Here is a 43,710-nt window from a genome sequence, read left to right as displayed (position 1 = left end):
GTCACGACTTTCAGGTGATCCGCTCGGTCGACGGGCTCTCCCCGCGCGGCGCTCGCGCCACGCTCTCCGGCACCTCCGACGTCGGCTGGCCGACCGAGGCGTGGGAGACCGACCCCGCGGCCGTCGACGGCGCCCTCCAGCTCGCCATCCTGTGCGGCCTCGGCTCGCTCGGCCAGACCCTGCCGCTCCGCATCGGCAAGCTCGGGTACGCGGGCCACGCCGCCGCCGGCCCCATCCAGTGCGCGCTGCTCGTGCGCAGCCAGACCCCCGAGCGGGTGGTGTGTGACATCACGCTCGCCGGCAGCGACGGCGCCCGCATCGCCGATCTCGTCGACGTCGAGATGTACGCGGTGCCGAGCGGCACCACGGCCAACGCGACCGCGTAGGTCCTCGCCTCGCCCCCCCTCGACCACGTCCACGCGCGTGCCCTGGAGGCGCGCGCGCCCCTGGAGCCCCCGTTGAAGTTTCCCCCGATCGCGATCGTCGGCCAAGGCTGCGTCCTCCCCTCTGCGCTCACGCCCGAGGCCCTCTGGGCCCTCGTGCGTGAGGGCCGCTCGGCGATAGGGCCTGCCGCGGCTGGCCTCTGGGGCCTCGACGCGGGCGCGAGCCGTCAGCAGCTGGCGCGCGAGATCTCGAGCGACGTCGGAGGCCACGTGACCGGCTTCGACGCGGTGTTCGACCCCGAGGGCTTCGCGGTCGACGCGGCGAGCCTGCGAGGGCTCGACCCCGTGTTCTCGTGGACGATCCACGCCGCGCGCGAGGCGCTCCGGAGCGCGGGCCTCTCTCCCCTCGAGCCCCGGCCTCGCGGCGCGCTCGTGCTCGGAAACCTGAGCTACCCCACCCCGGGCCTGGTCGATCTCGCGCTCGAGGTCTGGTCGGGCGAGGGGCGCGGCGCCGATCCGCGAAACCGCTTCATGTCGGGGCTGCCCGCGGAGCTCGCCGCCGCGGCGGTGGGCTTCGGGGGCGAAGCCTTCGCCCTGGACGCCGCGTGTGCGTCGTCGCTCTACGCGCTGAAGCTCGCGTGCCTCGCGCTCCATGACGGGCGCGCCGATCTCGCGCTCGCCGGGGGCGTGAACCACGCAGACGATCTGTTCCTTCACGGCGGCTTCTCGGCGCTGCGCGCGCTGAGCCCTACAGGACAGAGCAGACCTTTTCATCGTGAGGCCGACGGCCTCGTGCCCGCGCAGGGGGCCGCCCTTCTCCTCCTCGAGCGCCTCGACGACGCGGTCGCCAACGGGCGCCGCATCCTCGGCGTCATTCGGGGCGTGGGCCTCTCGAACGACGGCCGGAGCCGCGGCCTCATGGTCCCCTCCGAGGAAGGCCAGATCCGCGCCCTCCGCGCCGCGTACGCGGAGAGCGGCCTCTCGCCCAGCGACATCTCGCTCGTCGAGTGTCACGCCACCGGGACCGGCGTGGGCGACGGCGCGGAGATCCGCAGCATGCGCGCGGTGTTCGAGGGCGCGCGAGGAGTGCCGATCGGCTCGCTCAAGTCGAACGTCGGGCACCTCATCACGGCTTCGGGGGCGGCGGCCGTCATCAAGGTGCTCGCCGCGATGCGCGAGCAGGTTCGCCCGCCCACGCGCCACGCGGACGCCCCGCTCGACGAGCTCGCCGATGGCGCGTTCCGCCTGCTCCGCGAGGAGGAGCCCTGGGGGTCGCCCGCAGGCACGCCGCGACGGGCCGCCATCAGCAACTTCGGCTTCGGCGGCAACAACGCCCACCTCCTCCTCGAGGAGTGGCTGCCCGGCGCGACCTCGGGCGGCGCGGGCGCGCGCTCTGACGTCGAGATCGCGGTCGTCGCGCGCGCCGTGCGCGCGGGCTCGGCGACCGAAGAGCTTCGCGAGGGGCTCCTCACCACCGCCGCGTCGAGCGGCGCCACGGCGAGGGCCGCGACCATCGAGCTCGACGCGGGCGGGCTGCGCTTTCCCCCCAACGACCTGCGCGCGTCGCTCCCACAACAGACCTGGCTGCTCGCGATGGCCAAGAGCCCGGCCATGGCCGACGCCCTCGCGCGGCTGCCGAAGGAGCGTACCTCCGTCCTCATTGGCATGCAGACCGACGCGGAGGTCGCGCGGCACGCCGTGCGCTGGCGCGGCGAGCGACGTTGGGTCGACGCGCTCCCGACCGCGCTCGCGCGGGACGGCCTCACCGGGGCCTCCGTCATCGGCTGCATGCCCAACATCGTCGCGAATCGATTGAGCCACCAGCTCGACGTGCGCGGGCCGAGCTACACCGTCTCGTCCGAGGAGCGCTCCGGGCTCACCGCGCTCGCCATCGGCGCGCGGGCGCTCCGCGCTGGCGAGATCGACGCCGCGGTCGTGGGCGCGGTCGACCTCGCGTGCGAGCCGGTGGCTGAGCGCGCCGCCCGCGAGGTGCTGCCAGCGAGCCACCGCGAGCCGGGCGACGCCGCCGTGCTGCTCGTGTGCAAGCGCCACGCGGACGCCGTGCGCGACGGCGATCCGGTGCTCGCGCTGCTCACCGACGATCTCTTCGACGGGGCCGAGCCCACGCTGGATCTGGCGCTCACGCCCGACTCCGAGGGGCTCACGCCGCGCTTCGGGCACGCGCACGCCGCCTCGGGGCTGCTGCACGTCGCCGCCGCGATCGAGGCGTGCGCGCGGCGCGCGCTCCCGTCGGCCGTAGGCCCCATGCCGTGGCTCCCCACCGCGGGCACGCGCCGCGCGCGTGTGCGGGTCGCGTCGATCGCGGGCGACAGCACCACCTACGTCGAGGCGCCCCCTACCCCTCCGACAGATCCGATCTTTTTGACGCCCGCGCCGGAGCTGGGGCTCTTCGGCGCCGTGGACGTCGCGGCGCTGATCGCCTCCGTCGAGAGCGGGCGCACGCTCTCCGCGGCCGAGGCGTCTGCGCTGCCCGCGTCTGCGCTGCGCCTCGCCGTCGTCGCCGAGGATCCTCGCGAGTACGCCGAGCGCCTCGCGCGCGCGGCGGCCCTGCTCCGCGCGCTCCCGCCCGCGGCCCTCGCGTCGGACGCGACCGCCGCGCTCGACGAGGGCGTGCATTTCGGCCGCGGTCCGCTCGAGGGCGAGCTCGCGTTCGTGTTCACCGGCGCGGCGGGCGCCTACCCGCACATGGGCCGCGATCTCGCCCTCGCGTTCCCGGAGCTGGTCGACAGCTTCGGGGCCCGCGCCGCCTCGGTGCGCGACGCGGCGGGCTGGGTGTACGACGACGTCCCGGATCGGCAGACGACGCCCCTCGAGAAGCTCTGGGGCGCCTCGTACCTCGGTCAGCTCCACACGGAGCTCACGCGCGGCACCTTCGGTCTCGAGCCTACCGCGGCCATCGGCTACTGCTCCGGCGAGACCAACTCGCTCTTCGCCCTGGGCGCGTGGACCGATCTGGACGGCTTCCGGTCCGACGTCGCCGAGACGCGCGTCTACGACCGCTGGCTCTGCGGCGAGCTCGCCTGCCTGCGCCCCGCCTGGAACCTCGACGCCGACGCCACGCCCGAGTGGGCCACCTGGCGGGTGCGCGCCCCGATCGGCGACGTTCGCGCCGCCCTCGAGGGCGAGACCCGCGCCCACCTCGTGATCATCAACTCGCCCACCGACATGGTGTTCTCGGGCGAGCCGGAGGCCTGCGCGCGCGTCGGCGCCAAGCTAGGCCGCCGCGCGGTGCGGACCCCCGGCTACGACTTCGTGATGCACTGCCCGGAGGCGCGCGAGTTCGAGTCAAGGTGGCGCGCGCTCCACACGCGCCCCACCATCTCGATGCCGTGGATGCGCTTCTACACGCACGCGAGCCTCTCCAGCTACGTGGCCACGACCGAGACCGCCGCCGACGCGCTCACGGGCCAGGCGATGAACCTCGTCGACTTTCCGGCGCTCGTGGAGCGCGCCTGGGCCGACGGCGTTCGGGTGTTCATCGAGCACGGACCCCATGCAGGATGCACCAAATGGATCGACGAGGTGCTGGGCGAGAGGCCGCACGTCGCGATCGCGCTCGATCGCTACGGGCGCTCCTCGCTCCTCCAGGCGGCCGAGGCCGCGGCCCGTTTGTTCGCCGCGGGCGCGCCCGTGGCGCTCGAGTCGATCCTCGCGCGCCTCGCGCGAGGTCGTGAGGCGCCGCCGGCCCGCTCGGCCCCGACGCTGCTCCTCTCGCTCCCCGCCCACCCCGACGCCGTGCCGCGCACGCCCCCACGAATGACGCAAGAGCTCCCCATGATGGCCGCGGTCTCTACTCCCTCGACTCCCGCGAACGGGCACGCCCACCAGCCCGCGCCGCTCGCGCCCTCTCACGACGAGGGCGAATACATGGCGCCGCCGCCGATGCTCGCTTCCGTAGGGACGGCGACGCGACCTGCCCCGCCTTCGACCCCGGCGCCCCGACCGACCGCTCCCGCGCCGCGGCCCGCGAGCCCGGTCGCGCGGTCCGCGGTGGCGCAAGCGCCGCACCTCGCGCCGCCGCACCCGTCGCCTCACGCCTCGCCGCCGCCGCTCGGCGCGCTCACCGCGCACCACGCGCGGCTGGCCGAGCTCCACACGGCCTTCATGCGTCAGCAGATCGAGCTGCAAGCGCGCTTCGTCGACGTCACGCTCGCCCCGCTTGGCCGCTGGGCGCGCGGCGGCGCGGACGCCTCGCCCCACGCCGACGACGCGCGGCACGAAGCGCTGGTCGCTCCGGCGCCAGGCGCGCGGCCTACGCCTGTCGCGCCCGTCCCGGCACCGACACCGGCGGCCGTCGAGGCGCCGCGCGCCGCGCCCGTGCTCGCGAGGTCGGCGGCGCCCGCGCCGTCCCCCGCGAAGAGCGAGAGCCCGCTCGCCAAGGCCCCGCCCACCCAGGCCCTCGCGGCGCCCGCCAAGGCCCCCGAGGCGAAGGTGGCTCCGCGCGCGGCCACGCCAAGGCCTCGCACGCCCACCGGGCCGACCTTCGATCGTGCGGGCCTCGAGATCCACGCCAGCGGCGAAATATCGAAAATATTCGGGGACTTGTTCCGCCAGCAGGACGGCTACGCGCGCCAGGTGCGCATGCCCGAGCCGCCGCTGCTGCTCGCCGATCGCGTGCTCGGGATCGAGGGCACACCGGGCACGCTCGGCCTCGGCACCATCTGGACCGAGACCGACGTCACGCCGGGCGCGTGGTACCTCCACGAGGGTCGCATGCCCGCGGGCCTGCTGGTCGAGTCGGGCCAGGCCGACCTCATGCTCATCTCGTGGCTCGGGGCCGACTTCCTGAACCGCGGCGAGCGGGTGTATCGCCTGCTCGGCTGCGAGCTGAAGAGCCACGGCCCGCTGCCCACGCTCGGCGATACGCTCCACTACGAGATCCTCGTCGACGGGCACGCCGAGCAGAACGGCATCCGGCTCTTCTTCTTCCACTACAACTGCTGGGTGAACGGCGAGCTTCGCATGAGCGTGCGGAGCGGTCAGGCGGGGTTCTTCACCGACGAAGAGCTCGCCGGCTCGGCGGGCGTGCTCTGGTCGCCCGAGGCCGCGACGCCGGTCGCGAACCCTCGGCTCGATCCGCCGCGCGCGCTGTCGTCGCGAAGGGCCTTCAGCCGCGACCAGATCACCGCGTTCGTCGAGGGCCGCCTCGGGGAGTGCTTCGGGCCCGAGCTCGATCACGCCGACTCGCACACGCGCACGCCCACCATCGCTGGCGGCAAGATGCGTCTGCTGGACGAGGTCACGGCCTTCGAGCCGAACGGTGGCCCGTGGGGCCGCGGCTACCTCCGCGCGGTGCTGTCGCTCACCCCCGAGCACTGGTTCTTCGACGGCCACTTCAAGAATGACCCCTGCATGCCCGGCACGCTCATGCTCGAGGGCGGCCTTCAGGCCATGCAGATCTTGATGACCGCGCTGGGCCACACCCTCGATCACGACGGCTCGCGCTTCGAGCCGGTCCCCGAGGAGAACTACAGCCTGCGCTGCCGGGGACAGGCGGTGCCCACGTCGAAGGAGGTCGTCTACGAGATCTTCGTCGAGGAGGTCGTGGGAGGCCTCACGCCCACGCTCTACGCCGACATCCTCGGCACCGTCGACGGACGCAAGGCGTTCCACTGCAAGCGCATGGCGCTCCGCCTCGTGCCGGCGTGGCCGCTCGATGCGGGTCGCCTCGACGTGCCGGCGCTGCGCGAGGCCGCGCGCGACCCGCGCCCGGTCGCCGTGGTCGACGGCTTCCGCTTCGACTACGCGTCGCTGCTCGCGTGCGCGTGGGGCGTCCCGTCGTCGGCGTTCGGGCCGATGTACGCGCGCTTCGACGGCACCCGCCGCGTCGCGCGGCTGCCCGGGCCGCCGTACCACTTCATGTCGCGCGTCACGAGCGTCACCGGGCGCATCGGCGGCATGGAGGTCGGGAGCGTCGCGGTGATCGACTACGACGTGCCCGCGGACGAGTGGTACTTCACGCAGAACAACGCGCGGGCCATGCCGTTCCCCGTCATGCTCGAGACCGCGCTCCAGCCCTGCGGGTGGCTCGCCTCGTACACCGGCGGCGCCCTCGACTCGGAGGACAACCTCTACTTCCGGAACCTCGACGGGACCGGCACGCAGCACGTGGAGATCACCCCCGACGTGGGCACGCTCACCGTGACCACGAAGCTCACGTCGATCTCCAAGGCCGACGCGATCGTCATCATGGGCTTCGACGTCGTGATGACCGCAGGTGAGCGTGTAATCTACACGCTAAAGACGGTCTTCGGGTTCTTCCCCGGCGACACCATGAAGGACCAAGCCGGCCTCCCCATGACGCCGGCGCACCGGGCCCGCCTGGTCGACGCGAGCGACCATCGCGTCGAGCTCGGCGACTGTCCTGCGCGCTACTTCGGCGGCTCGCTGCGGCTCCCCGAGGAGCGCCTGGTCATGATCGACCGGCTCACGGGTCTCTGGCGCGAGGGCGAGCTCGCGGGCAAGGCGGGCCTCGGCCGTCTGCGGGCGGAGAAGGACGTCGCCGCGCGCCAGTGGTTCTTCAAGGCCCACTTCTACCAAGACCCGGTACAGCCGGGCTCGCTCGGCATCGAGGCGCTCCTCCAGGCGCTCCAAGCGCTCGTCATCGAGCTCGACCTCGGCCGCGGGCTCGCGGCGCCGCGCTTCGAGACGCAGGCCGCGGGCGTGACCATGTCGTGGAAGTACCGCGGCCAGGTCATCCCGTCGAACCACGTCGTGGTCGTCGACGTGGAGCTCACCGAGGTCCGCGACGAAGTGTGCGACGGAGTCCCCGCGCGCGTCGTGGTGGCGGAGGGGTCGCTCTGGGTCGACGGCAAGCGCATCTACGAGGCCAAGGGCCTCGCCGTGCGGCTCGTCGCGACCGACCCGACCACACCCGCGGCCTGAGCGTGCGCGCGCTCGAGCTGCCGGCCCACCTGTTCCCCGCCGACGTGGCAGCGCGCGCCGTGCGCGTGGACCTCGCGACCGACGCGGTGATCGCCACCGTGGCCGAGCTCGACGGCATTCCGCTCCCCGCGTCGCTCGCGGGGGCGGTGCCGAAGCGGCGGCTCGAGTATCTCGCGGGGCGCTACTGCGCGCGGGCCGCCCTCCGCGACTGCGCGCACGCCCTCGCGGAGGAGCCCCTAGGCCAGGGCCCGAACCGCGAGCCGCTCTGGCCCGCCGGCGCCGCGGGGAGCATCGCGCACACCACGGGCGTGGTCGTGGCGGCGGCGAGCGGCAGCGGGCTCGTGGGCGCGGTCGGCGTCGACGTCGAGCGGTGGATGAACGACGACGCCCCGCGCCGCATCGGCGCCCACATCACCACCGACGGCGAGCTCCCCGAGCTCTGCGAGCGGACCGGCTGGTCGAGCGGGCGCGCCCTCACCCTGGTGTTCTCCGCGAAGGAGACCCTCTACAAGTGCCTCTATCCCGAGGTCCGTCGCTACTTTGGCTTTCAGGACGCGCGCGTCGTGTCGATCGACGCCGAGCGCGGCGCGTTCGAGATCGCGCTCACCGTCGCGCTCGAGCACCTGCCCGCTGGGCTCACGCTCGCCGGGCGCTTCGAGCCCCTCGACGACGTCGTGCTCACCTCGCTGGTCCGCGACTCGCGCGGTTCCGCGCGGGGGCGGCCAGCTTCAGGGTAACATGACCTCGTGTTTAGCCACGCGGACCTGGCCGAGGGGACGCTCTTCGCCGCCGAGTTCCGCGTCGTCCGGAGGCTCGCGTCCGGCGGGATGGGGGCGGTCTATCTGGCCGAGCAGCTCTCCACGGGTCGCCCGCGCGCGCTCAAGCTCATGCACTTTGGAATGGCTTCGAGCCCCGAGCTTCGGGAGAAGTTCGCGCTCGAGGCGAGGGTCGGCGCGCGCATCGCGAGCGAGCACGTCGTGGAGGTGGTGGGCGCGGGCGTCGACGCCGCCACGGGAACCCCGTGGCTCGCGATGGAGCTGCTCGTCGGCGACGATCTCTCCGCCACCGTGCGAAGCCACGGCCCGTTCACGTTGGCCGAGTCGGCCGCCATCCTCGGCCAGGTGTGCCACGCGCTCGGCGCGGCGCACGCCGCCGGGATCGTGCACCGCGACCTGAAGCCCGCGAACGTGTTCCTCGCGCACTCGAAGCGCGCGCAGGAGGCGTATACGGTCAAGGTTCTTGACTTTGGCATCGCCAAGCTCCTGGAGGAGGCGCGCGCGAACACCGGCGCCATCGGCTCTCCCCTCTGGATGGCCCCGGAGCAGACCGAGCGGAGCGCCGACATCAGCCCCGCGACCGACGTGTGGGCCCTGGGGCTCCTCGCGTTCCACATGCTCACCGGCCACGAGTTCTGGCTCGCGGCGCGCGGCGACGGGGGCGCAGGCGAGGGTGGCCGCGTGCGGGGCTTCTTTCGCGAGCTCGTGCTCGAGCCCATCCCCCCGGCCAGCCAGCGAGCCCGCGAGCTCGGGGCCCCCACGACGCTCCCGGGCTCGTTCGATACCTGGTTCGCCCGCGCCGTGGCGCGCGAGCCGCGCGATCGCTACGGCGACGCCACCGAGGCCTACGCGGCGCTCTGCGCCCTGTGCGGGTTCGCGCCGCCCGCCACCTCCGTCCCGCCCCGGCGCCCCTCGCTGCCCGACAGCCGCCCGCGGACCGATCCGAACGGGATCGTCACACCCCTCTCGGCCACCGCGAACGCGCGCCTCGGCGACGCCGCCACCGTGGCCACGGGGGCGCCCGCTGCGCCACTCCGTGCGTCGCTCGCCGTGACCCCGAGCGACGCTGTCGCCGACTCCGACGAGCCCGCGGCCGAGCCCGCGCCGCTCCCGGTCAGCGGGCCCTCGCCTCGGGTCTTGGCCGCCGGCGCCCTCGTGCTCGCCGCCCTCGGCGGGGTCGCGGTGCTCCTCCGCCCCCGCGGCCCCGCCGGCGAGCCGGAGGACGCCGCGGTCACGCCGGGCGCGCTGCCGTACTGCCCCAAGGGCATGGTGCGCGTCGCGGCCACCGTCGGGTTCGTCGGCGCGGATGGAGGCCCGCGCGAAGAGCAGCCGGCGCACACCGAGCAGGTAAATGCGTTCTGCATGGATATGACCGAGGTCACCGTCGCGGAGTACGCCGAGTGCGTGAAGCGCGGGGGCTGCCGCGCCGGCCACAAGGACGCCGCGTGGCCCACCGCTACCAAAGAGGAGCGCGTGGCGTGGAGCCGCTTCTGCAACGAGGGACGCGACGGCACCGCGGAGCACCCGATGAACTGCGTCTCGTTCGACGACGCGGCGGCGTATTGCCGCTGGGCGAACAAGGCGCTCCCGACCGAGGCCCAGTGGGAGATCGTCGCCCGAGGCCCCGAGGCGCGGCCGTTCCCGTGGGGCCACGACGCCCCCACTCCGCTCCGCGTGAACGCTTGCGACAAGGGTTGCGGGATCCCCTCGCGGCGGAGCGTCGACACGGTGGCCGCTCTGGTCGATGGGGACGATCGCTGGGAGGGCACCTCCCCCGTCGGCGCGTTCCCCGCCGGGGTGAGCCCGTTCGGCGCGTTCGACATGGCCGGCAACGTCGCCGAGTGGGTCGACGCGCCCTTCTGTCCGTACGGCGAGACCGCCTGCGGGACCGTGGCCCGGGTCGTGCGAGGTGGCTCGTGGAGCAGCGTCACGCCGGCGTCCCTCCGCGCGACGGCGCGCGCGAAGGCCGCCCCCGACAACCGTCAGCCCGACGTCGGGTTTCGCTGCGCCAAGTAGCCGACTGGTCACGCGCTCGCGCGAGGTAGGCAAGAGACTCACACACGCGAGCGCCGCGATCGTAGCGCTCGCGGCCGGTGCGCGCGGCGTTGGCAGATGGTAGAACCGCCGCTTGGCTTGCGCACGATCCGGCGCTGTCGCCGCGTGCGCCCACGAGACTGGGAGGGCGCGTCATGTCGAAGGCTGCGATCGTGTTCGGGCTCGCGCTGAGCTGCGCGCTGGCTGGCTCAGGGTGTGCGGGGGAGAGGCCGCCCATCGATCAGGTGCAGAGCGGGGTGCTCCCGAAGGAGTTCTTCGTGGGCAAAGACCTCGCGAGCGTCGACGACGATCCCGAGTTCTACTTCCGCACGACGGTCGTGGACGTCGCCCCCGGGGCGGGCTCCGAGTCGCTCTTCACCGCCTCCGACGCGCAGCCCACCGTGCGCATCCGCTGGGAGGTCACCCAGAACCTCCTCGTGGCGCGGCTCGCCTACGAGCTCGTCGACGCTACGGACGGCAAGGGCACAGTCGGCCCCGCCCGAAACGACGAGCCCCGCGTGGGACCGCCGCGTCGCACGAACGACGGCCAGATCGTGGCGAGCTTCGCCATCCTCAAGCACTTCAACATCGCCCGCAGCTACAACACCTCCACCGGCGAGGAGAACAACGTCGTCGTGGAGGACGACGTCGACCAGCGCTGGTACGAGCGCCAGTACATGCGCGTCGACTGGTCGAAGAACCTCGTCACCGACGCGTACGACCTCGACGGCCCCTCGCAAATCGGCCTCTACGGCGCGGTGAAGTGGGACCCCATCTCGTATTGGGTCGACGATCCGAAGAGCCCAGACGCTCCCGAGCTGCGCCTGAAAGACGGCTATTTCGACGTGACCGCGAAGGCCTTCGCCGCGCCCCAAGTCATCCACGACGAGGAGTGGGGCGACTTTCCGGCATGCTGGCTCGTGGGCGAGCTCCCGCAGACGAGCTGCAACCCCAGCGAGGTGAAGCTGCGGCTCGCGTTCAAGAAGGTCGTCGACACCGACTACGAGCCCGCCGACTACGACGGCAAGAAGATGGACATGTTCGGGTATTTCACGAACGACCGCTTCGGCTACGACCGCCGCTACGGCATCGTCGACGACCGCTGGAAGCGCTTCGCCTCGCGGTGGAACATCTGGCAGCGCTCGCACGACGACGCCGTCGCCTGCGGCACGACCGCCACCACGCCGGCCGGCGCCGACGTCCACCGCGACGTCGACGGCAACGGCACCGAGGACGAGTGCGAGAAGGTCGGGCGCGGCTCGCGCTGCGACGAGTTTCGGCACGCGTGCACGATCCCGCTCCGAGATCGCAAGGTGAAGACCACCGTGTGGCACACGAACCGCGGCTTCCCCGAGGACCTCTTCGAGGGCTCCAAGAAGGTCGTCGAGACCTGGAGCGACACCGTGCGCGCCGGCGTGTTGGCCGCGCGCCTCGTCGAGTGTCGTCGCACGAAGGAGGCGGGCTGCGAGGAGCGCCTCGGGTGGCCGGCCACCTGGTCGGACGACTTCACGCCACCCTTGGGCGAGGGCGAGCGTCAGGTGCCGCGCGTGTTCGTGCTGTGCCACAACCCGGTCGACCCATCGAAGGACGATCCGGCGTGCGGCACCGAGCCCATCAGCCCTCGAGTGGGCGACCTGCGCTTCAACCTCTTCTCCTTGGTCGACAGCCCACAGCGCCAGTCGCCGTGGGGCATCATGGTCGACGCCGAAGACCCGCTCACCGGCGAGAAGATCGCTGGCAGCGTGAACCAGTGGCGGTCCGTGCTCGACCGCGCCTCCGCCACGCTGACGGATCTCGTCGGCCTGCTGAACGGCGAGATCGCGCCGACCGCCTTCGTGAAGGGGCAGAACGTGGCCGACTGGGTGAAGCAGAACACCCGGGGCGCGCCCCTCCCGGGCGGGATGAGCGCGGCCGAGGTCGCGTCGCGCCACGAGGCGTTCGACCCGAAGGTCATGGCGCCGTTCGTCACGGGGAAGCCAGGAGCGTCGCGTCTGCTGCCGCCCACGCTGCGCCGCAAGAACCGCATGCGAGAGCTCAGCCAGTCGGGGCGGATGGGCGCCGGCGACGCGGTGATCGCCGACAGGCTCGCGAAGCTGCGCGGCTCCTCGCTGGAGGCGCAGATCGTGACCCCCGAGATGGCGCAGCTCGCTGGGCAAGACCCGCGGCTCCCGGTCACGAAGGAGCTCGCGGCCAAGGCCTCACCGCTCCGCGCGCTGGGCACGCCGGCCTTCCGGCGGGCCTACGAGGCGCGCAAGCGCGTGGGTCGCGCCCACAGGCACTCGTGTCGGCGCGAGGGGCCCGAGGCGGACAACCTGGTCGGCCTCGCCCGCGAGGCCCAGCGGCTGTTCGGGACCATCGACCCCGCGGATCCCGAGGCCGCCCGCACGAAGCGCGACAAGGTGTTCGCCTGGGCGCGCCAGAAGTTCTCGGACAGCGTGTTCTCCCACGAGTTCGGGCACGCGGTGGGCTTGCGGCACAACTTCGCGGGCACCTTCGACTCGCTCAACTACGGCAGCGAGTACTGGCAGCTCCGCACGAACAACGGCACCGTGAAGAAGACCTGCGCAGATGGGAACACCGACGGCGAGGAGTGCATCGGCCCCCGCTGGAAGGACCCGCTCACGCAGCGCGAGACCGACGGGCTCATCAACGCGTCGGCCAGCAGCAGCGTGATGGACTACCCCGGTGACCACGTCCAAGACTTCTTCATCATTGGCAAGTACGACCGCGCGGCGGTGCGCTTCGGGTACGGCGGCACGGTCGACGTGTGGAACGCGCCCTCGGTCACCGTCACCTCGAGCTCGCCGCTCGCGAAGCGCGACGCCTACCGCCGGACCGCCTTCGCGACCTCACCCGGTCTCTTCGGCGTGATCTCCTTCCCGGAGCCGAACAACGCCAACTATCGCTATATCCACTACAGCGAGTACGCGAAGGAGTTCGGCCTCCTCGGTGAGTGCACGCCCAGCCCGACCGCGCCGCTCGGGGCCACGTGTACGGGCGCGCCGCTCGACGTCGTCGACTATCGCGACATGAGCGACTTCGTGACCGACCCCGACTACCCCGACTTCACGCGGGTCGAGCGAGTGACCGATCCGACCGGGCGGGTGCGGCGCGGGTACATGTTCTCGTCCGACGAGTACTCCGACTCGGGCAACGTCCCGTCGTTCTCCTACGACTCCGGCGCCGACGCCTACGAGCAGGTGCGCTTCCTCGAGCAGGGCTACGAGAACCGGTACATCCTCGACGCCTTCCGTCGAAACCGCGTCACGTTCAACTCGTGGGACGTGGTGGCGCGCACGCAGTCGCACTACCTGGACGCCATCCAGAACATCGCGAAGACCTTCGGCTTCGCGATGGTGCTCGAGACCCCCGACCCGACGGCCCCCGACAAGAGCCTCCTCGCCGACGGAAACTACGGACCGCTCTCGCTCGCGTCGACCCTGGCGTTCGATCTCTTCACGCGCTCGCTCATGCGACCGGAGCCGGGCTCGTACTGCTCGACGGGCGCGGATGACTGCTACGCGATCGCGCCCTACGGTGTCCGGAAGGACATCTTCATGGCGGACTCGGCGCCCACGAAGGACACGAAATACCCGTTCGCGCTGCCCCTCGGACAGGGGCGCTACATCCACAACGACTTTGACTACGGGCAGGGTTATTGGTGGTCCGACTACCAGACCCAAGTGGGGTCCTTCTACGACAAGACCTGGGCGCTCTATTACCTGTCGGAGGCGTTCGATACCTTCATCTCGAACTCCAAAGAAGACTTCGTCGATGGCCGCTACAAGAACGTGAACTTCGCGACGCTGTACCCCACGCAGGTGCAGCGCCTCATGGGGGCGGTGCTCACGGGAGACGTGGAGTCCATGGCGCCGTGGGTCGACGGCTCGAACGCTCTGGTCTACCCGCCGTGGCGGAACCTCGGCTCCTTGGGGACGCGCCCGGCCTCGGCCAGGGTCGTAGACCCCGCGTTCGGCTGGAGCCAGCAGCTCTACGCGATGGTGTGGGGCACGATGCTCTTCCCCACGAGCTGGTCGCAGGCCTTCCTCGACGACTCCCGGATCGTGTCCCGCGCGGGCGAGACCGTGACCTGGCCCGTCGGCGAGACCTACACCTTCATCAACCCGGCCACGGGGCTCACCTACCGCGCCCACACCACCGGCACCGAGCGGGATTTCGAGCTCGACCATCAGAAGAGCATCGGCGCCCGCATGTTGGAGTGGGCGAACCGCCTCGTCACGATCGCGTATCTCGTGGAGCGCGAGGCTAACGGGTCGGTGCGCATGAACGCCGACGGGACCCCCAAGCTGCTGCTCGCGGGCGGCAAGCCGCAGCTCGACCCCGAGAACCCCGGGGCCGACGCGACGCTGAAGCGCTACGTGACGAACATCGAGGTGATGCGTCAGCTCACGTCGACCTACGTGATGCCGCTCGAGTCGAGCCTGCCCGATCCTTGAACCAGGGCTTCAGCCCGCGGGCGGTGCCTGCAAGCTGGGACTTGCACCCATCGCCCGCGCCAGCGCTTCGAGGTCGAGGCGCTGGAGCACGCTCTTCTGGATAGGGCGCTTCGCGTCCCAGAACACCCGCGCGCTCAGGAAGTCGGCGGCGAGCGGCGAGCGGAGAGCGTCGGCGGCGCGCGTGGCCTCGGCCTCGTCGTCGAAGGGGAGGTAGTAGCACGTGTCGTCGAACATCACCGGGGCCGCACCCTCGCCGCGCGGCCCGAGCAGCGAGACCAGCAGGCGCTTGTGGAGCCCAGAGACGGCGACCTTCCACGGCGCGAACGCGTAGGGGCCGACGCCGAAGATCGCGAATGGCGGGCGTCCGCGGTAGATGGCGCTCCTGCGCGCGTCGAGGCGCGCGCGGTGCGACGTCAGATACGCCCAGGCGCGCGGCGCGGTCTCGCGCAGGCGGGTGGTGTCCTCGCCGAGCGCGCGCTGCGGCACGATCACCGCGCGGTCCGGGCCACTCCGCGCGAGATCGGCGCCCTTCAGCAGCGGGAACACCACGGAGGGCTCGAGCTCGACGACCTCGCCCAGGCCGTTGACCCAGCCGCTCCCGCCCCCCCCCGCCTCCCGCGTGAGCTCCATGACCGCGGCGCAGTCGTGCTTCAGGCCGGAGCGCCACTCGGTCGCCGACAGCCCCTCGAGGTGGAGCGTCTCGCGGAGTCTCCGCGTGTCGGGCACGAGGGCGCCGTCGCGGAGCCCGAGCCACGCCTCGGGCGCCGAGGCGTCGAGGGAGCCGCGCACGGGCCACTCGCCGGGGCGCGCGGGCTCACGCTCGCCACGCGCGAAATGGCAAACGAACCACACCGCGTCCACCGACGCTCGGAAGTGCCTCCGAGCGTCGAGACGCCAGAGCCCGCCAGGCCGCGCGCCGAAGCGCGCCTCCACGTCGCTCGCCAGCACGCGCCGGGCGACCTGGCTTTTGCAGAGTACAGCCAATGTCCCCTGGCGGCCGGCGAGCGCCTCGATGAGCCGCAGGAGCATCCACTCGGAGATGTCGAAGTCGCTCTGCCCCGTGAGCGCACCATAGCGCCCGAGCGATAGGCCACGAGTGCCCTTCACGGGCAGGTTTCCAGCGCCGAGCGCGCCCTGCACCGAGCTCGTCACCCATGGCGGGTTGCCTGTCACGAGGATGGGCTCCGGGAGGCGAGCGAGCGCCCGCCGCCAGTCGTGGGAGAAGAAGTTCGCCTGGCGCAGGCTCGCGGGGCCCGCAAAGGCCTTGAGCGCCTGCCTCGCGGCGCCGAGGTGCGCGGCGTCGAGGTCGTAGCCGAGCAGCGTCGCTTCGGGGAGGCGCTCGCGCGCCGCCACGAGGAAGGCGCCGCGCCCGCATGTCGGCTCGACGACCGACGCGGGGTGTGGCCGAGCGTCATCGATCGCGAGCGCCAGCGCGGCGCGCGCAAGCTCGAGCGGTGTCTGCCAGTCGCCGCGAGCTCGACGTGTCGGCGTCGATCCGCCGTCGGTGCTCCTCGTGGTCACGGCTGCGCCGCCGCCCCTTCGTTGCTCACTTTGAGGGTCATGGGAGGGGCTCTGCGCTCGGTGGTCGCCTCGCGGGCATGGTTCTCGGATCGCCGTCGCCGCGCTCGTGGCAGCGGCTGATTTGCTAGTCCCCTGGAGTCTTTTTTTCTCCCGGCCCGGGTCGCCCCTCCGGGGCCGGGGGGGGGGGGGGGGGCCCCCCCCCGGGGGCGGGGCCGCCCCCCCCCCCCCCCCCCCCCCCCCCCGGGGGGGGGGGGGCGCCCCCCCCGGGGGCGGGGGGGGGGGGGGGTGGCCCCCCCGGGCGCCCCCCCCCCGCCCCCGCACACCCCCCCCCCCCCCCCCCCGCGGCCCCCCCCCCCCCCCCCCGGGGGGGGGGCGGCGGCCCCCCCCCCCCCGGGGGGGACCCCCCCCCCCGGGGACTAGCATGACGCGATGCGCTTCGGACTCGTCGCGATCCTTTCGTTCTGCGTCGCGTGCACCTCGACCGCCCCGCCCACGCCGGGCGTCGAGGACGCCGCCCCGCCGCCGGCCCCCACCGCGAGCGTCCCGCCGACGGACGCGACGCCGCCAGCGGTGGACGCGAGCTCACCCGATGCCGCGGCCGACGCCGCGGCCGACGCGGGCCTGACGCTCACGGAGTACCCGCGACGAGGCTCCCCGATCGATGACGCCCGCGCGCCCCAAGGCCCGGGCCTGCTGCTCGGCGGAGGTGGCGCCGACGTCGACGCCGCGTTCGTGGCGGCTCACGATCTCGTCGTCGGGAGCGCCGGGCGCGGCGGCGACGTGGTGGTCCTCCGGGCGACGGGCGCCAACGCCTACGACGCCTACCTCGATGGCCTCGCGGCGTGGAGCTCGGTGCAGACGTTCGTCGTGCCGGCGCTCGCACCGCCCCGCGATCTCGCCTACGTGGCGGCCGCCGTCGACAAGGCGGAGCTCGTCTTCTTCGCGGGGGGCGATCAGGCCGACTACGTGGCGTGGAAGGGGAGCGCGCTCATGAAGGCCGTGCAGGGGGTCTACGATCGCGGAGGGGTGGTCGGCGGCACCAGCGCGGGCGCCGCCATTCTCGGCCCGAGCGTGAACGACGCGACGCTCGCGGGCACGGTGCCGATCACGTCGAAGACCCTCCTCGCGAACCCCTACGACCCAATTGTGCACTTTACACAGAACATGCTCGTCTTCCCGCCGCTCTCGCGGGCCATCACCGACAGCCACTTCACCGAGCGCGACCGAATGGGGCGGCTCGCCGGGTTCATGGCGCGGCAGGTCGCCGACGGCGTCATCACCGGCGCGCCCATCGGCGTCTATGGCGTCGCGGTGGACGAGGGCACGACGCTCTTCATCGACAAGCGCGGCGTTGGCCGGGCGCTGCGGCAGGGGGCCACGGGCTCTGCGTTCATCGTGCGAGGCGGCGTCCCCGATCGGGTGCTGGCGGGGCAGCCGCTCGTGTACCGCGACATGTCGGTGCTGCGCCTCGACGCGCCGACCGACACCTACGACTTCACCCGGCGCTGCGGCGTTGGGCGCGGCTACCCGCTCACCGCGGTCGGGCAAGGTGTGCCGCCGCACACGACGCCCGCTGATCCCTACCGAGCCGCCGGCGCGGCGGAGGCCTGCCCGTGAGCGTCCACCGCCCGCTCGTGTGGCCCGCGCACGCCGCCGCCGTCGCGCTCTTCGCGGTCGCGTGCTCCAAGCCGGCGCCGCTCCCGTCCGCGCCGACGCTCGACGGCGATCCCGCCCCGACCCCGACGGCCACGGAGACGGCCACAGCGACGGCCAGCGCTCCCGAGCCGCCGCCCGACGCGCGCGAGGCGGAGGCGCCGCCGCCCGACCTCTTGAGCCGCGAGCAGGTCACGGCCGCCGGGCGCTCGCGCACCTACGGGCTCCGACTCCCGAAGAACCACGATCCGAGGACGCCCACTCCGCTCGTCTTCGTCTTCCACGGCGACGGCGAGGACGGCTTCTCGCTCTATCGTTACTTCAAGTTCCAAGAGGCCAGCGGTGACGCAGCGATCTTGGTGTACCCGAGCGGCGAGGGCGCCACGTGGGACCTCTACACGCCCGCCGATCGCAACAAGGACATCGCCTTCGTGGAGGCCATCCTCACGCAGCTCGCGGGGCGTGTCGCCGTCGATCGCGCGCGCGTATTCGCGTCCGGGTGGAGCAACGGTGGCTTCTTCGTCAACCAGCTCGCGTGCCGCCGGAGCGCGCTGCTGCGTGGCGCCGCGTCGAGCTCCGGGGGCGCGCCCTACGAGCCCGAGTCGCCCAACGACAAGTGGCCCAACGGCTTCCAACACTGCCCGAACCAGGCGCCGGTCCCGTACCTCGCCATCCACGGCTTGGCGGACGGCACCGTCCAGCCCAGCGGCGGCGAGTTCAGCGCCGCGTATTGGGCCTACGTGAACGGCTGCGGGGGGACGCGCGCGGTCGCCTCGGCGCCGTGCGAGGCCTATTCGGGCTGCAAGCCCGGAAAGCCCACGATCTACTGCCCTATTCAGGGCATGGGACACCAGATATGGCCCCAGGCCGCGAAGGTGCAGTGGGACTTCTTCAAGGCGCTCTGAGCCGCGTGCGCTTCTAGAGCGCCGATCCGAATCAAGCGGATCGGCGCTTAGCAGCCTGTTGATTTACGGACCGAGGCTCGGCGTCGTCCGCGCCCGGCCCGCCAAGGCGCGATCCGAGGAGCGGGCGGAGCGTGTTCCAGGTGGGCGTTTCTAGGTGAGCACGCACCGCAGGATCGCAACGACGGCGGTCGGGATGCGGCGGCGACGGGCCGACGGGAGTAAATCAACGGGCTGTTAGTCGCGACCGGCGTCCGCGGAGGCCGCACGCGGCGGGAAGAAGATGACGTACGAGCTCGGCCCCACGGTCATGAGCACCGCGCGGTCGCCCTGCCGCTCGCGCACGAACTTGCCGTGCCAGGCGAGCGACCTCCACGCGTCGGTTTCGCGAATGGCCTCCGGCACGACGAGGTCGACCTCCATGTACTTCGCGCCGAGCTTCCGCGTGAGCTCCGCGCCGAAGCTCCACGACTCGTGCCCCTTCTTGGGCACGACGTCGTTGTGGAGCGCGCCGCCATACGCGATGAGGAGCGAGTCCTTCCCGGCCGTAAGGTCAAGGAACTTGCCTATGTCGCTGGCGGTGAGCCGGGCGATCATCGACAACATTTGATCGACGTCGCCGCCGCCCGCGTCGAGGATGCGCAGGTAGTCCTCGCACGGCGGCGTGAGCACGTGCGGGCGAATGCCGGCGGCCTTGGCGGCGGCGCCGAGCGTGACGAACTCGTTCTGGTTACTGGCGGCCTGCGGGGCGGCGACGGCCTTCTGCTGCTGCGCGACCTTCTGCTCGGTCTTCTTGCCGCAGCTCCCGTTGGCCACCCACAGCTCGAGCACCAGATCGGTCGCCTTCCCCTTGAACAGAGGCAGCAGCCCGTCGGTGAAGCGCTTGGTGGTGGAAGGCCCGCCGGGGCCGTCCTTCTGGGCGTGGGCCTCGCCGAACGCCATGACGCGAGGTCCCTTCGAGAGCAGCGCCGCGACGGCCTCTTCGGGGCGCGCGAAGGTCTCGCACGGCACGTCGACGCAGGGCGAGGCGTCCGCCCGCGCGACGTGGGCGGCGTCGGCGCCGGTGGGAGGGGGTGAAGCTCCCGTGGCGCTCGAGCTCGCCGTCGCCGGGGAGGGCGGGGGAGGCGACTTGCAGGCTGCCAGCGCCAACGTCAGCGCGCAGACCGCCGCGAGGCGCGCCGCGCGCGCGGTGGCGCCGACGAGCGACCGAGGGGCGGGGGGTGGGGGGGCGAACACGAACATGGAGCCAGTCTACCACCCGCGCACCCGCGCACCCGCGCACCCGCGCACGCGCGCACCCGCGTGGCGATGCCGGAGCGCACGCCCGTGAGGTCACCGGTACGGGGCGGCGGTGCGCGCCTCGATGAGGAGGCCAAGCTCGCGGAAGCAGCGGTCGTAGAGCACCTGCTCGGCGCGGCGGCCGGGCGGCGAGCCGAGCAGGCCCGCGGGGCGCGAGAGGAGCCGAAGCACGCCCGCCTGCTCCACGAGCTCGCTCGTCGCCACGACGCGCGTGGCTCCTTGCTCTCGCTCTAGCACCACGCGGTCGAGGAGCACGAGCTCGGGGCCCACGCGGGTCTCGGTGGAGAGCGAGCGCGCCGTCGTGCACTCGGTGATCTCGGTGGAGGCTCGAACGCGCTTCGGGCCGAGCTTCCAGGTGACCAAGAACTGCGAGCCCAGGCCGAACGCGGGGCCGCCGTCGTGCACGAGGTCCACGAGGCCCGTGACCCACGTGGGGTAGGCGGCGCTGTCGGCGAGCACGGCCCACACGAGCTCGGGGCTCCGGTGAACGGCGAGCTCCGCCGACAGATAAATCACGGCCCGTGCGGGCTCAGCCCGCGGCGGGCTTCGGGGTCTTGGCGGTGCTGGCCGGGAGCTTTGGCGGGTCGATCTTGAGGGGCTCGGCGGTGAGCGTCTTCAGGAACGTGACGATCGACGCCACGTCGGCGTCGCTGAGGTCCTTACCGAGCTGGTAGCTGCCCATGAGCTTCACGGCCTGCTCGAGCGTCGCCACCGAGCCGTCATGCAGATAGGGCCCGGTCTTCTCGACGTTGCGGAGGCTCGCCACCTTGAACGAGTGGCGGTCGGTCGCCTGCTTGGTCACCGCCTCGCGACCGATGTCTTTCCCCTCGGCGAGCGGGGGATACGGCTTCGCCTGGCCGAGCTTCTTGTACTCGGTGCCGCCGAACGTGGCCGTCGAGTGGCAGGTGTTGCACCCCACCGAGAGGAACTTCTGGAAGCCCGCCTTCTCGGCGTCGGAGAGCGCCTTCGCGTCGCCCTTGGTGAACGCGTCGAAGCGGGACGACGTGGCCAGCGTGCGCTCGAAGGCGCCGATGGCCTTGCCCACGTTCACGACCGTGAGGGCCGGGGTGTCGCCTGGGAAGGCCTTCTTGAAGGCGTCGGCGTACTCGGGCATCGACTCGAGGACGGTCACGATCGCCTGGTCGTTCGCGAGCGCCATCTCGCCGGGGTTGGTGATGGGCTTCGTGGCCTGCGCCTCGACGTCGGGGGCGCGGCCGTCCCAGAACTGCGCGACGTGCGCCGCGGCGTTCAGCGTGGTGGGCGAGTTGCGGTTGCCGCGCTGGCCCTTGTGCCCGGGCGAGGTCTTCTCGCCGTCGACGCCGTATTTGGCGAGGTCGTGGCACGAGTTGCAGGAAATTTGCTGGTTTTTCGAGAGGCGCGCCTCGAAGTAGAGCATCTTCCCGAGGGCGATCTTCTCGTCGGTGAGGGCGTTCTTTGGGCTCTCGAAGCGGGCAGGAAGCCCCGCGAAGGCGGCGACCTGCGCCGGGTCGACGGTGACGCCGGAGGAGGCGGGGGCCTCCAGGTAGGCCGAGTGGGGCGGCGGCGGCGGCGGATCCTTTCGTTTGTTGCTGTCCTCGCAGGCGGGGAGCAGAGCGGACAGACCCACGATTCCAAGGCCCAGGGCGAGGAGGCTCGACGCGCGCATGGCGGCGGTTTACTCGCGTCCGCGCGCGTTTGCAAATACCGAGAGGTTCAGCCCGGGCCCGCGTCGCTGGGGCCCGCGTCGCTGGGGCCCGCGTCGCTGGGGCCCGCGTCGGCCGGCGGGGGCGGGGGCGGCGGCGGCGGCGCCTCGGGGTCGTCGCAGAACGCCGTGTTCTCCGCGTTGATCTTGCACACCTGCCCGAGCGCCGAGCAGTCGATCTTGTTCACGCGCTGCGGACCTTCCTTCTTCGACACGCACCGAGTGGCCACTTTGTTCGTGGCGTCGCAGGTGCCCCACACCGGCACGCCCGCGCACTCGGGCGCGGCGCTGTCGAGCAGATCGATCACCCGCGGGCCGATGGTGGCGTAGACCTCGCCGACGACGCTGCAGGGGTAGGTGCGGCCCTTGAACGACCCTGAGACCACCGCGACGACCACGTTCTCGTCCTTCACCCGCGCGAGCAGCGGCCCGCCAGAGTCGCCGCTGCACGGCTGCGCGTCGTTGTCGCCAAGGCCGAGGTACGCCTCGTACCCCTTCAGGAGCTCGAGGTCGTAGAACTTCTTCATGCGCTCTTCCTGCGCTTTTACGTAGTCCTCGCCGTCGTGCTTCGCGATGAACGCCGCGAACTGTTCGTAGGTGGGGAACACCCTCTGCACCGGCTTGCCGCTCACGCCTTGCAGGGTGAGCTGCCCGGCCTTGCGCTGCCCCGAGTTGCGCTCCCGATCGTGCACGCCGAAGCCCACGGCGGTGAACTTCTGGCCCACCTTCGACTCGCTGAGCAGCGCGCCGTCGACGCGTAGCGGCGTGATGTCGTCGATGGGCGCCTCGAGGAAATAGAGCGCCACGTCCGACCCGAGGCTGACGAAGCCCGCGTCGTGCACCGGCGCGAGGAGCACGCTCTTCACCCGGACGGTCTTCAGCGGCTTGGTGCTGTCGGGCCCCACCGCAAAGTAGATGGGCTCCTCGTCGAGCATCGTGTGGCCGCTCTTCGGGTCGCGGGCCGCGCAGTGCTTGGCCGTGAGCACCACCGTCGGCGCGATGAGCGTCGCCGTGCAGAAGTAGTCGAAGGTGTCGTCGAACGCCTTGTGGCCCACCGTGCCGATCGCGTTCAGCTTGGCCCCGGTCGCGTCCACGCCGCCGATGATCGAGTCGTCGGAGCTCCCGGGGGCGCTGGTTGGCCCGTCGCTGCACGCGCCGAGCCCGAGCGAAAGAAGTCCGAGGGTGCACGCCGCGCTGTAGAGGAGAGCTCGCATGCCCAGCGGGGTGCACTCCGTGTGCCAATGTAGGACAGCGGCGCTATTCGCGCTTTTCCGAGGCGCCGGCGTGCTCCCGGGCGCGGACCTGGATCGCCGCCGGCCCACAAACAAACGCGGACGACCCACGGCCGGGGCCGCGGGTCGTGCGCGCGAGGGCAAGCCGCGATGTGCCGCGCGCGCTCAGTACGCGCCGAGCGCGGGGCCCGTGCGGTTCTTCGCGCGCACGACGCCGGCTTCGGCCTCGCCGCCCTCGATCGCCTTCTCGAGGTTGTCGATGTTGATGTTCGCGCCGAGGTAAACGCGCATGTCCTGGTAGCGATCGAAGAACGGGTTGCCGAAGGTGCCGTCGGCCCGCAGGGTGCTGCGGCCCATGTAATACCCGATTTCGGGCGTGAGCCACGAGTTCGCCTCGTAGTCGAGCCAGAAGCTGAAGTACGTGCCGTTGCGGACCGTGGTCGGGTCGGAGAGGCGCTGCGCTGTCAGACCGCGCGTGGCGTCGACGTCGTTCTCGGGGCTGAACTTGTAGAGGAACTGGTGCGAGAGGTTGAACCAGAACGCGGGGCTGAACTTGCCATAGGTCACCGACACGATGGCCGACCAGGAGAGGATGTCGGAGGCGTTCGCCGAGCCGCCGAGCTGATCGTCGCAGCCCGCGCCCGCGCCGAAGCAGGCGCGCTTGTAAGGGAAGTCGCCGCGGATTCCGCCCGTGGTGTTCGAGTAGAGCGGGTGCGAGTAGGTCGCGAAGCCGATGACGTCGAGCTCGCCCTCACGAGGCAGCTCGAAGGACTTGAAGAGCTGCACCGTCAGCGCAGGAGTCACGATCATGGTGCGCGCGCGCGACTCGGGAGAGGTGGGCGCCGTGAGGCCGACCGCGACCTGAGGCTTGATCCCCGCGAACGCCGGGATGCCCCGATAGAACAGCTGGAGGCCCGTGTCGCCGAAGCGCGGCTCGTTCCGCGTCGTGGTGGTGTCGCTGTTCGTGAACTCGTACGTGAAGGTCGTGCGGGCGCGGATCTGCCAGTCCTTCGACAGCGCGTAGCGCGGCAGGAAGAACAGCGTCATGTCGGTGGTGGGGTTCTGGTACTGCGTCTGCCCCGCCGCGAACGTGCTGGTCGCCGTCGCGACCTGCGTGAAGAGCTGCGTGCCGGCGAACGGGCGCGGCTTCTTCGCCTTCTTCGGCTCTTCCTTCTTGGCCGGCGTGGCCGCGTCTTTCTTCGGGGCGCCCGTGCTGAGCGTCAGGCCCGTGGCCGGAGCGGCGGCGGCTGGAGCCGCGGCTGGCTCTGCGGGGGCTGGCTCTGCGGGCGGCGGCGTCGTCGCGGCGGGCGCGGTGGTCGTAGGCGCGGGATCTGCGCTCTGTGCGTAGGCCGGGCGCACCGAGAAGACGCCCAGCACGCCCACACCCGCCACGGCCAACACGAACGCCAACGATCCTGCTGCTCTCTTCATCGCTTCCCGCTTCCCTGTGGTGCCCTGGCGCGCTCGCGGCCGGCGGCCCGCAACGTGCAAACTTCGTGCTAGAACTGTCGCGTGCTGTAACTTGCGGAAACGATTCGAGTCTTCGAAGCCGCTGGCCGTGGGCCTCGCGGGCGCAGTCAGTTCGCTAACGACCCAACCGTGCGCGCGCGTTGCTTCTAGCTCCGCACCTGGGGCGCCGCAAGAGACAACCGCGCCACCTGAGCGCCCGCTCCGTGCTATCGCTGGGGTCTCGTGGAAGGCCTCCGATCCGCCCGCGCGCACTCGCGCGTGCCCTGCGCGAGGATCGGAAGGGGTGACCCGCACCGGTCGCGAGGTGGGGCGCGGGGGCGCCTGCGCACGTGGGCCTCCCAGGCGTTCGCCCTGCTGGTCACGCTCGCGGTGACCCCCGCGGAGGCCGCCGGGCCGCTCGGCCGGCAGGGCGCGCCGCTCGACACCAGCCGCTACACGGTCGATCTGTTCCAGGGGCCGCTCGCCGCGTCGAACCGCGTCACGGGCCTCGCCGGCGCCGTCGCGCCGCTCGCGGAGGGCATCGACATGCACGCGTTCAACGCGGCCTCGCCCGCGGTGCGCACGGCGTCGTCGCGCTCGGTGACCGAGTTCGACATCAGCGCGGGCCTCACGCTCCCGGGCGGGATCCGCGACCTCGACTACGACAACAACGGCAAGCGCGGCTTCGCCTACGACAACTTCTTCTTCGTGACGATGGCGGGGCAGGTCCAGCAGGGGCCGTTCGGGCTCGGCGCCACGGTCGATGTGCAGCAGTACGACCTCGGCGCGACGACCGGCGCGGAGGGCGTCTCCAGCGTGGCGTTTCGCCTCGTGCAGGCCCGGCTCCTCGCGGCCACGGCCGTGGGCGACGAGCTCACGATCGGCGGCGGCCTGCGCGGCGTGCTGTTCACCCTCCGCGACGCGGCGCTCTCGGGCATCGGCTTCTCGAGCATCACCGACCTGCGCGGCGTGCTCACCATGGCCGGCGTCGGCCCCGAGGTGGGCGCGCTGTGGGCGCCGCTGCGGCTCCCGCTCCGCATGGGCCTCTCGCTGCGCGCGCCGGTCGCCGGGCAGCTCATCCCCGGAGACACGACCGTGGTCGACGCCTCCGGCGATCGCCGGCTCGGCAAGCTCTACCTCCCCGACCGCGTCGAGGTGCCCTGGCAGATCGAGTGGGGCGTGGCGGTGCAGCTCGGGCCGCGCCCGCTCAACGTGAAGTGGCTCGACTCGACGGCGGTGCAGCACGAGGTGGTCGAGTCGCACCGAAAGACCCCGGACGAGCCGCGCTCCGCGGTGGTCTCGCGCATGGGGCGGCGCGCCTACGAGCGGCTGCCGCGCGAGAAGCTCCTGCTCTCGATCTCGTTCACCGCGACCGGCCCCGTCGCGAACGCCGTAGGGCTCGAGTCGTTCCTCGCCGGGCAGATCGATCGCTCGGGCGAGCGGGTCTCGCTCACGCCGCGCCTGGGCGTCGAGACCGAGGCGTGGCCAAACCGCATGATGTTTCGCGCCGGCACCTACTCCGAGCCCACGCGATTTCGCGGCGGCGCGCGCCGACTCCACGGCACCGTCGGCATGGACCTGAAGACCTTCTCTTCCGACGTGTTCGGCCTCTACGAGGACCCGCTGCCGTTTCGCATCGGCGGCTCGCTCGACTTCGCTCGTGAGTACTTCGGCTGGAGCGTGACCGCGGGCATTTGGAACTAGCAGTACTGCGAGAGGTTCCCTCTCGCTACGCAGTTCGCTGCGCGAACGGCAGTAGTGCTAGCCCTGTCCCGTAGGGGGCGCGGCGCCCCTCTCGGCCACAAAGCTGGCCGATTCACCCTCCGGCTTGTCCGCTCCCGCGGCCAACTACCACCACTGCGAGAATGAAGTCTCGCAGGTGTGCTAACCAACCCAAGCCGTGGCGCCCGGGCGCTCGCCGCGCCGAGCGGCCGCGGACCTCGGCCGCCGCGTACCGCCCCGCCGGACACTGAAGCTTGCTATCTTCCGCGCTCGCCGTGCGAACCTGGTCGCTACCACGCATCGTGTCCGGCCTCGTGCCCGCGCTCGCGCTGGCGGTGCTGCTGGTGCTCGTGGGCTCGCCTGCGCACGCGGGCGGCCCGCTCGGCGCGCAGGGCTCGCCCATCACGACGAGCAGCTACACGATCGACCTGTTCCAGGGGCCGCTCATCGGCTCGTCCCGCGTCACCGCGGTCGGCGGCTCGGTCGTCGCGCTGGCGGCGGGTGCGGACATCATGACCGCGAACCCCGCGACGCCGGCCGTGCGCTACCCCTCGTCGCACTCCGTGACCGACTGGAACGCCGGCATCGAGTGGCGCTTCCCAAGCCAACTCGGCACGACCGACTTCGACAACAACGGCACCAAGGGCTTCGCCTACAACGACTTCGTCTTCCTCTCCACGAGCGGCTACGTGCAAGAGGGCCCGCTCGGCATCGGGGTCGCGCTCGACGTCCAGCAGTACGAGCTCGGTCGCATTGGGGGCGCGCCCGTCATCAAGAGCGCCTCGGTGCGCCTCGCCTCCCTTCACTTGATGGCGGGCTACAGCCTCGACGACGAGGTGCACCTAGGGTTCGGTCTGCGGGGCGCGCTGCTCACGCTCCGCGACTCTGGCCAGTCCGAGCTTACCGCCGTGCCGGGCACGGAGGGGCTCCTCACCATGGCGGGCCTCGCCCCCGAGCTTGGCTTTTTGTGGGCGCCGAGGGCACACCAGCTCCGCGTCGGGGCGGCCGCCCGCGCGCCCGTCGTCGGCAAGGCCACGAGCAGCGACATCGAGCCCGACGCCGCGGGCGATCTGCGCGTAGGCGCCATGTACCTGCCGCGGGCCATCGAGCGCCCATGGGAGCTCGAGTGGGGGGTCGCCGTGCAGCTCGGCGAGCGGCCGCTCAACGTTCGCTGGCTCGATCCGCGCACCATCCCCCGGGCCGAGCTCGAGCGCTTTCGCACGTCGCCCGACGACACGCGCCAGGTGCTCATCAACCGGTACGAGCAGCAGCGACGCGTGCGCTTCCCGCGCCCCAAGCTCCTCCTCACGACCTCTTTCATGATCACCGGTCCCACGGTCAACGCGGTGGGCATGGAGTCGTTCCTCGCGCAGCGGGTCGATCGGTCGGGGCGGCACGCGTCGTTCACGCCTCGCCTCGGCGTCGAGACCGAGGCCCTACCGAACTGGCTCTGGCTTCGCGCGGGCGCCTACCTCGAGCCGACGCGCTTCGCGCAGTCGTCCCCGCGACTCCACACCACAGTGGGGCTCGAGGCCCACGTGTTCGAGTCCCACGTGTTCCATCTGTGGGACTCGGCCGTGCCGTTTCGCCTGGGCGTGAACCTCGACGTGGCCCGCGACTACTACGATTGGAACTGGACCTGGGGCCTCTGGTACTGAAGGCGCTGGGTGCTGGGCGCGCGGTCTCCGTGACGAGCCATGACAACCTCGCCGAAGACCGGGAGGCGCCGCGGCCGCGGTGGGTTCCCGTCGCCCCGAGGGGCGGCTACACTCCGCGCATGGTCCTTGGGGGAAGGCTCCGCGCCTCGACGCTGCTCGCCGCCGCCGCGTGGCTGGTGGCCTTCGCGTACGCCGCGCGAGCCGGCGCCGTCGCAGAGCCTACTGTCTACGACAATCATCAGCTCTATTTGATCGGGAGTCGCGCCGCTGGAATGGGCGGGGCCTACACGGCCCTCGCCTGCGACGAGGGCGCGCTGCACTACAACCCCGCCGGGCTCGTCTGCGCACGACACTCGCACCTGGAGCTCGTCGCGAACGCGTACATGATCCAGAGCCTGTCGGTGCCTAGGGCGCTCGGCGATGGGCAGAACCTCTCCGCGACCACGTACCACTCGATCCCCAGCATGGTCGGCGGCGTGTACGTGCTCGCGGACGGCGAGGCGTCGGGCGCCGGCCGCCAGGCGCTAGGCTTCGCAGTGTCGATCCCGTACTCGATCGCCCTGAAGACGGCGCCCTCGAGCAACACGCGGAACTTCCTCTCGGGCACCTGGCGCGACGACGTCCTGGCGGGCGACGTCGGGTATGCCTACCAGATCACCCCATCCCTCGGCCTCGGGGTGTCGCTCGGCGGAATGATGCGTGTGATGAGCGGCGCGAACACGCTCCTCGTCACCCGCCCGAACGCCGGTGGAGGCACCGAGTTCATCGCCGCCGATCTGCAGAGCGACGTCCTCGCCGTGGGCCTCCGCGCGAAGGCGGGCGCGCGCTGGACGCCCACGCGCGCGCTGTCGCTGGGGCTCGCGTTGGTCACCCCCACGCTCGACGTGTTCGGCAGCTACACGAGCAGCTCGAACCTCACCCTCGCCGGCATCGACCGGACCACCGGGCAGCCGCTCGCGGACGCCATCCCCACGCGCTTCACCGGAAAGAGCGCCGCCAGCTTCCCGATGCGCTTCGCGGTCGGCGTCGCCTACACCACGGAGAGCACCACGCTGAGCGCCGACGCCTCCGTGAACCTCCCCCACACGGTGCGCACCGCGTACGACCTCGCCGCCGTGCCCATCGACGGCGTCACCCCCGGCGCCGGCGAGGAGTCGAAGCTCGAGCGCGTGCTCCAGCCCAACCTGAACCTGGGCGCGGAGGTGCGGGTGACCCGCTCGGTCGCGATCGATGTCGGGGCCTTCACCGACATCTCGTCGGTGCCGGCGCAGGGCGAGCAGGATCGCGTCCACATGTTCGGGCTGAGCGCGGCGCTCAGCTTGATTGGCGTCCAGACCCGCGGCTCGTTTGGCGCGAGCTTCTCGTACGGCCAGGCCGACACGAAGGTGCTCACGGGCGAGCTCTCGCTCAGCAACCTCGGCGCGCAGCCGGAGGGGGTCTCCCGTCTGACGCGCTGGAACCTCGTGGGCGTCATCGGGTCGAACTACTCGTTCTTGCCGGACGACGTCGCGGCCGAGGCCGCGGAGCGCCGAAGAGGCCCCAAGGACAGCACGGCGCCGCCTGCGCCGCCTGCGCCGCCTGCGCGCTGAGGGCGAGCCGGATCAGCGAGGGCCCGCGGGGCCCAGCGGCGTGGACGCGTCGACCTCGATCACGTGCACGAGCGACCGATCGACGACCCCGCGATCGCTGCCGAAGAGCTCGCGGCTCACGCGACCGCTCGCGTCGAGCACCGCCCCCTGCGCCACGCGCTCGACGCTGCAGGCCGGCCCGAGGTCGATCGACACGGCGACGACGGCCTTGCCGTTCGCTGGGTTCTCTACTCGCACGCGCGCCCCGCAGCCGAAGCGGCCAGCGTCGGCCACGAACCAGGTGAGCTTCTCCTCGCAGGTTCGGCCGGCGTCCGTCGCCGCGCAGAGCCCGAGGCGCCGGAGGTCGCCGAGGCAGCTCGGCACGCAGTTGTCACCCGCGTCGCCGTGCTTGCCGCCGGCCGCGTCGACCCAGCAGCCGAACGCCGTGACGATGTAGTCCCCGCTCTGCGCCTTCTCCGTCGCCGCCGACCCCGTGCACGACCAGGTCGTGGTCGTTCCCATGCAAACTGCATCTTTTCCCGAGGGTGCCCGCAGGCAGCCGCGCGGGCACGCCTCCTCCTGGCGAGAGACGCCGTCGGGGCACTTCCCGCGGCTGGTCCCGTTACCCGCGCAAACGAAGCGGTCCCGCGCGCTCGCGAAGGGGCCGCAGCCGGCCCGCGCGTCGACCGCCGCGTCGACCGCCGCGTCGACCGCCGCGTCCATCGCGCCCGGCTCAGAGCCCGGGACCTCGCCAGCGTCGACGAGGGCCGCGCCCGCGTCGGCGGCGGCCGGCCCCGGCCCCACGGGCGGATCTGCCGCCGCGCTGGCGCAGGCGACGAGCCCGATCGCGAGGGGAGCGACGGAGCGCGCAGTCCACGTGAGCCTCTCGCGGCGTCGCATGGTGTCATCGTACCCTGACGGCGCGGCCGGCGCAGTGGCCGCGTCCGAGGCGGCCGAGGAGTCGTCGCGGACGCCCGAGAAGCCGCCCCACCCGCGGGCGCGTTTGAGGTAGCGTATCGCGCTGCGCGGGGGGCCTTCGACGCTCCCCGGCGAGCTCTCGCCCCGTTCTGCTTCAGGAGAGACCATGCCCGACGTCCACATCGCAGGAATGATCCTGGACCGCGCCAAGAAGGATCCCGCCGCGCCGGCGTTCCGCGTTCGCCGCGGCGACGAATGGGTCGACATCCCGTGGCGCGACGTGCTCCCGCGCATCGAGCACATCGCGGCCGGGCTCCTGTCGGCCACCGAGCTCGCCGACGGCGCGGCGGTGAGCATCATCGGCAACACGTCGATGGACTGGGTCATCCTCGACGCCGCGGCCATGTCGGTCGGCCTCCAGACCGTGCCCGTGTACGCCAGCCTGCTCCCCGAGGAGGTCGGCTTCATGCACGCCGATCCCGGCGTGGTGCTCGTCATCGCGGAGAACAAGGGCCAGGTCGCCAAGGTCCGGGCCATGCGCGACGGCTTCCGCTTCTTCGACAAGGACTACACCCCCGCCGACATGAAGCTCCGCGGCAAGATCATCGTGGTCGATCCCACCGGGCTCGAGCCGGCCGACGACTGGGAGAGCCTGGCCGACCTCGAGGCGCGCGGCAAGGCCAAGGTCACGGAGCTGCGCGGCGAGATGAAGCGCCGCATCGACAAGGTCAAGCGCGAGGACATCGCCACCTACACGTACACCTCGGGCACCACCGGCCCGCCCAAGGCCGTCGTGCAGACGCACGACAACATGCTCTCCATGCTGGAGAGCGCAGACGCGGTGGGTATCTTCGGGCCGAAGACCCGCGACGGCGGGCTCTTCCTGTTTCTCCCGCTCGCCCACTCGTTTGGCCGCCTCATCGAGCTCGCGGGCCCGTTCTTCCAGGCGCCCCTGGTCATCTCGTCGGTGCCCACGCTCGCGGCCGATCTCGCGACCGCTCGCCCGGGCTTCTTCCCAGGCGCGCCGCGCGTGTACGAGAAGGTGAAGGGCAAGATCGAGGCGGGGGTGGCGTCGGCTCCTCCCCTCCGTCAGAAAATCTTCCACTGGGCGTTGGGCGTCGGCAAGGAGACCGTGCCCTACGTCACGCAGGGCAAGCCCCTCCCGCCGTGGCTGGAGATCCGCCACGCCATCGCCGACAAGCTCGTGTTCTCGAAGCTCCGCGCCCGCCTCGGCTTCGACCGCGCCGAGATCTTGCTCTCGGGGTCGGCGCCGCTCCGCGCCGACGTCCACGAGTTCTTCCTCGCGCTCGGCTTGTCGCTCGTCGAGGCCTACGGCCTCACCGAGACCTGCCCCGGACTGACCACGAACCGGCCCGGCAAGATGAAGATCGGCACGGTGGGGCAGGCGTTCAAGAACGTCACGCTCAAGATCGCCGAGGACGGCGAGATCCTCGCGAAGGGACCGAACATCACCTCGGGGTATCTGAACCGCCCCGACGCGACCGGCGAGGCGTTCGACGCCGACGGCTGGTTCCACACGGGCGATCTCGGCTCGCTCGACTCCGAGGGCTTCCTCTCCATCACGGGCCGCAAGAAGGAGCTCCTCAAGACGAGCGGTGGCAAGTACATCGCCCCGGTCAAGATCGAGGCGCGCCTCAAGGCGCCGCCGTTCGTGCAGGAGGCCGTCGTCATCGGCGACAACCGGAACTTCTGTGTCGCGCTCTTCTCGCTCGACACCGAGAACCTCACCGACTGGGCCAAGAACGAGGGCATCGAGCCCGAGCCCAACCACCCGCGCATCCGCGAGGTGCTCCAGGCGCACATCGTCGAGGTGAACGGCACGCTCGCCTCGTTCGAGAGCATCAAGTACTTCGAGGTGGTGCCCACGCCCATGACCGTCGAGGGCGGAGAGCTCACCGCGAGCCTCAAGGTGAAGCGCAAGGTCGTCGTCACCAAATACGCCGAGCTCGTCGAGGCGATGTACTCGAAGGCGAAGCCCGGCGCCGACTGACACCCGGCCCCGCGGTCTCCGCCGGGGAAGCGCGCAACCGAGGGGGCCGAGCGCCCGATGTGGCCATTGTCCACATCGGGCGTTCGGGTGTCCGCGGGTCGAGGGCCGCCTCGGCCGGTCAACCCCGATCGTTGCCTACGCGCCGTATTCGAGCGCCGCGATCGTCTCGAACAGGGCGAACACCGTGGTCGAGCTCGAGAACTCGAACGTGAGCCCGAGGTGGGCCAGTGAGCCCGGCCGCGACCACGCGATCCGCGCCGGCACCACGATGGGATCCCACCGCGAGGGCGACGAGAAGCTCAGCGACACGCGCTCGCCAAGCGGCAGGACGTCGACGGCCTCGAGGCGCGCTCCGGCCAGGCTGAGATCGAGCAACATGCACTCACGCACCACGCCGCGCGCGGTGGTGAGCTGCGCCGGGTAGCGGACCTTCTTTCGGGCCTGCGACCGGAAATGATGCGGCCTCTCCACGCGCCGACGAGCCTATCACGGTCGGCACCCCGCGGTCCCTTTCCTGGTGGGCGTTCTGGTTCGCCGTCGCAGGTGTGTGGGCTCGGTGCGTTCGGGCGCGTGCCCGCGGTGATTGGGCCCGCGCCCCTCGTCGCACCTTCTGTCGCCAACTCGCCCGCGCAGGAGTTGGCTCTTTTTGTCGAAGGTCGGGTAGCATGGCTCCACTCGGTTCCCTTCTCGCCCCCTCGCCTCCTGTGGCTGGAGATCCCTCGTCCATGACCTCCGATACGCGTAAGGACAAGCGCGCGCGCGTCCCCGGCCTCACGGTCCGGTACAAGAGCGCGACCAACGACGAGTTCATCGACAACCAGTCGCTCGACGTCAGCGTCGGTGGGGTGTTCGTCAAGACCCAGACCCCTTTCGCTCCGGGCACCCTCCTGAAGCTCGAGATCATCGTCGCGGGCGAGTCGTCCTCCCTCACGGGTGTCGGGCGGGTCGTGTGGAAGCGCGAGCCGACCCAGGCCGCGGCGGAGCGCCCCGCTGGCATGGGCGTCAAGTTCATCAAGATCGACGATGTCTCGCGGCAGACCATCGATCGCCTCGTGACCGCCGCGCTGGCCGCCCCGCCGGCCGAGCCGACGGCCGCCGCGCCCTTGCCGAAGCCTTCCGCGCCGCCGCCGCGCGCGGTCACCCCCGCACCTCCCCCCGCGCGCGCCGCCCTGAAAGGCACGGTCCCCTGGGATCCCAGCCCCGCGGCCGAGCCGCTGCCGCCTCCGCCTCCACCGGCCGACGAGGCACCGGTCGAGTCGCGGCGTCGGGCTGGAGTGCCGCTCGGGCTCGCGTCCCAACTCAACAAGACCTCCGAGATGCCCGTCCCCGTGGCCGCGCCCACGCAGCCCTTCGGCGCGCTCACGTTCGGCACCGACACCCCTGGCTCCTCCGACGACGAGTTCTTCGCCAACCTGGAGCAGCCGCGTGAGCGCGAGCCCGTCGGGTACCCGTCGCCGTTCGACCCCGATCCGCCCACGATGATCGCGCTGCCGAAGGCGGGACCTGACGAATCCCAAGGGTTCTCGTCCACCCTGCCGCTGAGCCGCGATGCGCTCCCCGATTTCGCCGCGGCCGAGGCCGCCAAGAAAGCAGAGCTGCGCGAGCTCGAGGCCACGCGCCCCATCGTGGGCACCGACTTCGCATCGACCCTGCCGCTCGATCGGTCGAAGCTCTTCCCAGACGATCCGCCGGTTTCGGCCAAGCCGATGTTCCCGGTGGATGGCCCGCGCAAGCCGCAGAACGCCCTCGAGCGCGCCGAGCCCACGGTGATGAAGCAGGCCGCCGAGCTCCTCGAGGAGGCCCTCCGCGAGGCCGGCGGCTCCATGGACGAGGTGCAGGCCAACCCGCTGTACACGGTGGCGGGCGGCCTCCCGAGCGGACCGGCGCCGTCGCTCGGCGGCACCGACGACCTCCTCGCGTCCATCCGTGGCGCGGAGCCTGCCGAGCGGGCGTCGCTCCCGGGCGCAGCGCCCGCCGTGCCCGCGTACGAGCCTGCGGAGCCTCGCGCGTCGCAGGTCGTGCCCCTGCAGATGGCCTCGACCCCCGCGCCCCCGCCGGTCGCCGAGCTCGCGATGGCCAGCGCGGGCCAGCAGGTGATGCCGCTCCCGGAGCCCAAGAAGCGCGGGGGTGGGGCGCTCATCGGGGCCGTCGTCGCGGTCGCGCTCCTCGCCGGCGGTGGCATCTTCGCCTACAAGGCGCACCTGTTCGGCGGGGCGCCCCCGGCGACCTCGGCGAGCGTCGCGCCCCTGCCGTCCGCCGCCCCGTCCGAGGCGCCCTCGGCGGCTGCTGCACCCTCCGCCAGCGCCAGCGCTGCGACCGGAGAGGACGCGGCTCCCGCCGTCGACGCGGCCCCTGCAGCACCCGCGAGCGCCGCGGCGTCCGCGGCCGTCCCGGTCGTCGCACCTTCGGCGCCTGTCGCGCCGAAGCCTGCGGTCGCGCCTGTCGCGCCCAAGCCCGCCGAGCCGAAGCCCGCCGCGCCCGTCGAGCCGAAGCCCGCGGAGCCGAAGCCCGCCGAGCCCGCCGAGCCGAAGCCCGCGGAGCCGAAGCCCGCGGAGACCGCGGCGCCCAAGCCGGTCGAGCCCAAGCCGGTCGAGCCCAAGCCCGCCGAGCCCAAGCCGGTCGAGCCCAAGCCCGCCGAGCCGGCGCCCAAGCCTGTCGAGCCAGCGCCCAAGCCCGCGGCACCCGTCGAACCCTAGTAAGAAATCGCGCCGCTCAGGCGCGGAGCAGCTCCCCGGCGCGGCGCGCGAAGTGCTCCGTGTCGCGGAGCGCGCGGCCGCACACGCCGGTCATAAGGGCGAAGCCGTGGGGCAGGGAAGGAGAGCGCAGCACCTCCGCCGTGACGCCCGCCGCGATCAGCTTCTCGGCGTAGGCCTCGCCCTCGTCGCGCAGCGGGTCGAATCCCGCGACCACCACGAGCGCGGGAGGGGCGCCGGCCAGATCCTTCGTGTGGAGCGGCGACAAGAGCGGGTCGGTGCGCGAGGCGTGCCCGGGCTGCGAGGTGGTGCCCGCGTACCGATCGAGGTACCAAGCGATCGACTCGCGGGTGAGGAAGTAGCCCTCTCCGAGCTCTCGGTGCGAGGCGAACGAGCACGTGGCGTCGACTGCCGGGTAGATCAACAGCGAGAGCTTCGGGCGCACCACGTCGCCACGGGTGAGCTGGCCCACGACCGCCGACAGATTGCCGCCCGCGCTGTCGCCTGCCACGCCAAGGCGCCCCGGATCGAAGCCAAGCGCGGCCGCCTCGCGCGCCGCGTAGCGGAAGGCCGCGAGCGAGTCGTGCACGGCCGCGGGGAACGGGTGCTCCGGGGCGAGCCGCGGCTCGACGGAGAGCACGCGCACCTGGGCCTCGAGCGCGAGCCGGCGACAGAGCGTGTCGTGGGTGTCGAGATCGCCCACGACCCACCCGCCGCCGTGGATGAAGACGAACCCAGGCGAGGGCGAGGCGAGCCCGGCGGGCTCATACAAGCGCGCCCGCATGACGCCCCCGTTGGCGTCGGGGAGCTCGCGCTCGCGCACGCGGACCGATCCGCTCGGCGTGTCCTCGATGATCGAGACCGACGCCAGGATCGAACGCCGCGCAGCGTCCGGCGAGCGCCCCGCGACCTCGGCGTCGCCGGTGCGCTCGCCGAGGACGAGGAGCAGCGCGATGTCCGGGTCGAGGCCACGCGCGAGGTCGGCCTCCCGGGCGCGGAGCAGGCGCTCGCGGAGCCACGGCGAGCGAAAAACGTGACGCACGATCGGGCCGGCGTACCGCACCTTCACGCGGTCGACCCGAGAGAGCCTCGTCGGGGCGGCGCGCGCGCTCACGGGGCGCTCGCCGTGGGCTCGCCCGCGGCGCTCACGTCAACTCGCGCAACAAGCTCTCCCGTCAACTCACCCATCGCGCGAGGATGACGGTGATGTTGTCGGGGCCGCCGTTCTCGTTGGCCCGCTGAATGAGCTGCGACGCCGCCTGCTTCAGGTCGGGGGCGCCCTGAACGATCTCGAGGAGCTCCTCGTCGGTGACCGGGCCCGACAGGCCGTCGGAGCAGAGCACGTAGACGTCGTCGGCGCGCGACGCCTCGAAGCGGGTGTCCACCTTGACGGTGTCCTTCATGCCGAGCGCGCGCACGATCACGTTTTTGTGCGGAAAATTCGCGATTTCCTCCGCCGTGAGCCGCTTCATCTTGATGTAGTCGTTCAAGAGAGAGTGGTCGTCGGTGAGCTGCTCGATCTTGCCGTCGCGGATGCGGTACCCGCGGGAGTCGCCGACGTGGGCGCAGTACACCCCGTCTTCGACGGCGAAGAGCACCACGATCGTGGTGCCCATGCCGCGCTGCCGCGCGTCGCGCTGGGCGCTCTCGTAGATGCGCAGGTTCGCGAGCTTGATGCCCGTGATGAGGCGGTTCTCCTCGTACCCGCGCGACCGGTCCATCTTGTAGGGCCAGGTTCGCTCGGGGTCCTCCGAGGTCGAGATGAAGAAGTCCTTCAGCGCGTCGACCGCCATCTGGCTTGCCACCTCGCCGGAGGCGTGGCCGCCCATCCCGTCGGCGACGATGTAGAGCCCAGCTTCCTCGAGGATCGAGAAGTTGTCCTCGTTGTGCTGACGCTTCATGCCGACGTTGGTCTCGCCGGCGACTTCTATCCGCAGCTGGGTGGTGGTCAAGGTCGGGTACCTGGGCGAAATCGTCGCGAATGGAGGGCCGATGTGTCAACCCAACAGTGCGCGAGCGGGCAGATTTTCCCTCCTGCCGCGGGCGCGGGAGGAGCGGCGAAGGCGCCTCATCGTGCATTACCACGTCTGTCGACGCGGCGTACGGGCCGGTTACGGGCCGGTTCTGTGTGCTCGATGCTTACCTTTCTCTACATCGCGCTCGGGTCACGGCGCGGGGCGGAGCGTGACGGGCGCCTCGCGGAACTTCGCGCCGTCGAAGACGAGCAGCTTGGCCGAGTCGCCGATCGACTTGCGGCCGATGGCGTCGGCGAGCTGCTCCGGCGTCTCGACGGGGGTGCCGTCGACCGCGACGATGATGTCGCCGCCCTCGGGCTCTGCGCTCGCCTTGAGGCCGGCCCGCTCCGCCGGCGAGTGGGGCGCGAGCGCCAACACGCGGACCCCTTTGATGCTCCCGGCCTGCGACGGCGCACCTCGCAGGCCGAGCCACGGCTGCGGGGTGACCGCCGTGGCCGGCGTGCGCATGAGGAACGTGCGGATGGCGGAGATCGGCGCGCCTACGGACACGGGCGCGCAGCGGGCCGTGGAGCGCACCTGGCAGGCGTGCACCAGCAGCCCGACCGCGTTGCCCCGGCTGTCGAGCACGGGCGCGCCGGGCACCGCGAGGGCGCCCTTCATGTCGAGGTCGAGCGTGTTCAGGAGCGGCGCGCCGGCCCGCGACTTCGCGTCGGTGCGTCCCTTGAGCCCCACCGGGATCGGGCCGAGCTTTCCGCGCAGCGGCAGCACGAGGCGGAGATCGGTGGCGTTCGGTTCGATGTCGCTCGCGGAGAGGCCCTCCTTCCACTTGATGGCCTGAGGAACCAGGAGCGCGAGGTCCCAGTCGGCGTCTTTGTGGCCGACCTTGGCCGCCACCGCGGAGCCGTCCGCGTAGCGCACCTGCACGGTCTCGGCGGTGCCCATCCCTGTCAGGCCCGAGAGGGCGGTGAGGATTCGGCCATCGTTGGCGAGCACCGTGCCGATGGCGACGGGCTTGCCCTGAAGCTCGACCGCGACCACGCCGCGGCGGGCCCGGTCGGCCGGGTTCGCGGCCGCCCCGAGGGCGGGCGTCGTCGTGGGAGCCGTCGGAGCGGTCGGGGCTGCGCCGCCTGGCCCCGCGGGCCCGGGCAGCGGCGGCAGCGCGGCGGCCGGGGTCGCCGCCGTGAGCCCGCAGGCGACGAGGAGGAGCGCGAGCCGCGAGCGCACTCGCGCGGGGGGACGATGAGGTGCGGCGTGGCGGCGAGCGGCGTGACGATGAGCGGACATGGGCGCCTCGACAAGGTAGCGCGGGACCGCTCGGCGAGCGAGGCGCGCGGGGGTGGGCTCCCAAGAGCAAGGTCTGGGCCGACGCCATCACGCGGCAGGCTGGGCGGTTGCGCGGCCGAGGCGTGAACAGGACGATACAGGTGCGCTACACTTTTTCGGCGCGCGTCGAGCCCAACAGGCCCGCGGGGCGGACGAGCAGCACGGCGATGAGCACGACGAACACGAGCACGTCGACGCCGCCCGAGTAATCGGTGAGCTTCACGAGCTCGCCGACCACGCCGAGGAGCAGCCCGCCGAGCATGGCCCCGGGGATGCTGCCGATGCCGCCGAGCACCGCGGCCACGAACGCGCGCGTGCCGATGACGACGCCCATGGTGGGGTAGGCTTGCGACTGATCGAGGCAGTAGAGGACCGCGCCGAGCGCCGCGAGCGACGAGCCGAGCGCGAAGGTGGTCGAGATGACGCGGGAGGTGTGCACGCCCATGAGGCGCGCGGCCTCTTCGTTGGAGGAGAGCGCGCGCATCGCCTTGCCGAACCACGTCTTCTTCACGATGAGCTCGAGGCCCACCATGACCGCCACGGCGACCACGAGGATGAGCACGCGGGACGTGCCGACCGGGCCTACCCCCGGCACCTGCACGCTGCCGGCGATGAGCTGCGGGTACGACCGGAACCGCGCCGAGAAGAAGAGCTGCGCGGCGTTCTGGAGGAGCACCGAGACGCCGAGCGCCGTCACGAGCGGCGTGATGCGCACGAGCGCGCCCTTGCCCCGCCCGCGGAGCGGCCGGTAGGCGACCCGCTCGACGGTGATGCCGATGAGGGACGCGCCGATCATGGCGACCACGGTCGCGCAGGCGCCAGCGAACAAGGGGTTCGAGATGCCCACGGCGCCGAGCACGAAGACGCCAATGTACGCGCCCATCATGAAGACCTCGCTGTGGGCGAAGTTGATGAGCTTCAGCACGCCGTACACCATCGTGTACCCGAGCGCGACGAGCGCGATCATCGCGCCCTGCGTGAGCCCGGTGACGAGCGCTTCGAGGATCTTCATGCCTTCCTCCCTTCGGTCGCGTGGCATAGGCACGCCGCTCGCCGGAGGCTCGCTTGCATGTTCATCGTGTGACCGGGCCCCGAGCCTTCCGCCTACTGGCTCATGAGCTGGGTCGTGAACTTGAACTTCTTGCCTTTGATCTGGACCACGACGATGGGCTTGTTCGCGTTGTGGTTCTTGTCGATCGTGAGCTGCCCGGTGGCCCCCTCGAAGTTCTTCGTGTCGGCGAGCGCCACCTTGATGGCCTCGCGGTTGGTCTCGGGCGCGCGCTTGATGGCGTCGAAGAGGAGCTTCGCGGCGTCGTAGCCCTGGGCCGCGAGGCTCGTCGGCTCGCGGTTGAAGCGGGCCTTGAACGCGGTCACGAAGGCCGCCGAGTTCTTCCACGGTACGTCTGGCGCGTAGTGGTTCGTGAAGTAGGCGCCCTCGAGCTCCGCGCCCGCACCCTCCGTGAGCTCCGCCGAGTCCCAGCCGTCGCCGCCGACGAACGTGGTGCCGGGGATGCCGGCCTGCTTGGCCTGCCGCGCGATCTGCACCATGTCGTTGTAGTATACAGGTACGAAGATGACCTCCGGGTCCTTCGACTTCAGCTCGGAGAGGTAGGTCGTGAAGTTCGTCTCGCCCTTCTGAAACCCCTTGTCGACGACGATTTGGCCGCCGAGCTTCACGAAGCGCTCCTTGAAAGAGGCCGCCAGGCCGGACGAGTAGTTGTCTTGGGCGGCGAAGAAGAGGCCGACCTTCTTCTTCTTGAGGGTCTCGAACACGAAGCGCGCCGCGACGTCGCCCTGCTGGTCGTCGGTGAAGCACACGCGGAAGACGTACTCGCGGTCCTTCGTGACCTCGACCGCCGTGGACGAAGGCGTGACGAGCGGCACCTTCTTCGTGTTCGCGATGAGACCGCCGGCCATCGTGCGGCTCGACGCCACCTCGCCGAGGATCGCGAGCACGTTGTCGCGGTCGATGAGCTGCCGGACCTTGTTCGACGCCTCTTGCGGGAGAGACTTGTCGTCCTCGTAAAGGACCTTGACCTTCTTGCCCTTCACGCCGCCGGCCTTGTTGGTCTCGTCGAGCGCGAGCTCGATGCCGTCGCGGGTGTCGGTGCCGAAGGTGGAGTCGCTGCCGGACAGCGAGAGGAACGCGCCGACCACGAGATCGTCGCTCTTTTTCTCGCAGCCGGTGGAGCCGGCGGCGGCGACGACCACGAGGCCGAGCGTGGCGAGCGAGAGCGTGAACCTTCGGCGAGTGAGCATGATCCCTCCAGGCATGGACGGGTACCACGAAACCGTGGAGATTTGTTCCCCGCGGCGCCTCGGCGCCCGTACGCTGCTCGTGACCGTGCGCGAGCGCCGCCGCAAAGCGGTCACGCGTCGCCGCGAACCCCTACGACGAGCGACACGAGCGACACGAGCGACACGAGCGACACGAGCGACACGAGCGACACGAGCGACACGAGCGACACGAGAAAGGTACCACCATGGGTCAGTACGAGGTTGTTCAGCGCTTGGCGGCCGTCGCGACGACGTACGACGTGCGCGAAAAGGGCAAAGAAGACGTGGCGCTCACCGTGCGCGGCGCGCCGATGAGCCTCACGCCGCGGTTCGCCATCGTCGACGGGAGCGACAAGGAGCTCGCGAGCCTGGAGGGCAACTTCAACAAGACCGCGTTCCACGTGCTCGACGGCGAGCGCAAGGAGGTCGCGAGCGTGACCTTCCCGTCGATCGCGTTCAAGAAGACCCTCGCGCTCAAGGTGGGAAGCGAGACCTACACCGCCGACGCGGGCGTGCTCGCGCTCGAGTACGACTTCAGGTGCGCCGACGCCGCCGGCAAGGTGGCCATCGAGGTGAAGAAGCGCGAGGGCCTCACGCACGTGCGGGATCGCTTCGTGGTGGAGGCGGCCGACGGTGTGCCGCGCGAGGTGGCGGTCCTCGTGACCGTGGCGATCCACTCGCGGTACTTCGAGATGATCTAGCGCCGCCCTCCCGTTTACGGAGCGCCGCAGGCGAGCCACTCGCCGAGCTTCACGCGCTCGTCCTGAGGGACGTCGCTGTCGGTGGGCATCGAGTCGTTCGTGGCCTTGGGGCCGGCGGCCGTGGTGCTGAGGATCCCGCGGATCTCGCGCTTGACGGAGGTCGCCGAGTCGAGGTTCGGGCGCTCCTTGCCCGAGTGGCAAGAGACACAGTAGTTGTCCATGAACGGCTTGCCGAAGCTCGCGTAGGTGAGCGTCGAGCCCGGCGGGCACACCGCGCCCGTGTCGGCGCCCTGGGTGCCTCCGCCGCAGTGGAGCGCGAGGAGGGCGAGCACGACGGCGCCCGCAAGAGCGAGGCGCCCGAGCCCGTGAGGCGTCGCCAGGGAGGGAGGGGCAGCGGACGAAGCGTGCATGAGAAAACTCCCGCGGCCCCGCGGGGCGGTCGTGATGGGGTTCGCGGGGTCTGGTGTGCCGCCGGCGCGGATCGATCACCGCCCGCTCGACCGCGTCGATTTTTCCCGTCGAGCGAGGGTCAGGCGCCGGCGGACCAGAGCGCGTAGATCACCGCCCACCCCATGCCGAGCAGGGCGAGGAACAGACCGATCACGGCGGCGTCGAGCTTGCGGAGAGCGCGGCGGCTCGCCACGACGCCCCAGCCCATCGCGAAGGTGTGGAGGCCGTTCGCGAGGTGGAACGACACGCCGAGCGTGCCGAGCACGTAGACCGCGAGCGTCGGCCCGTGGTGCCGCATCTGCCCGGCGATGTCGGCAAAGGGCTCGGGGTGACCCTCCACGAAGCGGGGGTGGAGCATCGCGAGCCAGATGTGCGCGCCGAGGAACAGCATGAGGCCGATCGCCGAGAGGCGCTGCACGACGTACTTCAGGTTGTTGAACGACACGTGCCGGTGCAGGTTCGGGCGCGCCTGCGCCATGCGCGCCATGCCCCAGATCATGTGGAGCACGAGGGGCAGGAGCACCACGATCATCGTCGCGAGGTGCGCGAGGGGGTGCGGGTACTCGGTGACGGCGCTCTGCCACGCGCCGCCGCCCTTGAAGGCGGCGAGGTTGTTCCACAAGTGGCCCACGGTCCACACGCCGAGCGGGAACACGGCCAACAAGCTGCCGAGCCGGGAGCGCAGGAACGCGCCGTCGGTGGTCTTCGTGGGGGCGTCGGCGGTGGCTTCGGACATGGTGGATGCGGGTTTAGGACTCTTTCTCCAGGGTTGACAAGAGGAACCTGAAAGTGAGCCCCGAAGGGGCGAACCAAGGTCGATGGCGTGCCCGAGCCGAAGGCGAGGTCTCGCCATGAACATGCAAGCGAGCCCGGGCGAGCGGCGCGGCTAGAACCGACGAAACGGTCCCCGGGGGCACGGTCGGCCTCCACTTCCGCTATCGTGTGGGAGGTGACCACCCTCTCCTCCGGCGTCCGCTTCCACGAGAACGTCCACGGCATCTACTTCGACGATCTCGACGCGTTCCAGATATTGCACAACGCACGTTATTTGCTCCTCATCGAGCGGACGATCGGCTCGTTCTGGCAGCGCCTGGGCTGGGGCAGCTGGCGCGACATGCAGGAGAACGTCGACGCCCAGCACCTCGTGCGGGAAAACCACATCGAGTACCTGCGTCCGGTGGTGGGGACCGGCGAAGTCCGCGTGCGCATCTGGATCGAGCGGCTCGGGCGCTCGAGCCTCGTCTTCGGCTTCTGCGTGATGCCCATGGACGAGGACGTCGACTTCGCGGTGGGCACGCGCGCGCTCGTGCGCATCGACGTCGCCACGCGGACCTCCACCGCGTGGACCGACGCGTTCCGCGCCAAGGTCTTGCCCTACCTGAGGTCGCGGCGCGAGGAAGAGCCGCGGTGACCGGCTCTCGGCGAACGCGCCTCCCGCGCGCGGATCGTGCGGCCCGCGCGGCGCGGGTCGCGATCTGCGCCCTCGCGGGTGCCCTGGTGGCGCCTGCGGCCGCGCGCGCCGACGCCGAGCCGAGCCCCGGCGATCCGCTCGAGCACGCGACGGTGGACGGGCCTGCGATCGCCCACATGGTGCTGGCGCGCGGAAAGCGCACGGAGAACGTCGTGTTCGACGAGCTGGCCGTCAAGCGCCTCGAGCCTGGCCTCGTGACCCTCTCGTTCACGGCCGAGGGCCGCGCCCTCCGCGTGCCGTGGTGCGGCGGCCGGCGCGCCGTACGCGTGGCCGGGCGTGAGGTCCGCGCGCCAGGGGACGCGGCGTCGACGCGCCCTACCGCGGCGTCCGGGCCGTTCGTCGCGCCGCTGCCCGGCGGGCGGGTCGACGTGGCGATCGACGTCGTGGTGTCGCCGTACGAGCGGCGCGTCGCGTGTGGCGAGGCGCCGCGCGCGGGCGAGCCCGGGCGCGGGCCGTGGGGATTCTCCAGCCTCGCGTTCCCTAGTCCGTCGACGGCGCGCGGGGGCGGCGTGGCGGCCGTGTACGTGCCCAAGGCCCACGACCGCGCTCGACCCGCGAGCGTCCTCGTGGGCGTCCACCCGTGGAACGGCGGGATCTGGACGTATGCACAGTACACGCATTTGGTCCAAGAGGCGGAGCGCCTCGACGT

General features: G+C 71.7%; 30 protein-coding genes (1 of these 30 running past the window's edge). 15 read left to right on the top strand and 15 right to left on the bottom strand.

All coding sequences use genetic code 11. The features are described from left to right. The 5 genes from IPQ09_09750 to IPQ09_09730 form a co-directional block, all read left to right on the top strand. The coding region (locus IPQ09_09750; GenBank protein MBL0194485.1) for a polyketide synthase dehydratase domain-containing protein at nt 1-386 on the top strand (386 nt) is incomplete at its 5' end. Between the two features lie 72 nt (nt 387-458). After that, on the top strand, nt 459-7,289 hold the full coding sequence (locus tag IPQ09_09745; protein MBL0194484.1) for a beta keto-acyl synthase: 6,831 nt from the start codon (nt 459-461) through the stop codon (nt 7,287-7,289). Between the two features lie 2 nt (nt 7,290-7,291). Beyond that, nucleotides 7,292-8,026 carry a 4'-phosphopantetheinyl transferase superfamily protein gene (locus IPQ09_09740; GenBank protein MBL0194483.1) on the top strand — a complete coding sequence of 245 codons (735 nt, stop codon included), beginning with the start codon at nt 7,292-7,294 and terminating at the stop codon, nt 8,024-8,026. Between the two features lie 9 nt (nt 8,027-8,035). After that, the gene (locus IPQ09_09735) at nt 8,036-10,081 is read left to right on the top strand and encodes an SUMF1/EgtB/PvdO family nonheme iron enzyme (GenBank protein MBL0194482.1); all 2,046 of its coding nucleotides are present in this window, start codon (nt 8,036-8,038) and stop codon (nt 10,079-10,081) included. Nucleotides 10,082-10,254: 173 nt separating this feature from the next. Further along, nucleotides 10,255-14,556, top strand: a complete 4,302-nt coding sequence (locus tag IPQ09_09730) for a hypothetical protein (protein MBL0194481.1) — start codon at nt 10,255-10,257, stop codon at nt 14,554-14,556. Between the two features lie 9 nt (nt 14,557-14,565). On the opposite strand, the gene IPQ09_09725 is transcribed toward IPQ09_09730, so the two are convergent. Beyond that, complete coding sequence (locus IPQ09_09725; protein ID MBL0194480.1) at nt 14,566-16,077, bottom strand: SAM-dependent DNA methyltransferase; 1,512 nt, start codon at nt 16,075-16,077, stop codon at nt 14,566-14,568. 429 nt (nt 16,078-16,506) lie between these two features. On the opposite strand from IPQ09_09725, the gene IPQ09_09720 reads away from it, so the two are divergent. Together IPQ09_09720 and IPQ09_09715 are read left to right on the top strand one after the other, a co-directional pair. Next, a complete protein-coding gene (locus IPQ09_09720) occupies nt 16,507-17,694 on the top strand; it encodes a Type 1 glutamine amidotransferase-like domain-containing protein (protein ID MBL0194479.1) in 1,188 nt (395 codons plus the stop codon). Continuing rightward, a complete protein-coding gene (locus IPQ09_09715; protein ID MBL0194478.1) occupies nt 17,691-18,635 on the top strand; it encodes a hypothetical protein in 945 nt (314 codons plus the stop codon). Before IPQ09_09720 ends, IPQ09_09715 begins: the two co-directional genes overlap by 4 nt. 234 nt (nt 18,636-18,869) lie before the next feature. Here IPQ09_09715 and IPQ09_09710 read toward each other — a convergent pair whose 3' ends face one another. From IPQ09_09710 to IPQ09_09690, 5 genes are all read right to left on the bottom strand, one after another. Further along, complete coding sequence (locus IPQ09_09710) at nt 18,870-19,874, bottom strand: hypothetical protein (protein ID MBL0194477.1); 1,005 nt, start codon at nt 19,872-19,874, stop codon at nt 18,870-18,872. Nucleotides 19,875-19,964: 90 nt separating this feature from the next. Beyond that, nucleotides 19,965-20,447, bottom strand: a complete 483-nt coding sequence (locus IPQ09_09705; protein MBL0194476.1) for an SRPBCC family protein — start codon at nt 20,445-20,447, stop codon at nt 19,965-19,967. 13 nt (nt 20,448-20,460) lie between these two features. After that, nucleotides 20,461-21,540 carry a cytochrome-c peroxidase gene (locus IPQ09_09700; GenBank protein ID MBL0194475.1) on the bottom strand — a complete coding sequence of 360 codons (1,080 nt, stop codon included), beginning with the start codon at nt 21,538-21,540 and terminating at the stop codon, nt 20,461-20,463. Nucleotides 21,541-21,623: 83 nt separating this feature from the next. Continuing rightward, entirely contained in the window at nt 21,624-22,826 is a 1,203-nt protein-coding gene (locus tag IPQ09_09695) for a trypsin-like serine protease (protein ID MBL0194474.1), read from the bottom strand. A 183-nt stretch (nt 22,827-23,009) separates the two neighbouring features. Then, nucleotides 23,010-24,275, bottom strand: a complete 1,266-nt coding sequence (locus IPQ09_09690; protein ID MBL0194473.1) for a hypothetical protein — start codon at nt 24,273-24,275, stop codon at nt 23,010-23,012. A 261-nt stretch (nt 24,276-24,536) separates the two neighbouring features. On the opposite strand from IPQ09_09690, the gene IPQ09_09685 reads away from it, so the two are divergent. From IPQ09_09685 to IPQ09_09675, 3 genes are all read left to right on the top strand, one after another. After that, nucleotides 24,537-25,997, top strand: a complete 1,461-nt coding sequence (locus IPQ09_09685) for a hypothetical protein (protein ID MBL0194472.1) — start codon at nt 24,537-24,539, stop codon at nt 25,995-25,997. Between the two features lie 293 nt (nt 25,998-26,290). Continuing rightward, entirely contained in the window at nt 26,291-27,673 is a 1,383-nt protein-coding gene (locus IPQ09_09680; GenBank protein MBL0194471.1) for a hypothetical protein, read from the top strand. Nucleotides 27,674-27,792: 119 nt separating this feature from the next. Further along, the gene (locus tag IPQ09_09675; GenBank protein MBL0194470.1) at nt 27,793-29,262 is read left to right on the top strand and encodes a hypothetical protein; all 1,470 of its coding nucleotides are present in this window, start codon (nt 27,793-27,795) and stop codon (nt 29,260-29,262) included. A 12-nt stretch (nt 29,263-29,274) separates the two neighbouring features. Here IPQ09_09675 and IPQ09_09670 read toward each other — a convergent pair whose 3' ends face one another. Further along, nucleotides 29,275-30,141, bottom strand: a complete 867-nt coding sequence (locus IPQ09_09670; protein ID MBL0194469.1) for a hypothetical protein — start codon at nt 30,139-30,141, stop codon at nt 29,275-29,277. Between the two features lie 184 nt (nt 30,142-30,325). Here IPQ09_09670 and IPQ09_09665 point away from each other — a divergent pair, with 184 nt between their 5' ends. After that, nucleotides 30,326-32,170 (top strand): long-chain fatty acid--CoA ligase, encoded by a 1,845-nt coding sequence (locus tag IPQ09_09665; protein MBL0194468.1) that lies wholly within the window; start codon nt 30,326-30,328, stop codon nt 32,168-32,170. Between the two features lie 135 nt (nt 32,171-32,305). Here the strand turns inward: IPQ09_09665 and IPQ09_09660 are convergent, their stop codons facing one another. Next, nucleotides 32,306-32,641, bottom strand: a complete 336-nt coding sequence (locus IPQ09_09660) for a PilZ domain-containing protein (GenBank protein MBL0194467.1) — start codon at nt 32,639-32,641, stop codon at nt 32,306-32,308. A gap of 254 nt (nt 32,642-32,895) precedes the next feature. Between IPQ09_09660 and IPQ09_09655 the strand changes: the two genes are divergently transcribed. Further along, nucleotides 32,896-34,866: a TIGR02266 family protein gene (locus IPQ09_09655; GenBank protein ID MBL0194466.1), complete on the top strand. Its 1,971-nt coding sequence runs from the start codon at nt 32,896-32,898 to the stop codon at nt 34,864-34,866. Between the two features lie 16 nt (nt 34,867-34,882). Here the strand turns inward: IPQ09_09655 and IPQ09_09650 are convergent, their stop codons facing one another. The 5 genes from IPQ09_09650 to IPQ09_09630 all read right to left on the bottom strand — a co-directional run bounded on the left by IPQ09_09650 (nt 34,883) and on the right by IPQ09_09630 (nt 40,421). Beyond that, on the bottom strand, nt 34,883-35,977 hold the full coding sequence (locus IPQ09_09650) for an alpha/beta hydrolase (GenBank protein ID MBL0194465.1): 1,095 nt from the start codon (nt 35,975-35,977) through the stop codon (nt 34,883-34,885). A 61-nt stretch (nt 35,978-36,038) separates the two neighbouring features. Next, nucleotides 36,039-36,800 (bottom strand): Stp1/IreP family PP2C-type Ser/Thr phosphatase, encoded by a 762-nt coding sequence (locus tag IPQ09_09645; GenBank protein MBL0194464.1) that lies wholly within the window; start codon nt 36,798-36,800, stop codon nt 36,039-36,041. A 228-nt stretch (nt 36,801-37,028) separates the two neighbouring features. Then, on the bottom strand, nt 37,029-38,063 hold the full coding sequence (locus IPQ09_09640; protein MBL0194463.1) for a PDZ domain-containing protein: 1,035 nt from the start codon (nt 38,061-38,063) through the stop codon (nt 37,029-37,031). 205 nt (nt 38,064-38,268) lie between these two features. Further along, nucleotides 38,269-39,174 (bottom strand): branched-chain amino acid ABC transporter permease, encoded by a 906-nt coding sequence (locus IPQ09_09635; protein ID MBL0194462.1) that lies wholly within the window; start codon nt 39,172-39,174, stop codon nt 38,269-38,271. Between the two features lie 92 nt (nt 39,175-39,266). Further along, nucleotides 39,267-40,421 carry an ABC transporter substrate-binding protein gene (locus tag IPQ09_09630; GenBank protein MBL0194461.1) on the bottom strand — a complete coding sequence of 385 codons (1,155 nt, stop codon included), beginning with the start codon at nt 40,419-40,421 and terminating at the stop codon, nt 39,267-39,269. A gap of 224 nt (nt 40,422-40,645) precedes the next feature. On the opposite strand from IPQ09_09630, the gene IPQ09_09625 reads away from it, so the two are divergent. After that, nucleotides 40,646-41,140 carry a hypothetical protein gene (locus tag IPQ09_09625; protein MBL0194460.1) on the top strand — a complete coding sequence of 165 codons (495 nt, stop codon included), beginning with the start codon at nt 40,646-40,648 and terminating at the stop codon, nt 41,138-41,140. Between the two features lie 14 nt (nt 41,141-41,154). Here IPQ09_09625 and IPQ09_09620 read toward each other — a convergent pair whose 3' ends face one another. Next, nucleotides 41,155-41,550, bottom strand: coding sequence for a hypothetical protein (locus tag IPQ09_09620; protein MBL0194459.1), 396 nt, complete (start codon nt 41,548-41,550; stop codon nt 41,155-41,157). Nucleotides 41,551-41,669: 119 nt separating this feature from the next. Next, complete coding sequence (locus IPQ09_09615) at nt 41,670-42,326, bottom strand: succinate dehydrogenase (protein MBL0194458.1); 657 nt, start codon at nt 42,324-42,326, stop codon at nt 41,670-41,672. A gap of 213 nt (nt 42,327-42,539) precedes the next feature. Here IPQ09_09615 and IPQ09_09610 point away from each other — a divergent pair, with 213 nt between their 5' ends. Continuing rightward, nucleotides 42,540-43,001 carry an acyl-CoA thioesterase gene (locus tag IPQ09_09610; protein ID MBL0194457.1) on the top strand — a complete coding sequence of 154 codons (462 nt, stop codon included), beginning with the start codon at nt 42,540-42,542 and terminating at the stop codon, nt 42,999-43,001. Further along, nucleotides 42,998-43,710, top strand: the 5' portion of a protein-coding gene (locus IPQ09_09605) for a prolyl oligopeptidase family serine peptidase (protein MBL0194456.1). It continues 754 nt past the right edge of the window; the window shows 713 of its 1,467 coding nt (coding positions 1-713); it begins with the start codon at nt 42,998-43,000; its stop codon lies off the right edge, out of view. Before IPQ09_09610 ends, IPQ09_09605 begins: the two co-directional genes overlap by 4 nt.

This window comes from Myxococcales bacterium, assembly GCA_016720545.1.
In the GTDB taxonomy this organism is placed as follows: Bacteria; Myxococcota_A; Polyangia; order Polyangiales; family Polyangiaceae; genus JAAFHV01.
The sequence above is the reverse complement of the archived record's forward strand: the minus strand, read 5'-3'. Positions and strand labels throughout refer to the sequence as shown.

What these genes read in the sequence shown, in the direction of transcription:
- IPQ09_09655 (MBL0194466.1), top strand. Translation starts at nt 32,896, where the DNA reads ATGACCTCCGATACGCGTAAGGACAAGCGCGCGCGCGTCCCCGGCCTC.
- IPQ09_09620 (MBL0194459.1), bottom strand. Translation starts at nt 41,550, where the DNA reads ATGCACGCTTCGTCCGCTGCCCCTCCCTCCCTGGCGACGCCTCACGGG.
- IPQ09_09665 (MBL0194468.1), top strand. Translation starts at nt 30,326, where the DNA reads ATGCCCGACGTCCACATCGCAGGAATGATCCTGGACCGCGCCAAGAAG.
- IPQ09_09720 (MBL0194479.1), top strand. Translation starts at nt 16,507, where the DNA reads ATGCGCTTCGGACTCGTCGCGATCCTTTCGTTCTGCGTCGCGTGCACC.
- IPQ09_09730 (MBL0194481.1), top strand. Translation starts at nt 10,255, where the DNA reads ATGTCGAAGGCTGCGATCGTGTTCGGGCTCGCGCTGAGCTGCGCGCTG.
- IPQ09_09635 (MBL0194462.1), bottom strand. Translation starts at nt 39,174, where the DNA reads ATGAAGATCCTCGAAGCGCTCGTCACCGGGCTCACGCAGGGCGCGATG.
- IPQ09_09630 (MBL0194461.1), bottom strand. Translation starts at nt 40,421, where the DNA reads ATGCTCACTCGCCGAAGGTTCACGCTCTCGCTCGCCACGCTCGGCCTC.
- IPQ09_09615 (MBL0194458.1), bottom strand. Translation starts at nt 42,326, where the DNA reads ATGTCCGAAGCCACCGCCGACGCCCCCACGAAGACCACCGACGGCGCG.
- IPQ09_09695 (MBL0194474.1), bottom strand. Translation starts at nt 22,826, where the DNA reads ATGCGAGCTCTCCTCTACAGCGCGGCGTGCACCCTCGGACTTCTTTCG.
- IPQ09_09625 (MBL0194460.1), top strand. Translation starts at nt 40,646, where the DNA reads ATGGGTCAGTACGAGGTTGTTCAGCGCTTGGCGGCCGTCGCGACGACG.
- IPQ09_09675 (MBL0194470.1), top strand. Translation starts at nt 27,793, where the DNA reads ATGGTCCTTGGGGGAAGGCTCCGCGCCTCGACGCTGCTCGCCGCCGCC.
- IPQ09_09710 (MBL0194477.1), bottom strand. Translation starts at nt 19,874, where the DNA reads ATGTTCGTGTTCGCCCCCCCACCCCCCGCCCCTCGGTCGCTCGTCGGC.
- IPQ09_09670 (MBL0194469.1), bottom strand. Translation starts at nt 30,141, where the DNA reads ATGCGACGCCGCGAGAGGCTCACGTGGACTGCGCGCTCCGTCGCTCCC.
- IPQ09_09690 (MBL0194473.1), bottom strand. Translation starts at nt 24,275, where the DNA reads ATGAAGAGAGCAGCAGGATCGTTGGCGTTCGTGTTGGCCGTGGCGGGT.